Origin of the sequence: Acutalibacter intestini, assembly GCF_034334985.1 — a bacterium.
GTDB lineage: Bacteria > Bacillota > Clostridia > Oscillospirales > Acutalibacteraceae > Acutalibacter > Acutalibacter intestini.
The window spans coordinates 1-43,376 of sequence record NZ_JAWXXL010000030.1; the positions used below are offsets into that span (position 1 = coordinate 1).

A 43,376-nucleotide genomic window follows, 5' to 3' on the forward strand; every position below is an offset into this window, starting at 1 on the left:
CCTGACTGCGTATCTGCTTGAGCCCTTCTTTTCCCACTTTCCGCAAATCGATATATTCCATATCCCTATTATATCACTCTTCCTCTCTTTTTCCTAGCTTTTTGAGCGGGAGTAATATCATCAAAATGTAAATTTGTGCTATATCCTTTTCTCTTTCTGTTTCATCACAGCCCTTGTTCCCTGCCCGGGTTGGCTCTCTATTTCTAGACACATGCCATGCCGGCGCAGAATTGCCTCTGTTAGCGCCAGACCCAGCCCGGCCCCGCCGCTTTTCCGGCTGCGGGACTTGTCCACCATATAAAAGGGCTCGGTCAGCCGCCCCAGCTCCTCTTGGGGAATCCCCCGGCCCTGGTCCTCCACCACAATGGTCCCATCCTGGGCATACATCCGCACCTGGTTCCCCGGAGCACTGGCCTTTACAGCATTGTCTACCAGGTTAATCACTGCATCGGTCATTAGATCCCGGTCGCCCTCCATTTCTCCAGGACAGGCTTCCATAACCAGTTCTACCCCCTTGCTTTCAGCCTGTGGCAGGCAAGCCCGGCGGGCCTCGCCTAGAAGCTCCTGGAACTCTACCGGCTCTAGGTATAGCTCTGTGTCCAAATCCAGCTCCAGTAGGCGCAGCATCTTTTTAGAAAGCCGGTCCAGCCGCTTGCTCTCTCGGTAAATATAGTCCAGGGCCATGTCCCGGTCCTCCTCATTCAGCTTTACCCGCCGCAGCGTCTGGGCATAGCCGGAAATGGCCGTCAGCGGGGTTTTCAGCTCGTGGGTCAGGCTGCCCATAAAAAGCGTCTTTTTCTCTTCGCTCTCCTCCACCTGGGCAATGTGTTCTTCCACCGCCTGGGCCATTTTATTAAAGTCCTGCCCTAACTGGCCGATTTCATCGTTGCGCCCCTCTACTACCCGCATCCCGTACGCCCCAGCCGCAATAGACCTGGCCCCCTGGGAGAGCTGCCCCAGAGGCCGCAGAGAACGGCGCAGCATCATCCACAAGAGCAAAATGGCCCCTGCCACCGTAACTAGGGAGATCAGTGCCATACGGCCTGCCATAGCGTACAGGTCCAGGTAGGCGTCCGTAATGTCGCAGATGTGCAGCAGAGTCAGGCCACTTTCGTGGTTTTGAGAGAATACCAGCAGCCGCCGGCCCCCGTAAAAGTAGCGAGAGCCCGCTATCCCCAGGGGCGTCTGCACCTCCTCCCCCAGGGGGATCTGGGCCGGGTCTAGGATGGTCTGGTTGTAGACCGTCCTGCCGCCCTCCAGCAGAATGCTGAAATCATCATTTTGAGATTTTAGGTAATACCTGGCAATGTTGGCGTCGAAGCCCCTGACATTCTCACTGTAGGCCTCAAAGCTTCGAAAGACCTCCTGGGCCTTTTGGGCCGCGCCCAGGGCGACCTGGTCCATACCGCTTTGAAAGTACATTCGAAAAATTAGGCCCCCGCTAAACAGCGTGGCTAGTAGAATTACCCCGCCGGAAATTAGCGAAAGCCTTGTCCGCAGCTTCATATTGTTCCTGTAGCTCGTTAATCATGCCCTGATAATTTTCCCGGGTCTGCCGGACCGATTCCTCAATCTCCTCCTGGGTGCTACCGTTTTCCGCCATGGCCTGCCGGTTATAGGCCACTTCTTCTTCCATTTCCCGGCGCAGGTTCGTGATTTCCCTCTCGATATCCGCCTGGGTGGACACCCGCAGGGCCCGGCCGTCGTACAAAGGCAGGTCGCCCAGCAGCTCTTTGCGCACCTTGTCGATAAAGCTCTGGTCCAGCTTCTTCTGCTGAACCCGGTAGATGCTCAGCTTTTCCACCTGGGGCACCTCTATCTGGGCGTCTACCTGCGCCTTAATTCCCAGGTTCTCGCTGTCCAGGTTGACCTGATAGCTCTCGTTGTTTTTGGACACGTCTTGAACGATCTTCCCCGCCTGGACCTTGTCCGGGTCCGAGGCGGCGGCCTGGCTGATAAGCTTATCCATGTCCTTGTGGGCGACAATACTACCTTCCGGGTTCTCCTGGCACGCCGCCAAAGAGATAGCTAGCCCAGCGCACAGTACTAGAGCTATGGCGCGTTTTCCACTATTCTGAATCTTCATACTAGGCCTCCTGTTTATTCCTTTTATTGTAGCATACAACAGAGCCCTGCATCAAGTATTCATGAAGATGTAAATATTATGTAAAACCCGCTTGCCAATCATGGTTTGTTTTAGGCAGCACCATGCCACAAAATATCTAAATATTGTAAAATCACCCATGAATTTCAGGGCATCTATCCAAACAATTTAAATTTGTGACTTTTAGTCATTTTTATATTGACACTTCCTTTTTTCGCTGATATAATAAGGGCATAAAATGACTTGTAGTCATTAATTAATCTCATAAAGGCAGATGTCCTGGAGCTCCTGCCTTTGCAAGAAAGGAACGTGATCACACAATGGAACGATTAGCGCGCGGAATTGTCTGCCACCACAAGCTGGTCCTGTTTTTGGCTGTGCTGCTACTCATCCCTTCCCTTTTCGGCATGGTCGCCACCCGTATCAATTACGACATTCTCACCTATCTGCCCCCGGAGCTGGACTCGATGATCGGCGAAGTTGCTCTAGAAGATGACTTCAACCTGGCCTCCACTGCCCTGGTTACTGTAGAGGGCCTTCCCACTGGTCAATTGCTGGAAATGAAAGCGCAGATGGAGCAGGTTCCTGGCGTAGAGCAGGTGTTTTGGCTTAGTGATGTGCTGGATCCCAACGTTCCCCCGGAGATGCTGCCTGACGTCATTCGAAAAGCCATGTATGGCGAAGGGAACTCTACCATGATGATGGTCCGGTTCTCCGAGCCCGCCGCCAGCCAGAGCACTATGGGGGCTATTGCTCAACTGAAGCCTCTTTTACGAGAACAGTGCTTTATGGGCGGTATCAGTGTTATTTTGCAGGATACAAAGGCTCTGGTAGATAAGGAAATGCCTTTATATATTCTCTGTGCCGTAGGGGCCAGCCTGCTGGTACTGTTTCTAGCCATGGAGAGTACTCTGGTACCCCTACTGTTTATGTTGGGGCTGATCTTCCCCATTCTTTATAACTTTGGTTCCAACGTATTCTTGGGGCAGATCAGTTACATCACCCAGGCTCTAGCTACAGTTTTGCAGCTGGGAGTAACCATGGATTTCTCCATTTTCTTGCTTCACCGATATGAGGAAGAAAAATCCCGTACCAGCGATAAAATGGAGGCCATGGCCCGGGCCATTACCAATACCTTCACCTCTATTACCGCATCCAGCCTGACTACCATTGCCGGTTTTTTGGCCTTATGTACCATGCGCCTGACCCTGGGCCGGGACATTGGTATTGTAATGGCCAAGGGTGTGGCCCTGGGCGTAGTCTGTACGATTACTGTACTACCCTCTCTGATGCTCACCTTTGAAAAGGCTATGGACCGCCACCGTCACCGAGTTCTGATTCCCCAGCTAAAGGGCGCAAGCCATTTTATTTCTAAACATCCCGGGCCGGTGCTGGCTGTTTTCTTAGTACTAATGGTTCCCTTCATCCTGGCCCAAAGTAAGGTAGAGGTGTATTACACCCTCTTTGACAGCCTTCCCCAGAACCTGACCGGTATTGTGGGCACCAACAAGCTAAAAGAAGATTTTGGCATGACCACCTCCCATTTTATTCTAGTAGACGATGCGCTAACCGGAGGTGAAGTGAGCCAGCTGTGTGAAGAGCTGGCTCATGTGGAGGGCGTCACCCAGGTGATCTCTGTGGACCAACTGCTGGGTCCAGGTGTGTCCTCAGACTTTTTACCAGAGGACATCAGCCAGCTGGCCCAGTCTGGCGGGCGTAAGCTGATACTGGCAAACAGCGCCTATAAAAGCGGTACCACGGAACTTGGAACGCAGGTGGCTGAAATGACCCGTCTGGTCAAGCAAGCGGATCCCGAGGGGGTCATTACTGGAGAAGGGGCTATGACCGATGACCTAATTGCCATTGCAGACACTGATTTTGCCAATGTAAGCGTGGCCTCTATTCTGGCGGTGTTCGTGATTATCGCCTTGAGCTTTAAGAGCCTCTCGGTACCTGTTTTGCTGGTAGTCGCCATAGAAAGCGCCATCTTTATCAATATGGGGATCCCTTACTTTACCGGCAGTACCCTGCCCTTTATCGCCAGCATCGTTATTGGGACCATTCAGCTGGGCGCTACGGTGGATTACGCAATTCTGATGACCTCCCGCTTCCGGGAGGAACGGGCAGCGGGCCACAGCCCCAAAGAGGCCGCCCAGCTCTGTTGCCAGTATTGCAGCCAGAGTATTCTTTCCAGCGGTCTCACCTTTTTTGCCGCCACAGTCGGCGTGGCCACCATTAGCAAAATGGAGTTGCTGAAAAGTATCTGCCTACTGATCTCCCGGGGCGCGCTGATTAGCATGGTTGTGATTATTCTTGTGCTGCCTTGTCTCTTAATGCTGCTAGAACCCGTCATTCGCCACACCACACTGCATTGGGTGAAGAATAATCAGAAAGCAAAAAGAAACACCTATGAGGATTTAAGTGATATTCCATCCACAACCGTAGATGGCTCGGCGGATGGAACCGAACAGCCCCTAAGACAAATTTAATAAGCGTTCTATATCCACCCTACATTACTTAAAGGAGTGTAATCCATAATGAAAAAACAAGTTCAGCAGATCACCAGTCTGGCCCTTTGCGGCGCTTTGTCCCTCTCTTTGGGAATACCCGCTTTTGCCCAGGAGGCTTTGGAAAAAAGCGAAACCATTTATACGGTCCTTAGTCCTGACGGTTCTATGGAAAGCCAGAGCGTCAGCGTACACCTCCATCGAGAAAACGGTTTAAAAGGTGCGGCGGATGAAAGCGAACTGACCAATATTCAGTGCACCCAGGGCCAGGGGGGGTTTACCCAAAACGGCGAGTCAATTACTTGGAATGTGGAAGAAAGCGAGGCCTATTATAAAGGGGATTCAGACCGAACTGTTCCGGTCAGCGCGGATATTACCTATAGCTTGAATGGTCAAACCGCACCCTTGGAACAGTTGTTGGGGAAAAGCGGCCGACTGAAGATCACCATAGACCTAGCCAACCATGAGACCACTACCACCCAGGTAAACGGCGAGTCTCGTACAGTCTGCACCCCCTTTGTCACCGTGGTGGCGGCCATTCTGGACAGCAGCTGCAAAAATCTTACCGCCGAACACGGGAAGATTGAAAGTCTTAGCAGTAACCAGGTTGCGGGCTTTGTCTGTCTGCCCGGGGTAAGGAATAGTCTGGAGGGGCTGATCCCCCAAAAAGCGGCGGGGCTAGAAGATTATTTACTGGATCAGGTGGTTGTCGAAGCCGATGTAGAAAATCTCTCGGCTCCCACCGTGCTGATTGCCTGCGCCACCGATCCGGCGGAGCTGGACCAGGAAACCCTGGACCTAGAGGAATTAGAAGACCTGCCCGAAAACCTGGACCGGCTGGACAATGCTATGGCAGAGCTTATTGATGGAGCTGTTCGCCTAACAGACGGTACCCTACAGCTTGGTAATGGTGTTGGACAGCTGAAAGTGGGCGCCGGACAGCTGGATGATGGAGCCGTTCAACTGAACCAGGGCGTGCAGGCCCTGCGGGAGGGAGCCAGTGCCCTACACGCAGGCACCGCTTCCGCTAAAGACGGGGCCGGTGCCCTGAAAACAGGTGCGGACCAGCTTTCCGCCGGGCTGGACATCTTGAAGGATGGAGCCGGCGCTCTGGCTGGAGGATATCAGCAACTAAAGGCCGGCAGTGAGAGTCTGAGTGTGGGACTAAACACATTAAACGAAAACAGCGTATCTCTTACCCAAGGAAGCAAGCAGGCATTAGAGGGCGCTACCGCTCTAGTAGAGGCCCAAGGCCAATTAACCACAGGGTCTGCCACATTTGCCGGGTCTTTGGACACCGTGACAGCCCAGGGGAATGCCGCTGTGCAGCAGCTCCTCACCCCTGAAGCCTACGGTCAGTTGTTAACCTCTCTTCCGGCAGAACAGCAGACACAGCTCTTGGCTGCCTACAGTGGCACCTACCAGGCAGCCGTGGAGCTGACCGCGGGACTGAACCAGCTGAACCAAGGCTATGCCCCCATCAACAGTGGAATTCAACAGACCGGGCAGGCCAGTGTGTCCTTACAGCAGGGTCTGGAATCTTTAAATCAGGGAATTACACAGTATACGCAAGGAGTGGCCTCTGCCCATCATGGTGCTAGTCAGCTGGACACCGGTCTAGGCCAAATGGGCCAACAACTGCCAGGGTTAACCAGCGGTGTAGAAAACCTGGCGGCAGGCGCCAACCGCCTGAGTGCAGGCGCGGAGCAGCTTCAGAGCGGCAACACTGCCCTGGCCAACGGCGCAGCCCAGCTCTCCTCAGGCTTAGAAGAACTCTCTGGGGGCAGCGTACAGCTAACCGATGGCATCAAGGCCCTGGTAGCAGGAACCCTAGAGCTGGAAAGCGGCGTTAGCCAGGTGAGCGACGGAGCTGGACAGTTGGAAAATGGTCTGCGGCAATTTGACGAAGAGGGCCTCTCTACGCTTACTGAAGGATTGGATCCAGATCAGCTTAAAGATCTTAAGGACGTCACAAACATGATGAGGGAACAGCTGAAAGAATATGGCAGCTTCTCCGGTGCGGCCGAAGGTACGGAAGTAACTACCAAGTTTATTATGAAAACCACCCGGCCAGAGGATTCTCAAAACAAACCGGAAGCTGAAGAGACCTCTGCCAGCACAGAAGAGAAGGAAAGTTTCTGGGATCGTCTGATCAGCCTGTTCGGTTTCTAAAAGATAGTAAAAAGCCCCAGCAGAATTTCATCCTGCTGGGGCTTTTTCTTAGAACCTATATTCATAAGCAGCGTTCAACGCCTATGAATATAGGTTCTTATATTTTATAGCTGCACGATGCTCTCCTGATTTACCAGACGGATACCTTTTGCCGCCAGGGCCGCGCCCGCCGCCTTGGGGTCCTGCACCCGAAAAATCATATAGGCGTGGTCCACATCGCCGCCGCCCAAAAATGCGTACATATACTCTACGTTCACCTGGGCCTGGGTCAGCACCTCCAGCACCTTGTGCAGCCCGCCGGGCTCATCGGGAATCATTACCGCCAGCACAGGGGTTAGCTGGTGGATAAAGCCTCCGTCTTTCAAGACAGTAGTGGCCTTGTATACATCGTCCACAATCAGCCGGACAATGCCAAAATCATTGGTTTCGGCCAGACTTAGGGCCCGCATGTCGATATGGTTTTCCGCCAACAGACCAGTCATAGCGGTCAGGGTACCGGGCTTATTCTCCAGAAATACGGAAATTTGGTTGACTGTCATAGGGGTGCCCTCCTTATAAAGGGAAAACTAAGTTGATTGTTTTATCTTTCGAAAATTCGTCCGCAAACCAATAGCTATGCTCCGCGCCAAAAATGACCAAAATCTTCTTGCCGGATTTTTCAGCCATGACCTTCCGAATGTTTTCCGTAATGCGGCAGTTGCGCTCTATCCAAATCTGCCGGTGGGTCTCGGGACTCATGGCGCCCTGCATCTCGTGCTTGTACCGGGCGATGTCGTTAAATTCCACTGAGTTGAAAGGGATTTCCGCCCTAAGGCCTGCTTCCATGAACTGATTCATCATGGCCTCCCACTGCTTTGCCCCTTCCGAGCCCTCGGGCAGCTTGGCCTCCAGAATATCCCCCTCCTTCTGGGAAAGCTGGTAGTCCTCCTCCGTCCAATAATCACAGGGGACAAAGGGAACGCCCCGGCTCTTGCAGTAATCAAAGATGTATCGCTCGTACTCGCTGGGATATTTTTTCTCGCCTCCCACCAAATCCTCCGGCCGCACTTCCCCGCAGACCACGTCCGGCTGGAAACGGTCAAAGGCCGCGATGGCTTTTTGGTCGTCCCATTTGCAGGCCTCCAGCAGCTCTTTCCCGCCGTGCACAGAGCTGAAAATGCCGATTTTAGTCATATGTACGCTCCTATTCCTTTCATATCTTCCGCTTGTCAATGACGCGTACGGCCTTACCCTCGCTGCGGACAATTGATTTGGGCGCCACCAGGGTTACCCGGGCAGTGAGGCCCAGCATAGAGCGCAGACCTTCCACCAGCTCCTTCTGGCGGGCGGCGACGTCGCCCAGGTTGTCTGTGAACATCTCGGGGGTCATCTCCACCTGCACATCCAGGGTATCTGTATTCTTTACCCGGTCCACCACAATCTGGTAGTTGGCCGGATAGCCGTGATTCAACAGCACGGTCTCGATCTGAGACGGGAACACATTCACGCCCCGGATAATCAGCATATCGTCCGTACGGCCCTGGGGCTTGGTCATCTTCACATGAGTACGCCCACAGGGGCAGGGCTCTCGGGTAAGCGTGCAAATATCTCGGGTACGGTAACGCAGCAGCGGGAACGCCTTTTTGGTGATGGAGGTAAATACCAGCTCGCCCTGGCTACCCTCTGGCAGCACCTCGCCGGTCTCGGGGTCAATGATCTCGGCGATAAAGTGGTCCTCGTTGATATGCATACCAGTCTGAGCACTGCACTCAAAGGAGACCCCTGGACCCGAAAGCTCAGTGAGGCCGTAAATATCATAGGCCTTAATACCCAGGGTCTGCTCAATATCCCGGCGCATCTCCTGGCTCCAGGCCTCAGCGCCAAAGATGCCGGCCTTTAGCGGAATGTCGTCAGGTCCTAGGCCCATTTCCTTCATCGTCTCGCCAATATAGGCCGCGTAGGAGGGGGTACAGCAGAGAATGGTGGCCGATAGATCCTGAATAAACATAATTTGCCGCTCTGTGTTGCCAGAGGAGGTGGGAATGGTCAGACAGCCCACCTTGTGGCTGCCTCCGTTCAGGCCTGGGCCACCGGTGAATAAGCCGTAGCCATAAGAGACCTGGCACACATCTTCATTGGTACCACCCGCCGCCATGATAGCCCGGGCGCAGCAGTCCTCCCATAGGTCAATATCCGCCTGGGTGTAAAAGGCTACCACCCGCTTACCCGTGGTGCCGCTGGTGGACTGAATGCGTACGCAGTCCTTCAAGGGTACGCCCAATAGGCCGTAGGGATAGGCCTCCCGCAGGTCCGCTTTAGTAATAAACGGCAGCTTATAGAGGTCGTCCGAGGACTTCACGTCAGCAGGAGTCAGGCCCTTCTCCTCCATCTTTTTGCGGTAATAGGGCACATTGTCCCACACATGGCGCACCTGTTCTACCAGGCGCTGGTCCTGTATGGCCTTGATTTGTTCCCGGGAGGCGCACTCCATCTCGGGCTGGTAATACCTTTCCATTGGGCTCAGTCCTTTCGGTTATATAGAATTTCTGGCGTATGCCAGCAAAACACAATCGCAAATAAGTATTCTTCCACCCGCGTTCCATGGGGCAAAACGCTTTTGCGCGGCGTTTAAAAATGGTTGTAGAACACCGTCTCCTCCAGGGGCTTTTTATCTCTATGGCGGGGATTTGGGGCGGCGTCCGGGGCCGGGTAGCCCATGGCCAGCAGGCTGACGGGCTCCCAATCCTCCGGCAGTTGGAACTCCTCCCGCACCGCCTCGGGGATAAAATGCATCACCCAAGTGGAGCCCACCCCCAGGCTGGCCGCTGCCAGCATCATATGCGTCGTCACAATGGCAGCGTCAATGTCCCCGCTGGGCTTACCATCATATCCGCGCTTCCAGCATTCGCCGGTGTCGCAGCAGGTGAGAATGGCCAAGGGGGCGTTAAAGTGGCAGTGGGTGCACCGGCGGTATTTTTCCAAAGCCTCCGGCGACTGAATCACCAGCACCCGCTGGGGCTGCAAATTACAGGCCGTGGGGGCTGTTTGTCCAGCCCGCAGAATAATGTCCAGCTTTTCCGGTTCCACCGGCCGGTCCTCGAAGCCGCGCACGGAAAAACGGTTCTGGACTAATTTTAGAAAGTCCATATCCATCTGTCTTTTCCTACCTTTCCTCCAAAAACTTCAGCGCCCGGGCCACGCCCAAAGAGTGGGGGCCAAAGCCGAAAAGTCCCATGAAACTGTACCCGCCGGAGTGGAAAACGGCGGTAGGGCTTAGGGCGCTCATGAACTTCAAAATGGCAAAAAGCACTGTTAGAGCTAGCGTAAGGACCCAAAGGCGGTCAACGCACACAATACAATATAATCTTCATAGGCGGTTTGCCCCCTGCCCTAGGGCAAAAGCCTTGCGGTTGAGATCCAGAAACTTCACCGGCACACAGGCCCCAATGGCCTCCTGCCAAGCGCTTTCTGGGAAGTCAAAATAGTGGCTAAGCCGCCCCAGCAGCACCAGGTTTACGGCCTTGGCGCTGCCTGCCTCCTCGGCCAAAGAGAGGCAATCAATAGCGTCCACCTGGGCTCCAGCGGATGTCATTTTATCCACCAGGTTCTCTGGGTACACAGCAGTGCCGGTAATCACCGGCATGGGGTCAATTTGCTGGGTATTGGTAACCACTCGGCCGGCCGGCTTTAGGTATTCCAGCCAGCGGGCGGCCTCCAACAGCTCAAAGGAGACAATGGCGTCCGCTTGGCCCTTGTCAATGACCGGCGAGGCCACTCGATCCCCGTACCGCACAAAGGTGACTACACTGCCCCCCCGCTGGCTCATGCCGTGGACTTCGGAAACCTTTACGTCATAGCCCTGTTCCAGCAGCAGATGGCCCAAAAGCTTACTGGCCAGCAAAGACCCCTGGCCCCCTACGCCGACAATCATGATATTTTTCGTTTCCATCATTGGCCCTCCTTCAACGCGTCGAACTTACACAGCTGTCCGCAGACCCCGCAGCCCACGCACTGGGTGGCGTCCACAACGGCAACGGCCCTGCCATCCGCTTTCCCTTTCCGAATGGAGATGGCCGGACAGCCGATCTTCATGCAGGCCTTACAGCCCTTGCACGTTTCCGGGTTTACAAAGAGGGCGGGCTGGCGCTTTACATGTTTCAACAGGGCGCAGGGCCGCCGGGAGATGATTACTGAGAGCTCCGGCGCGGCCAGCTCCTCTTCCACTGCCGTCTTACAGGCGGCCAGGTTGTAAGGATCCACTACTCGCACCCGGTTAATGCCCATGGCCCGGCACAGGGCCTCCAGGTCGATCTTTCCCGCCGGGTCTCCCCTCAGGTTAAAGCCGGTGGTGGGGTTCTGCTGGTGGCCAGTCATGCCAGTGATGGAGTTGTCCAGAATAATCACCGTGGAGCCCGACTGGTTATAGGCCGCGTTAGCCAGGCCCGTCATGCCCGAGTGCACAAAGGTGGAGTCGCCAATCACGGCCACCGCGCGGCCCTGGCTCTCTTTGCCCAGCGCCTTGTTAAAGCCGTGCAGGCCACTGATGGATGCCCCCATGCACAGGGTCATGTCCATAGCTGAGAGAGGCGGCATGGCCCCCAAGGTGTAGCAGCCAATGTCTCCCAGCACTGTACACTTTGCCTGGGCCAAGGTATAAAACAATCCCCTATGGGGGCACCCGGCGCACATTACCGGCGGGCGGCTGGGCAGCGGCTCTTCCAGGGCTTGGCCGGCGGGAACCGGCAGGCCAAGCTTTTCGGCGATAAGGTTCTGGCTCAGCTCTCCGGTCAGGGGGAACACGTCCTTGCCGGAAAGGGCCAGACCCAAGCCCCGGCAGTAGTCCTCAATAAAGGAATCGCCCTCTTCCACTACCACCAGCAGGTTCACCTTTGCGGCGAAGTTCTTGATTAAGGTCTCAGGCAGGGGCCAGACCATGCCCAGCTTCAACACAGGGAACTTCTCTCCGCAGGCCTCTTTCACGTACTGATAGCAGGTGCTGGACGCAATAATGCCCACGCGCCGGTCTTTGCCCTCCTCCTCTCGATTGATGGGGGCGGACTCGGCCCACTGAGCCAAATCCTTTAGCCGTGCTTCCACTACTGGGTGCCGGCGCACCGCATTAGCGGGGGCCATTACGTACTTTTGGGGATTCTTCTCATAGGGGCGAGAGGTGGGCCGCAGGCGCTCTCCCAGCTCCGTCACGGATTGAGAGTGGGCCACCCGGGTGCACATTTTCAGCAGCACGGGGGTGTCGAACTTCTCTGAGAGCTCATAGGCCAGCTTGGTAAAGGCCAGGGCTTCGGCGGAGTCAGAGGGCTCCAGCATCGGCAGTTTGGCGGCCTTGGCGTAGTGGCGGGAGTCCTGCTCGTTCTGGGAGGAGTGCATGGCCGGGTCGTCGGCCACAGCAATGACCAGCCCCCCATTGACCCCAGTATAGCTCATGGTAAAGAGAGGGTCGGCCGCCACGTTCAAACCCACATGCTTCATGGCGCAAAAGGAGCGGCGCCCAGCCAGGCTGGCCCCAAAGGCAGTCTCCATAGCCACCTTTTCGTTGGGAGCCCACTCACAGTAGATTTCGGGAAACTTAGCAGCCTCCTCTGTAATTTCTGTGCTGGGAGTTCCGGGGTAGCTGGAGGCCACTGTACAACCTGCCTCAAACAGTCCCCGGGCCACCGCGGCATTTCCCAAGATCAATTTTTTCATAGAATATGTACCTCCAAATGGTAATGAGCGGTGGGTCAGTCCGTCTTTTGGAACCGCACGGTCTGCTCTTTCATAGATATTTTTTCCACCTGCCAGCCGTATCCGGCCAGCTCTTTTTTATATTTTAAGAAGGAATGGTCCAGCGGGACCCCGGCAATGCGGCCGATCTCCGCAAAGCTTAGCGAAAGCCAAGGCCCCGGGGCCCTTTGCAGATATTCCCAAAGGGGGTTATATTTGCTCATAGGCCGCTTTTCTTAAAATTCGTAGTCGATGCAGGCCCGGCTCTCCCGGATGCCGCCCACGAATTTTCCAAACTCCACGTGCTCGGGGCTCACCTGGTAGGCATTCAAGCCGTCCAGGGAGTGAAAGTCAAAGATAAGGGCCACGTCGTAGTTGGCGTTGGGCGCACCCTGGGTACAGCGCACTACCCGACCGCTTTGGACGGCGGGAAGCTTGCAGAGCTCCTCTCCCCGGCTCAGAAATTCGGCAATATTTGCCTCTTTGTTCTCTTCCTTTAACGAAAACATGCAGATATGGCGTATCATGATTTTCCTCCAAAAAGCGAATATATTTCTATGTTCTCCACCCGGTTTTATCCCCTGTTCTGAGCTTCCACCAGCCGCACGCCGCAGTACTGCTCCCGCAGCTTGGGCTTTTCGATTTTTCCAGTGGCGTTGCGGGGCACTGGGGCAAAGAGGATCTTCCGGGGCCGCTTATACCTGGGCAGGCCTTCGCAGAAGCGAAGGATCTCCTCTTCGGTACAGCTCTCCCCCTCTTTGATCTGGATGATGGCTGCCGCGATCTCCCCCAGCCGCTGGTCCGGCAGGCCAATGACCGCCACGTCGTGGACCTTGGGGCACCCGGCCAAAAAGGCCTCTATCTGTACTGGGTACAGGTTTTCTCCACCGGAGATGACCACGTCCTTCTTCCGGTCCACCAGGAAGATAAAGCCATCCTGGTCCTGTTGGGCCATGTCACCGGTGTGCAGCCAGCCATTTTCCAGCACCTGTTTGGTGGCCTCTGGGTCGTGGTAATAGCCAACCATCACCCCGCCGCCCTTTACGCACAGCTCACCCACCTGGCCCTGCTCCACGGACTGGCCCTGTTCATCCACAATCTTCACCTTCCAGCCATAGCCGGGCACCCCGATGGCTCCCACCTTGTGGGGGTTCTCCACCCCCAGATGCACACAGCCTGGGCCGGTGGACTCGGACAATCCGTAGTTGGTATCATATTTATGGTGAGGGAAATAACTCCACCAGTGCTTCACCAAACTGGGCGGCACTGGCTGGGCCCCTATGTGCATCAGCCGCCACTGAGAGAGCTGGTAGTCAGCAAGCTTTAGCTCCTCTCGGTCCAGGGCCGCCAGCAGGTCCTGGGCCCAGGGCACCAACAGCCAGACAATGGTGCAGCCCTCTGAAGAGACCGCCTCCAAAATAGCCCGGGGGCTGTTGCCCTTCAGCAGCACAGCCTTTCCCCCGGTAAACAGAGAGCCAAACCAGTGCATTTTGGCGCCGGTGTGGTACAGAGGCGGAATACACAGGAACACATCCTCGTGGGTAGTCTCGTGGTGCAGGGCCTCCATGCGGGCAGACTGCATCAGCGCCGAGTGCCGCAGCAAAATGGCCTTGGGAAAGCCCGTGGTGCCGGAAGAATAGTAAATAGCCGCTTCGTCCTCGTCATCAATAAGCACCTTAGGCGGGGCGCTGGAGCAGTTTGCGGCGGCCCTGTGATAGTCCTCCCCAAAGGAGGGGCAGGCGTCGCCCACAAAGAACAGCAGACGGTCCTGAGACATAGTGGCAGCGATAGACTCTACCCGGCCGATAAACTCGGGACCAAAGAAAAGAATGTCCGCGTCGGCCAAGCGCACACAGTAGTCAATCTCCTCGGCCGTATAGCGAAAATTTAGGGGCACGGCCACCGCTCCGGTTTTCAGAATGCCAAAATAAATAGGCAGCCATTCCAGGCAGTTCATTAATAGAAGGGCCACCTTCTGGCCCTTTCGGATCCCCCGGCTGAGCAGCAGATTTGCCACCCGGTTGGCCTTTTCGTCAAATACGGACCAGGTGATCTCTCTCCGGTAAGGGGCCGGGCCGCCAGGCTGTATCAGTTCATATTCCCGCCAGGTCACCCGCCGGGGCTCCTGTATCTCAGGGTTGATCTCCACCAGGGCGGTTTGCGGGCCATAAAGTTTACTATTTCGTTCAAGTAGATCCGTAATAGGCATGGCGGTCACTCCTCTTGACCTGTGGGGTGCTAATGCGTTAAATGAGCAAAACGCAAAAAGCCCTTTCCCGCCAGATCATCGTTTTATGCAAATCATCTAGAATCTTGTGGGAAACACCGGGAATTTCTCCTCTGTCCCGGCAGTTCTACAAAATACACGCATTGCTTGTACATTATATCTTGTTTTTTTGTTAAAGTCAATAACAGGGTTGGGGCGGAACACGTTGACAAACCAAGGGTCCGGCGGCGGAACTACAAAATTTTTGTTAGGTCCGGTTGCCTACACGATCTCCATCCCCGCCATCTGGGCGATGCCGACCGCCTGGTACCCAGTGATCTTCGCCCCTCTTAGCTCTGCCAGAGTTTCTGACACCACAATCCCGTCTATCTCACAGTCTGAGAGGTCCATCCCTTTTAAGGAGGTTCTAAAAAACTCCGCGCCTATCAAACTGACCTCCACAAGCTTTACTTTTTTTAAAACTGCTTGATGAAAGCTGGCGGAACGGCACCGGGTATCTTGCAGGAGCAAGCCGTCTAACAGGGCCTCGGAAAAATTTGCGTAGCAAAGAGACGAATGCAAAAATTGACATTGCTTTAATCCTGCCATAGCAAAATTGGCCCCATCCCCTTTGCAGTCACTTACAAGGCATTCCTTCCAGTAACTTTCGCTAAAGCTGAGGTTGGAAAAATCACAGTTAACAAACTCACATTGATAAAAATTGGCCCTGGTAAAGTCGCAGCCAGTAAAGCGGCAACGCTCAAAACGCATCTTTTCCAGCTCAATATTTTCAAAACTCAGCTGGCACAGCGCTTCTCCTTCCAGTTTTGCCGCTCTAATAGAATCACCTGTAAGCTTTGCGGCCTTTACTAGGCTTTTTAAGTCCTGATAATTCATAATTCCTCCTGTAAGGAAACGGCGCATGAAGCCTCTTCTTCATACGCCGTTTCCTTACTATCTGTTTTGGATAAAATCTTATACGTTTTCCACCGCTTCGCGAAGGGCCTCGGTACGGTTAATCTTTTCCCAAGAAACATCCAGGTCTTCCCGACCCATATGGCCGTAGGCAGCCAGCTGGCGGTAGATGGGGCGGCGCAAGTCCAGCTCTTTAATAATAGAGGTGGGGCGCAGGTCAAAGACTTTTTTCACCGCCTCGGCCAGACATTCGTCACTAACTGTGCCTGTGCCAAAGGAATCTACCATAACGGAGACAGGCCGGGCCACGCCAATGGCATAGGCCAGTTCCACTTCTGCCTTGCGGGCCAAACCAGCCGCCACGATGTTTTTGGCCACCCAGCGGGCCGCGTAGGCAGCGGAACGATCCACCTTGGTGGGGTCCTTGCCAGAAAATGCCCCGCCGCCGTGCCGGCCATATCCACCGTATGTATCCACAATAATCTTACGCCCGGTCAGGCCGCTGTCGCCTACAGGGCCGCCCACCACAAAGCGCCCGGTGGGGTTAATATAAATACGAGTGGCGGAATCCACCAGTTCAGAGGGGACCACTGGCTTGATCACATGCTTAATCATATCCTTCTTCAGCTTATCCAGCTTCACCGACTCATCGTGCTGGGTGGAGATTACAATGGCATCAATGCGCTTTACCTGGTCCCCATCATACTCCACAGTCACCTGGGTCTTGCCATCGGGCCTTAGGTACTTCAGCGTGCCGTCCTTGCGCACCTTTGCCAGCTGCTTGGCCAGCTTGTGGGAAAAGGAAATGGCCATGGGCATATACTCGGGCGTCTCGTCACAGGCGAAACCAAACATCATCCCCTGATCTCCCGCGCCAATGAGACTGTTTTCGTCAGTCTCGCCATTTTTCGCCTCTTGAGACTCATTAACACCCATAGCAATGTCCGGGGACTGGGCATCAATGGAGGTTAACACGCCACAGGTCGTTCCGTCAAAACCGCACTCCGGGTTGTCGTAGCCGATTTCCTTGACCACCTGGCGGGCCACATTGGCAATGTCCACATAGCAGGTGGTGGAGATCTCCCCCATCACATGGATTACGCCGGTAGTCGCTGTGGTCTCACAGGCCACGTGGGCCTGGGGGTCTTGCTGAATAATGGCGTCTAGCACTGCGTCGGAGATCTGGTCGCATACTTTGTCTGGATGCCCCTCGGTAACGGATTCGGAAGTAAATAGTTTCATAAATGGATACCCCTTTCTTGGATTTGATGTCAGGATAAATCCATACCGAAAAATAAGGACCACTCGAAAAACGAGGGTCCTTACTGCGCCTCATCTTTCGGGAGAGTTGCCGTCAGCAGCTCTTATACTCCGCAGGAATTAGCACCTTGCAGCTCTCGCCACAGGTTGCCGGGCATCATAGGGCCTGTCCCTCCGCCACTCTTGATAAGGATTTATTCTGTTTTTTTGTATTATAGCATCCCGCGAGCCTGATGTCAATGGATATAGAGAAAAATTATATACCGCCAAAATATTTTTCAACAACAGCCCGCAGATCTTCAAAGATTGCCGGGCTACCTGCCAGTACCGGCATTCCCTGCTCATAGCTTAATGGCCGACCGCCCAAGGTACCCGACAGCGCCCCGGCCTCTTTCAAAATCACCGAAGCCGCGCAGTAGTCCCAGGGGGACAGGCGGGCCTCGAAAAATCCATCGGCCCGGCCCGCCGCCACAGTACACAGATCAATGGCCCCAGAGCCCGAACGCCTCACATCCCCACACTGAAGAAAGATCTCCCGCAAGGCGGCAAAGGTTGTCTTTGCCAGTTCCCGGTAATAGGGCGCAGTTCCAAACACAATAAGAGCGTTCTCCATGGGGACTTCCGCCGCGTGAATAGGTTCGCCGTTACAAAAAGCACCGCCTCCCTGTATAGCAGAGAATAGCTCGTTCCCCCACACATCGTACACCAGCCCCATCACGCCTATGCCGTCCTCTACCAGCCCCACAGATACCGCACAGGGCCGGTAGCCCCGCATAAAGTTGGTAGTACCGTCTATGGGGTCCACAATCCAGTTGTACCCTGGGAGCAGGACATTCTCCTCCTGCTCCTCGGAAAAGAAATGAGCCTGCGGCAGCAACGCGCCTAGCCTCTCCAGTAAAAATTTCTGAGAAGCCAGGTCGCCCTCGGTCACAAAATTAGCATGTCCCTCTTTGGAGTAGACCTTTGGGTGACACAGGCTGCGGATCATAGCCCCGTCTTCCCGGATAATTTGAGCCGCCTCTATAGCCAGCCTCTGAAGATCCATATTATCTGCCCCCTTTTTCTTCTAATCGTCTGTGCTCTGCCTTCCACTCCAGAATCTGCCGCAGCCGTTCCCCATACCGAGCCTCGTTGCCCTGGGTGGTGGGGAGATAGTACCGCTTATCCTTTAGGGAATCCGGCAGGCACCGCATCGTGGTCAGCTTGGCCTCATAGTCGTGGGCATAGCGGTAGCCCTTGCCATAGTCTAGCTCCTTCATCAGCCTGGTAGGAGCATTGCGGATGACCAGGGGCACCGGCTCGGCCAGCATCCCTTGGGCATCGCCCGCAGCGGCCATGTAGGCGCTTTCCAAAGCGTTGGACTTGGGCGCAAGAGACATATATACCACCGCATGGGTCAGATTTACCGAGCACTCCGGCATACCAATAAAGTGGCTGGCCTGGTATGCCGCCACGGCTACCTCTAGAGCGTGGCTGTCCGCCAGGCCCACGTCCTCACTGGCAAAACGAATCAGCCGCCGGGCTACGTACAGAGGGTCCTCCCCTGCCTCCAGCATCCGGGCCAGCCAGTACACCGCCGCGTCGGGATCGCTGTTGCGCATAGATTTGTGCAAAGCGGAAATCAGGTTATAGTGTTCCTCTCCTTTTTTATCATATAATAAGGATTTTTTATTAATACACTGTTCAATAATCTCATTTGTCACCGTCACCCGGCCCTCCTGCCGGGGGGCGTTTAGTACAATCATCTCCAGGGTGCCCAAGGCTGTGCGGGCATCTCCGTTGGCAAAGTTGGCTACAATCTCCAGCATTTCTTCCGGCATATCGATCTCTTGCCCGCCAAATCCCCGGGGGTCGGTGAGGGAGCGGCCCAAAAGGCTAGTGAGGTCTTTGGCCGAAAGGGCCTGCAAAACAAACACCTTGCACCGGGAGAGCAGCGCGGAGTTCACTTCAAACGAAGGATTTTCTGTGGTGGCGCCTATTAGGATAATACTCCCTCGTTCTACAAAGGGCAAAAACGCGTCCTGCTGGGCCTTATTAAAACGATGGATCTCGTCCACAAACAAAATAGTGCGCTCTCCCAAAAGCCGGATACGCTCGGCCTCGTTCATAACCTCTTTGATCTCCTTGATGCCACTGGTCACCGCGCTAAAATTAATAAAGTTGGACTGGGTCCGGCCCGCGATAATTTGGGCCAGGGTGGTTTTTCCAACCCCTGGCGGGCCCCAGAAGATCATGGAGGGCACCCGGTCGTTATCAATTAACTGCCGCAGCACCTTGCCACTGCCCAATAGATGCGTCTGCCCCACAAATTCCTCCAGGGACTGAGGACGCATCCTAGTGGCCAGCGGCGTGTCTGCCGGGTCTGTCTCAAAAAATGTCCGCTGCCTCATGTCTCTCCCCTTTCCTGCCTATGCTGTTCTTTTTCTGTCAAGGCCTCCTTGCGGTAGTGGCTGGGCAAGCGCCCGGTTCTCTCTCGGAAAACTTTAGAAAAATAAGATGCATCTGAAAAGCCTGCCTGACGGGCAGCGTCAGAAACCGAAAGCCCTCTTTTCAAAAAAGAAATGCTCCGGCCAGTGCGATAGTCTAACAAATAATTAAATAAAGACATCCCCATTTGCCGCTTAAAAAACCGACAGCACTCACTTCTGCACAGTCCCGCCTGACGGGCCACTTCTTCCAAGGTAAGCTTTTCCCCATAGTGTTCGTGAATATAGGACAAAATTATCCGCAGCCGCCGAAGCCGTTCCGGGTCCTCCTGGGGAGCACTGCGCACCTGCTCGGCACATCGATCATAGAGGAGCGCCCAAATCTCAGTCAACAGACGCTGGACATGTAGCTCATAAAGCGCGGGCCGCTGGGTGGTCAGCCGGTATACTTCCTCCAAAAGAGGCAGTGCCCGTCCTTGCCAGAGCTCCGCTCCATCCAGCGGCAATGCGGATAAAGACTTGCTTTCTACCACAGGGTAGATATACTTTGCCCCGGCCGCACTGCCTTCAAAGCCAGCCAACAGCCGGGGATGGAAGGTTAGAGAAATATAGTCGCAGTCGCCCTTTACCATCCGGCCTGCGTGCAGTGCGCCGGAATTACAAAACAGACCCTGTCCAGAGGTCAAAATGAATTTGCTTTCGTTTACTTGATACTCAATCTGCCCTTCTTTTACCAAGGTAAACTCCACTTCATCATGCCAGTGCCAGGGAAAAGACCCGGTAGGATAAGAAGAAAGCAGTTTTCTGTCCGCATAAACCGGAAACGCATATGTTCCGTGTAATTTTAGCTCCCGATTTTGTCCATCTAGGCTTAGCTCCATAAACATCCCTCTTTTTTGTATTATACTGGAAACTGGACAGAAAAGCAAGTATTAGCCTGTGAATAAAGCGCTTTAGCACTCTTGTGTGCAGATAACTCATGCTTATAAACAGCACTTTTTTAGTTTCCCATTGCTTCTCTCACAATAATTTGCTATAATATATGCAAATACACTTTTGCATATATTCAACACGGGGGCAGCTTATGAAAAATTTTGACTATTCTTTTCTTCACCATCTGTCTCTTCCCCAAGGTCTTGCCAGTTTGGTTGCCAATATTGATCTAATCAGTGAAAATCTTTCTAAGCCAGCTTACCTTCTGCGCTATAAACGAATTCAGCGGGAGACGGTAGATCGTTCCGTTCAGGCAATCCAGCAGTTGGCCGGGAGCTCCTGTCTCGGCTACCGGACTGCTCTTGAAGAGATCTCCATAGCGATCCAGCCCTTTACCTGGACGCCAGAACTGTATTTTCGTATACTTGCCTCTGTTTTCCCTGAAGAACGCGCTGTTACGATGGCAGAATTCCCTATATCTACAGCTCTTTCTGCCTATAAAAAAGAGAGAGAGGCCTCTGCCTCTCCCCTTCTGCTTATTTCTTGCCTTACCTTAGATGTTATCTGCACATTCCCCCATGCTTCCTGGACCTCTGGACTTCTCTTGGCTCGCACGTTACTGGAGGCTGAGGGTTATTCTATATGCAAATATATTTCAATCGAATCAAATATATGCAAATATTTCTATTTTTATCACCAGGCCTATGTTTCTGCCGCTGACTATTGGGAAGAAAACGGCAACGAATATCTGCCTTTTATTGAGATGTTTCTCTCCCTGCTTTATCTGAGCCTTCAAGAGCTAAAAGCGCCTGCTGCTGGCCGCCAGCTAACCAAGCGGGCACGAATTGAGAAGTTTGTCCAGACAAGCCTAGATCCCATTTCAAAGGCTGAAATCTGCGCCGCGTTGCCGGACATCAGCCCCACTACGGTAGAGGCCGCCTTAGGCGCTATGGTAAAGAATGGCTCCATCTTACGGCTAGGAGCTACCCGTGGAGCAAAATATGTTAAGGCGTCTCAAACTTCAGAGTTCCAAGCTCTCTAGCGGCCTGCGCGTTATACCTACACAGCAACTCATAGGAACAGAGTCCTTCTTTGGCCCAGCGGCAGCGGTGGCATACCTTCTGGAAATCCGTCCTATTCAACTGGCCCATTAGGCTGACCATCTTTGGCCAAGTGATTTCCTGTCCTACCTCTAGATTAAGTACCTCCAACGCGGCCTTATCCCGGCATAAAACGTCCTCTGTTCCTAAAGCGCAGCCTCCGCCCGCTTTCCTATTGGGACAGGCCTCACAAATACAGTCCTGCTTTATGCACAGTGTCAATTTTTCCCCGTTCTTTAATCCCCTAATCACCGCGTCCATATTTTCAGTAAATGCCTGGCTATATCCGTGGCCAGTATACAAGGATATGCAAAACAGGTGGTGCCCCCGCAAATTTTTCACGCTTCTCCCCCAAATCCAGCCTTTTTTAGAGAAACAATAATTGCCAGGGCCATCAAATAGGCCATTATCACCGAAATAGCATCCTTGACCAAAAATGGCACGGAGACCGCCAAAAGAGCCTGCCAAAACGGCGTAGCGCTCAGCATGGCATACTGTGCCGCGCCAAACAGATGGCACACCGCCAGGCCTAGCAACCCAAGGGGTACCACATAGAGCTTTTTACCCAGCCAGATTCCCAGTCCGCACAGAAACGCCATTGGCAAAAATCCCCAAAGAAAGCCACCGGTCACCCCCAGAAAACTTCCAAAGCCACTGGAAAACCCTGCGAATACCGGAATGCCTACCGCGCCCATTGCCAAATAAACCCCCACAGCCGCTGTACCCAGGGCTGGTCCCAGCATAAAGCCGCAAAGCGCCACACCAAAGGTTTGCAGCGTAATGGGCACACCGATTGGCAACGGAATCGAGATGAGAGAAAGCACCGCAAGAAGGGCTGCCATAACACCTGTTATCACAGACTTTTGCATAGAATTTTTCAGTTCCAATTTCATAAACTCATTCCACCTTTTCTTTATTTTGCATATGATGTAGATTTGGCAAAAAACTGCTTTTGACCACAGATACTTCTCCAGCCCCGAACGCCCTATTGCTGCCATCCGGCAAACGGAGAATCAGTCTGGCCTGGTGGTCCACGCCCTGTACAGTGCCCTCCCACTGGCAGCTTCCTTGCTGTAGAATAATTTCCATGCCAGTCAGCAGAGAGCGTTTTTGATATTCCGCCATAAAAAGACGTTCTGGTAAGGCGTTATAGTAGGTAAAGAAGCGGTTGATAATCTCCGCTGCCAGCCGGGTCCGTGCGCCCGCCGGCAGCATTTCTTGAAATATTGCACCTGCTACCTCTTGAATTTCCTCCGGAAATCCCCCGGCTGGTTCTTGAAGATTAACTCCAATTCCCAGCACGGCATAGTTTAGCTTTCCGTTTTCAAAGTCGATAGAGGCCTCTGTAAGGATACCGCAAACCTTTTTACCGCGAAAATAGACGTCGTTCACCCATTTAATTTGCGAACGCTTCCCAGTTACCGCGTCGATTGATTCTGCCACAGCTACTGCGGCGGCTGTGGTAATACACAGGGACTCCTCTGGTGAAAATGCTGGCCGCAGCAGCACACTCATATAAAGCCCATTGCCTCGCGGCGAATAAAACGACCGTCCCAGTCGCCCTTTTCCCTGCGACTGGCGTTCAGCAATCATCACCATTCCCTCGCGTCCGCCTTTTTCCGCCAAGGCCTTTAGCACCGTATTGGTTGAGGTCACCTCCTCCCGCACGTCAATGGCAATGGTCTCTGGCAAGGGCAGCAGCTGCCGGCGTATATTCTCTGGGCTGAGCACATTACTTTCTGAAATAAATCGGTATCCCTTATTAGTGGCGGCTTCGATCTCATACTCAGCCTGCCGGAGTTTTTGCACCGCTTTCCATACAGAATTACGGCTAATTCCTAATTTTCCAGCTAGCTCTTCCCCAGAAACCGGGCCCTGGGCTTCTCGCAAATACTGTAATACTCTATCTGCTACACTCACCTTTGCACTTCCTCTCTTAGAAAAACTATTGAACGCTCAACATATTTCCCTAATACCGAATCACCTGTTGAGGTTTAGCAAACCAAAAATTGATTTTTAATCAGGTCTGTGTTTCGCCAAGTGAACCTTTTGCAAATAGTCTTTTGATCCCTCTGGAGATGCTTTGATATACTGGTAAAACGTATGGGTATGTACGCCATTTTGCCCTATTTGCATAATAGCATGTGGCGCCGCTAATTGTCAACTATATTTTCTGATGCAAGGTGACAATCTTGTGTCAAAAAGCCTCTGGGAACTTGTGTCCCAGAGGCTTTCACTCTTTATTTTCCCGGCTTAAAGCTGTCTTTCAGCTTGACAGAACGGTTGAACACCAAATGTTCCGGGGTACTGTCTTTGTTGTCCACACAGAAATAGCCCTGTCTCATAAACTGATAGCTCTCCCCCGACTTGGCTGTTTTCAAGGCCGCTTCCAGCTTACAGCCTGTAAGGATCTGTAGGGAATCGGAGCTCAAATAATCTAAGAAGTTCCCCTCGTCGGGGTTTTCCACTGTAAACAAATTGTCATACACCCGCACCTCGGCGTCCAGGGCCGTCTTTGCGTCCACCCAGTGCAGGGTAGCTCCCTTTATCTTGCGGCCATCAGCAGGGTCGCCGCCCCGGCTATTGGGGTCGTATTCTCCATAAACACAGGTGATGCGCCCTGTCTCGTCAGCTTCGTAGCCGGTACACTTTACAATATATGCTCCCTTCAACCGGCACTCCGGTCCCTCGGGGTACAGGCGCTTATACTTGGGCACCGGCTGGGGTAAGAAGTCCTCAGCCTCTATCCATAGTTCCCGAGAAAAGCTGACTTCCCGTTCCCCATCCTCAGGACGGTTGGGATTGTTCTCTACCATGAAAGTCTCGGTCCTATCCTCCTGGTAATTGGTAATCACCAGCTTTACTGGGTTCAGCACCGCCATGACCCGCTGAGCTGTCTCGTTCAGGTCCTCCCGCAGGCAATACTCCAAAAAGGCATACTCCACTGTGGAAGCGGCCTTAGATACGCCGTTCCTCATCGAGAAGTTTCGAATGGCCGCAGGTGTATAGCCCCGCCGGCGTAAACCGCAGAGGGTGGGCATACGGGGATCATCCCAGCCATCTACATATCCGTCCTCCACCAGAGTACGCAGCTTTCGTTTGCTCATCACCGTGTTGGTAACGCCCAACCGGGCAAACTCAATCTGCCGGGGCTTAGAGGGTAAAGTTACGTTCTGAATCACCCAGTCGTAAAAGGGCCGGTGGTCCTCAAACTCCAGGCTGCACAGGGAGTGGGTAATGTGCTCCATAGCGTCCTCAAAGGGATGAGCATAGTCATACATGGGGTAAATGCACCACTGGTCCCCGGTTCTGTGATGACGGGTGTGGTTGATCCGGTAGATTACCGGGTCCCGCATGTTAAAGTTGCCGGAAGCCAGGTCGATCTTTGCCCGTAAAGTCATGCAACCATCCTCAAACTCCCCAGCCCTCATCCGGCGAAACAGATCAAGACTTTCTTCCCGAGGCCGGTCTCGATACGGGCTTTTGGCTGGAGTGGTTAGATCACCGCGCATCTCCCGCATCTGCTCCTGAGTCAACTCGCACACATAGGCCAAGCCCTTTTCAATGAGCTCCTCGGCCCCTTTATACATTTCCTCAAAGAAGTCGGAGCCGTAGTAAAACCGGTCCTCCCAGTCGTAGCCCAGCCAATGGATATCCTCCTTAATAGCGTTAACATACTCCACATCCTCTTTGGTGGGGTTGGTGTCATCCATGCGCAGGTTACAGATGCCGCCAAAGCGTTCCGCTGTGCCAAAGTCTACATAAATGGCCTTAGCGTGGCCAATATGCAGGTAGCCGTTCGGTTCAGGGGGAAAACGGGTATGCACCTGCATCCCAGCGGTGCGCCCCCCTGGGGCCATGTCCTCCTTAATAAAATCGTCAATAAAATTGGTGCTAACTACCTCCGCGCTGTCTCTCTTATTCTCGCTCATATTTTCAGTTCCCTCTTTCTCTAGGATATAAAAGCATCCGATCCACTTATAGAATAGTATACACAATGATGGGTCTTTCCACGGTACGCAATATCCTCTTCCCGCCGGGTGCGGGAAAGACCGGCCTTTTCCATGACCCGAAAGCTGGCTGCATTTTCCTCAAAAGCTCCGGCGCAGACCTCTTGAATTCCTTGACCGAGCAAGGCCTCCACCGCCGCCCGGAACGCCTCGGTGGCATAGCCTTGTCCAAAGCAGCGGGGATGCAGAGCATACCCCAGCTCTACCCGGCCTCCCTCTATCTCCACGTCATTGATAAAGCCAATCAGGTCCCCGCCCCGGTAAATGCCCGCCGTATAGTGCTCTGGGCTTTGGGAAAGGTCCCGCAGCCGCCGGAACAGCTGGTCCGCCAGCTCTTCGCTGTCGATATCCGGCACCATGTAGGTCTTTTTGACCACATCGTCTTTCAATATCTCCACCACAGCGTCCCGGTCTCCGTCCGCCATAGGCTTCAGCTCCAGCCGTTGAGTTTTTGTTATAATCATGGCTCACCCCGCCAGCTTGTCCAGGCCGGCCCGCAGCCTGCCCAGGGCCTCTTCCCGGCCCAACACAGCTAATATCTCCATGGCGCCGCCTGGGGTCACCAGGGTCCCCGCTGCCGCAATGCGCACCGGCCACAGCAGAGTGCCATTCTTCACACCCAGGGTCTGAGCCAATTCCATTAAAGCTTTGTGTATGGCGTCTAGCTCCCAGCAAGGAAGCTGCTCCAATACGCCCAGCGCTGCCTTTAACATCTCTGGAGAGTTTTCTAAGTTGGTCTTGCTCTTTTTGTTCACAAAGAAATCCGCCGGGTAATCCGGCAACTTTTTGAAGAAGCCCAGCAGCTCTGGAATCTGGTTAAATTTAGTCAGCCGGGCCCGCAAAATGGCGTCCAGTACCGGCCAAGGCTTCTCTGCATCGCCAAAGACCTCTTGATAATAGGGCATAGCCTGGGAGCGGAAAGATTCTTCTCCCATAGCCTTGATATACTCTCCATTAAACCAGTTGAGCTTATCATAATCGAATACCGCCGGGGATTTGCTAATACCCTCCACAGAGAAGCGCTCTACCAACTCCTCCAGGGTAAACACCTCTTGGTTATCCTTTGGGCACCAGCCCAGCAGGGCGATATAGTTCGTGATAACCTGGGGCAGGTAGCCATCCGCAGCCAGCCCTTCAAAACTGGTAGAGCCATGACGCTTGGAAAGCTTGGAAACACTGCCATCCTCGTTTTTACCCATAATCAAAGGCAAGTGGATGTAGGTGGGGATCTCCCAGCCAAAGGCTTCATAGAGCAGATTATATTTGGGAGTAGAGGTCAGGTACTCACAGCCCCGAACCACGTGGGTAATCCCCATCAGGTGGTCGTCAATCACGTTAGCAAAATTGTAGGTGGGGTAGCCGTCCGCCTTTAGCAGCACCTGGTCCTCAATTTCTTTATTCTCAATGGTGATGTCCCCAAACACCGTATCGGAAAAGGCGGTGGCCCCCTCCAAAGGAACTTTTTGCCGGATTACATAAGGCGTGCCGGCCTCTAGCAACCGCCGCACCTCCTCTTTAGGCAGCTCTCGGCAATGGCGGTCGTATCCGCCAAACCCATCGGTATGCAGGCCCTCCAGCCGTTCCTTAGTACAAAAACAGTAGTAGGCCTTTCCCTCTTTCACCAGCTGCTCCGCGTAGGGCTTATAAACGCCCATGCGTTGGCTTTGGATATAAGGGGCGTATGCGCCGCCCACGTCCGGGCCTTCGTCATGTTGCAGCCCCACCTGCTGAAGCGTTTTGTATATTACCTCTACCGCGCCCTCTACCAGACGCTCCTGGTCTGTGTCCTCAATGCGCAAGACAAATTGTCCCCCCTGGCTCTTAGCCACCAAATAGGCATAAAGCGCTGTGCGCAGATTCCCCACATGCATAAACCCCGTGGGACTTGGCGCAAACCGTGTTCTTACTGCTCCCATAACAGAACTCCCTCTTCCTATATAAATCTTGGTAAAGACCTGCCAGCGCGGCCTTTCCAGGCAAAAATACTGGCACCATCACACTCGCATTTTCAGTACGGCCACTTACCTATAGCAATGGGTTCATTATACCACATATCCCATATTTTGCAAGAGTCAACACATGGTAATTCGTTTTCCCAGTGCAAAAAATGAATTTTTTGTGAATTTCCTCTTGTGTTCTCATGAAAATCATGGTAAAATTTGAAACAGTCAAAAAAATTTTGCAAGTTGATGCGTTAATTTGCTAAAAGGAGTGGACAATGGACAAACAACTTACCATCTGGATTGTTATAGGTATTTATGCCATTTTCATGTTAGCTGTGGGCATTCTCTATTCCCGCAAAGGGAATGACATGTCTGCGTTTACAGTAGGCGGACGCAGCGCGGGCGCCTGGATTTCCGCGCTCTCTTACGGCACTGCCTACTTCTCGGCGGTTATGTTTATTGGCTATTCCGGCGGCTCTGGATGGAGCTACGGCCTTTGGAGTGTGTTGGTAGGCTTGGGCAACGCCGTTTTTGGCTCGTTGCTGGCCTGGCTGGTGCTGGCGAACCGCACCCGAGAATATACCCGCCGCCATGATATTAAATCCATGCCTCAGCTCTTTGAAAAGCGTTTTCAAAGCCCGGGGATGCGGCTGTTTTCCTGCGTAGTGATCTTTCTATTTCTTATCCCCTACTCCGCGTCTGTTTATAAGGGGCTTACCAGCGTCTGCTCGGTAATTCTCGGCATCAACGAGCAGGTTTGTATGGTAATTATTGCCATTGCCTCGGCCATGCTGCTGGTGCTGGGTGGTTACATTGCCACCTTAAAGGCGGACTTTATTCAGGGGTTTGTTATGATGATCGGTGTTTCCGCCCTGATTGTTCTGGTGGTGCTTTCCCCTCAAGTAGGCGGTCTTGCCACCGGTCTTTCCAACATGATGGAGTATATGAAGTCCCACGAGATGGCCCCCCTGCCCGCTGGGTCTGCCGTGGCCCTTGTCTCTACCCTGCTGATGACCAGCTTTGGCACCTGGGGCTTGCCCCAGATGGTACATAAGTATTATGGCATCCGCGATAAACAAGAGGTCCGCCGGGGTACTGTTATTTCCACTGTGTTCGCCCTGCTGGTGGCCGGGGGCGGGTATTTTATCGGTTCACTGTCCCATCTGTTTTTCGGCGAGACCATGCCGGAAGGCGGCAAAGACTTTATTGTCCCCCTAATGCTGGACTCCGCGGGTCTGCCCAATCTATTGATTGGCGTTATTCTGGTTCTGCTCATCTCCGCCTCGGTCTCTACTCTTTCCAGCATTACCCTAACAGCTTGCTCTACGGTCTCTATGGACCTGGTCCAGTCTAACCTGGCCAAAAAAATGGATGACAAAAACCTAGCCGCTTTCACGCGAATTTTATGTCTGGCCTTTGTGGTCCTCAGCTATTTTATTGCCAACTACCCTACACCAATCCTGGAAATGATGTCCTACTCCTGGGGGATCATTTCTGGTTCTTTCTTAGCTCCTTATCTGCTCTCTCTGTACTGGAAGGGCATTAACCGTGCAGGCGCCTGGGCAGGTATGCTGGGCGGCTTCTTCACTGCGTTTCTACCGGCGGTCCTTTCTGGATTTACTACTCCCAACGGCCCCTTGTATGCATGCTTGGCCATGGTGGTTTCCTTTGTTCTGTGCTTTGTGGTAAGCAAAGTTGCCACTATATGTAAGTTTCCTGGCAGCGAACCTAATGATAGTTTTTACACCGCTTCGAAAAGCTAAGCGGTAGATTGTAAATTGAATAAATAAAGAGTTAGACTGCGAAACCAAAAGGCTTTTGCCTGTTTCGCAGTCTATTTTTTGCAAAATACTGAAAGCTTCCCTTAACTTGACGGTTTTCGTCAAAAAAATGAGGCACACCTCCTGGTAGTATACCTCATGTGTTGATAAGATTTAATATTATCATTACAAAAAAGGGATGCTTCGCATGAGAAAATTAAAATCACAGTCAAAAGCTTATCTGCATTATTATGTCAAACAAACCCGTAAGCAGCTAGGACTTACTCAGGAAGAGATGGCCGCGCGCTTATCCATGTCCACTCGCTCCTATAGCGACATTGAGCGGGGTAAATCCGGGTTTTCCGCCACGACCCTACTCCTTTTTCTTTCCTTGCTACAGGATGACAAAGAGATTTTAGACATTGTCCATGGTTTTGCAAAACAAGTCTTAGACCTGGAACGAGAGGAAGTGGCTTGACATGACGAAAGAGGAAATTATAAACGCCTATCTGTCCTGGCTGGACCGGCAGCCAGGACGCAGTATCCATCCATTTATTCCTTTTACCAACGAGGACGTGTTTGAGGACAGCACTCGAGTGATCAACCGGCTTTACTACGTTTTTCCTAAGTGGACCACCAACAAGGTGGAATGCTTTATCGTTTAAGAGGAAAACGAATTTAAGAAAGATGCCAATGGCGACTTATTCCTAACCCATACTAGTTTCCACTTTCAAAAAGAATGATGCCCAGAAGGTGGAAACTGCCTGATAAATATTAATCCCCGTCCCCGGCGCTGACCTTTGAACCATGATTTTCTGTTTTAAAACAGAGTCTAGAGCAGCTCTTTTATCATGATAAAGTCATCCATCACATACCCCCGGCCAATATCAGTAGTGACCGCGTCTACCGTTTCAAAACCGTAGTGAGAATACACCTGCGCAGCATGGCGGTTTCCCTTGTTCACGGTTAATCGAATCCGAGAAAGCCCTTCTTGCCGGCTGCGGTCCTCCGCCAACTTAAAGGCCTGCCTAACCCCACCCTGGCCCTGGTACTGGGGCAGAATGTATACCTTACTAAGAAACATCTCTTCCCGTCCTTGATATCGGGCTGCAAATCCCACAAACCCCCCGGGCTGATGGTCGAAGCAGATCAGGTAATACTCATAATGCTCCTTGGCCATCTGCTCTTTTACCGCCTGGGGAGACTGGAACTTTTCCACCATATAATCTACTTGTCCCTCTGGCAGCAGTTTGTCATAGGTCCAGTGCCACACCTGTTCCGCAATAGCGCACAGTGTGCCAATCTCCTCTTCTGTTGCCGCTCGTTTCAAAAGAATCTCCATAAAGCCGCTCCTTCACATCAGTGGGTCAGAAATTTCCCGGTAATTCCCTAAAAAGGAGAACCTGGGCAATTCCTGATTTAGGGCACAAATAAGGTCCAGGGTTTCGGGGTGATGGATATTCCCGGTGAAGTCCAGGTAAAAGTCGTACTCAAATTTACTGCCTGGAATAGGGCGGGACTCAATCTTTGTCAGGTTCAATCCACCTGCGGCAAATCGCTGCAAAACCCCATGCAGCGAGCCCGTGCTATGAGGCAGAGAGAAGCAAAGACTAATTTTATTAGCCTCTTCTGGCAGGCAGACTTCTTTTGAGACTGCTACAAACCGGGTGGTATTATTTTCCACATTTTGAATCCCCCGCTGTAAAATGACCAAGCCATAGCGCTGGGCCGCCTCTGCCGAGCAAATAGCCGCTGTTCCCGCCGGACGCTTCTGGGCCACATATTCCGCTGCCGCCGCTGTATTGGAAAACTCCACTGCCTTCAAACCATGGGTGTTGATATAATCGGAACACTGAGAAAGAGCTTGGGGGTGGGAGAGAACCTGGGTCACTGGGGCATTGCTATCTGCTACAGCAACGCAATGCTGGGCACGTACATCTACCGCGCCAACAATATAGAAGCGGTATCGCAACATAAGGTCATATACGGCGGTTACCGAGCCTGCCGCTGAATTCTCTACCGGCAGCACCCCTATAGCCCCAGCGTCCACTTCTTTAAACACCTGGCTAAACTCTGGAACAAATTCAATGACTGAGCCATCAAACAGCTTTCGTGCCGCTTGGTGGGAGTAAGCCCCCCGCACGCCCTGGCACACCACACGCTGGGGCCTGGGCTCAGTCCGCTGGGCAGTACGTTCCAGCTCCCGCAGGGCCGTACCCCCTTCTAAAAGTCCATGTTCTCTGGCACGGCTAATCGCCATCAAGCTTTGGAAAAAAGCCACCGCGCTGCCGCCGAACTCTCCGGCCTGGGAACGGACCCTTTCTAAAATTTCCTGTTCCCTTTGGACGTTTCGCACTGGCGCGCCTACTTGCCCTTTCAGCTTTGCCACCCGCTCTACACACCCCATCCGTTCTATAAACAGCGGTAACAGCTGGCTGTCGATATGGTCAATCCGTTCCCGTTCCTCTGCCAAACGGGCCTGGTATTCCTGTTCTGTCATGTGGTACCGTCCTCTCCGTTTATACTCAAACCAATTTAACACTAACACATCAAATCTGTGATTCCAAACATCATACTGTCTTGCTTGAAAGGTCTATCAAAGCAGCGGGATCTCTGGCAAAGCGGTCCCAGGTTCTGTTTTAGGCCGATGGCCTATCCAAGAGTCCGCTTTGGGCCAATAATTCCAGCACCGCCACACAAGCGGCAGCCTCTACCGCCACTGCGGCCCGGGGCACGATGCAGGGGTCATGCCGGCCGGTAACAGTCAGCTTACTTGGGGTCATAGAGGTCAAATTTATCGTGTCCTGTTCTCTGCCAATGGAGGGCGTTGGCTTGAACGCCGCCCGGAAAATTATGGGCATCCCATTGGTAATGCCCCCTAAAATGCCCCCCGCGTGGTTGGTGCGGGTCTTGACTTTATCACAAGATAGAAACATGGAGTCATTATTCTGGCTGCCCAGCAGCTCCGCCACGGAAAAGCCCGCGCCAAACTCCACTCCCTTTACAGCCGGGATGCCGAACACAAGGGATGCAATGAGATTTTCCGTCCCGCCGAACATAGGATTTCCCACCCCCACCGGCAAGCCGGTCACAGCACACTCTACCACACCACCTATGCTGTCTGCCTGTAGCCGGGCCCGCTGAATCTCCTCCCGCATTGTCTCTTTAGCCCTTGGGTCAATCACCGGAAAATACTCTTTACTCAGTCGCTCCAGCAGCTGAGGAGCGGGCTCCACTGGGTCAAAGGGCTGGTCCACCCCCCCGCCCACCCGGGAGACGTGAGATGCCACCAGAATCCCCCGCCGGGCCAGCATTTGCCGGGCTACTGCCCCGGCAAAGACCAGGGGCGCGGTCAACCTTCCGGAAAAGTGCCCGCCCCCGCGAACATCGTTGTGCCCGCCGTATTTTATAAAGGCTGTGTAGTCCGCATGACCAGGACGGGGCAGCACCCTTAGCTGGCTGTAATCTTTAGAGCGCTGGTTGGTATTTTCAATGATGGCGCACAGCGGCGCGCCCGTGGTTACCCCGTCTATTAGGCCGCAGAGCACTTTCGGCTGGTCGGTCTCCCGACGGGTGGTAGCGGTAGGGTCTTGTCCCGGCGCACGACGGGACATCTGCACCAGAACTTGCTCCCAGTCCAGTGCTTCTCCGGCAGGAAGACCGTCCAAGTTGACCCCAATGGCTGTGGTATGGCTACCGCCAAAAATGGACATCTTAATTCTTTCACCCCAGGTGGATGACATTCGCCTCGCCTCCTATTTGACGTAAATCTTCATAAAAATTCGGGTAGGTCTTCTGGATGCTCCAGGCGTCAGTCACCCGGACCGGCCCTGTGCTCCGTAGGCCTGCTCCTGCCAGGGCCATTACCACCCGGTGGTCGTTGCAGCCCTTAGCCACCCCGCCGGAACAGTTCTCGACCCCTTGGATCACCAGTTGGTCCTCTGTAGAGAACGCATGCCCACCCAGGGCGTTAATAGCCTCCTCCATAGCGGCCAACCGGTCGCTCTCCTTTAGGCGCAGCCGGCCGGCATTGATCATCCGGGTCTCCCCTTGGCTTAGGGCCGCACAGACCGACGCAGCCGGTACCATGTCGGTAATCTGAGATACATCTATCTCCTGTCCCCGCAGCCCACCAAAAGGCTGAGCAAAATGCTTATTTTGAGCTACCAAGCAGCCGGCCTCCCAATGTAGGTCTAGCCCAAAACCACAGAATACCTCCACACAAGCCCTATCTCCCTGTAAGGAGTGGGGGGATAGGCCAGCGATCTCCAGCCTTGCCCCAGTGGGTGAGAGTGCCGCCAGATTTAGGAAAAACGCCGCCTGTGACCAATCGCCCTCCACGGTGTACTCCATGGGCAAGTATCTCTGCCTCCCCGGGACTCGCCATCCCTGGGCAGTGGGCGTTACCGTAATACCGAAATCCTTCAGAACAGAAAGGGTCATATCCACATATCCACTGGACTCTAGGGGCGAAGTAAGGGACACTTCACTGTCCTCAGAAAGCAGCGGCAGGGCAAAAAGCAGCCCCGTTACAAACTGCGAGCTGATATTTCCTGGCAACGCGAAAGTTCCTGGGGTCAGTTGGCCCTCTATTTCCAGAGGAAGCCCGCCCTGGGTGCGAAATGTCACGCCATGAGCTGGCAGCAGGTCCGCATATACGCCAATCGGTCTCTCCGGCAAACGTCCCCGGCCAGTGAACCGCCATCTTCCCCCCAGCGCGGCGGCAATGGGTATGATAAACCGCAGCAAAGAACCGGATTCCCTGCAATCGACCTCGCCCCTCAAAACAGGCGCCCCAGGCTCTACCACTACCTCTTGAGAGTCCCGGTCAAAGTTGGCGTAAGCACCCAGTGCCCGCATTGCCCCCATGGTGGCAGAGATGTCTTCGCTGGCCGCCATATTGCCCAGTCTGCTTTTTCCCCCGGCCAACGCCGCACAAAGAAGCGCCCGGTGGGCGGCACTTTTACTGGGAGGTATATTCACTCGTCCACCCAAAAGACTTCTCCCATATTGCACCTGGTACATATTGTCCTCCTCTATTCAAAATTTACGATTTTTATGATTCATTATAGCAGTTATCCCGCTTGCTTGCAAGAAAAATCGGGGTAAGTCTGAGCTTGGGCGCTCTCTTTATTATACTCCATCTTGCTTTTTAGCTTATATTGCAGTAAAATGAGAAAAAAGGAGGCCGTACTTATGACAAATGAAGAAGCAAAAATTTCTGCCGGAGTCCTGTTTTGTCCCGGCGACCCAGAGCTACGGGCCATTAAGCGGAAAGCCCATAACCTAAATACCCAGTACAACGCTACCTTTGAGGATGAAACCGAAAAGCGGGCGGAAATTCTAAAGGAGCTGGTGGGAGAAATGGGAGAGGGCTCTTTTATTCAGGGGCCTATTGCCTTTCACTATGGCATACATACCCATATTGGAAAACGATTTTTTGGCAATTTCAACCTAACCATCCAGGACGACGCTTCGGTGACCATTGGAAACGACTGCAATTTTGGCCCCAACGTCACAATTGTCACCCCCATTCATCCTCTGCTTCCAGAGGAAAGAAAAGTACTCTACAACCGCGCCGGCGAACCCAAGCGCCTATGCTATGCCAAGCCTGTGGTGGTGGGCAGCGACTGCTGGTTTGGCGCCAACGTGGTGGTATGTCCCGGGGTAACGATTGGAGACGGCTGTGTAATCGGCGCTGGAAGCGTGGTTACCCGTGATATACCGGCCCACAGCTTTGCCGCCGGGAATCCCTGCCGGGTTATTCGCCCCATTACCCAGGAAGACAGTATGGAAAATAAGCCAGAAATCGCCGCCGGTTATACCGCCAAAAAGCCCGAATAATGAAAAGGCCGCAGAATGCTTTTATGAAACATCTGCGGCCTTTTTCATTAGAGATTATCATCTTTTTCAGCCAGCCGGACAATTAAGAGCAGATCTACCAGCCTAAGTTCGCCATCATTGTCCACATCCGCCGCCTCCCAGTGCGCCTGTGTTCGGAAAGTAGTCGCGCCTAAAAAGCACCTCTGCGCCAAAAGAACGTCCTCCCGGTCCACCTGGCCAGAGCCATCGCAGTCTCCAAATATGGCAATTTGTAGCCGCTGGCCTGTAATACTGTTTTCTACCATCATACCGGTTTTCATCTTACCGCCGGTTACCAGAACCTCCCCGTCGGTATAGACCAAAACCGGCTCTGGGCCACAGAGCTCCCGGACCTGGGTCAGTGTAGAACCACTGGGCAACATCAGGAAATTACCGTCAATGCGGGGTTCTCTGGCATTTGCAAGAATATCTGGGCTAGGTTGTCCATCATCAGGGGTAGGGCTCGGTTCCAGAGAAGGCCCCGCACTGGGAGAAGGTTCTTCCGTAGGCTCATTGGTAGGCGTAGGGTCTGTGCTGGGCTCAGGCTCTACTGTAGCTGGTGGGCTGGGTACCTCCTCTACGGGAGAAAATACACCCTCCACTATCTGAAACATCCCGTTTTCCATGGTCAAGATATAGGGGCCAGCCACTGCAATCACCCGGCCGTTTACCGCACAGGCCTCCTCCTGTTTTCCTTCCCAAGAGTACTTCCAAACCGTACTGTTCCCATCAGAGAGGTAAAAGCCTTCTTCTCCGCCCCAGCAGAAGTCCGGGTCCATCGCTGCACCGCTGAGCACCGGAACTATCTCTCCTTCTTCCAGCAGACAGATCGAACCGCTTTCATCCACGAAAGCCTCATCACCCAAAAGCTTTACCGGACTCAGGCAGGAATATCGTTCCATTTCCTCTTCTTGTCCACTTTTCCAACGGCAAAGAATCTGGTTCGAATAGGCATAAATCCATCCCCCAGGACTCACCGCCAGGTAGTCTATACAGTCCAAAGAGCTTTCCGCGCCGGTCTCATCCCCTGGGTAATAGGTAGTAAAGGATCCTTCCTGTACCGCTACGTACAACTCACCGCTGGAAGAAAACGCACATTGCTCTTCACTTCCCAGAGGCGCAAGAAAAAACTGGGTATATTCCGCGGCAGCGTCCATATCCAGACCTGCGTCCAAAGGAGTCAAAGTTTGTAGACCGTCACCAGCATTTAGCACCCATAGCTTTCCGCCAGAAACCGCGAGCTCTCTGGGAGAGTCTGTTAGCTGTAAAGGGTCGAATAGCCGGTCCGTCCCGTATACAGTGGCCCCATCTCCCTCTTGAAAAGCCAGAAAAAACTTGTCCTCAGAGCAGTCAAATAAAAGGAGCCTTTTCCCTTCCGGGTCTATGACGGCAAGAGGCTCCAAGTTCACCGGTCTGACCGTCCCCTGAAACAAAGCAAAGACCATCACTAGAAGCCATAATATCGCTAACTTTATCTTGGCCTCAAGCCTTGGCACCCTCTCTGTGGTGGTTCTGTCTTTCATGCCCAGCCCTCCTTACTTTCCCATTCACAGTCATTTTCCCGGGCATCCCCTAATCAGCCAAAATGGCCAAAGATTGGCGGTTGACCTACAAGGCGCTTCTGCCTGGATTAACGGAATGGAATGCTACCGAAGTTGATATGAAGATTGCTTTTCAAACAGAGTAGAAACCCGTCAACAATTACCAAATGCAATACTGTCATAAGTATATTTTTAGTTTATATGCTATTCCATTTCTTGTCAAGCAGTCAACACGATTTTTCTTCTCATTTTTTGTATAATGTGATACATTTTCACAAATTCAATAAAATGACTAAAAGTCAAATTTATCTCTTGCGCGAAGGACAAACCTGCGTTATAATAGAGGAAAAACTGGAAGAGGGCGATACCATGGGAAAAGTGCAGGAAAACAAACAGCAAAAGCGCCAGGCCCTGTTGGACGCCGCATACGACCTGTTTTTAGAGCAGGGACTGAACAAGACCAGCATTGACAGTATTGTTCATCGCGCAAAGGTGGCAAAGGGTACCTTCTATTTGTATTTTTCCGATAAGGACGCCATTTTGCAGGCTCTCATGTGGCGCATCAGCGAACACATCTTTGACGAAGCCTTAGCAGAGGTTGCCAAACTGGGACAAGTTCCTTTTAGCCAAAAGGAGCTTGCTCTTGTAGACTACATCATTGAGTACCTGCGCCGCAACTCTTTCTTGCTGCGGCTTATCCGCCACAGCCTGCGCTGGCCCAGCATCGACCAGTTAGACAGCGGAGAGCCGCCCGCTCTATTTGCCAAAGTGTTTCATGTAATTCGAGCCTGTCCAGAAATGGCAGGCCGAAATGAGCGAGAGCTCTACCAGCGGCTGACCGCCATTGTCAGCATGTGTATCAGCGTCTGCTATGGATGCGTTATTGAGCATAGTCCCGACACTCTGGACAACATGAAGCCTGTGCTGTATGACATTATCAAAAAGAGCCTTTAAGGAGATTTTTATGAATTATCCTCTTCTGTTAGCCCAGGCTGCTGCCCTAGTGGAGAACGAACGCCACCCAGTGCCGAACCTGGCCAATCTTTCCGCTTTGCTTTGGGAACACATGGACGGTATCAACTGGGCGGGGTTTTACCTTACTGTGAAGGAGGAGCTGCTTTTGGGCCCTTTTCAGGGAAAACCAGCCTGCATCCGTATTCCCTGGGGGCAGGGTGTTTGTGGCACGGCTGCCGCGCAAGGGAAGGTCCTAGTAGTGCCAGATGTGCACTCCTTCTCCGGACACATCGCCTGTGATAGCTCCAGCCGTTCGGAAATTGTCGCGCCACTGCTATATGAGAACCGGGTGGTGGGAGTGCTGGACATAGACAGTCCCATGTTAGCCCGTTTCACACCTGAGGACGCGGCTGGACTGGAGCAACTAGCCCAGTTGGCTGCGGCTGCCTGCGACTGGAACCTATTCGCGTAATGCGGGGAATTCTAGAGAGGGTCTCCCCCACCGCCAAGCTGGCTCTAATTTTGTGCGCCGCTCAGCTGCCTCTTCTTCGCCGAATGACAAGCGGACCACAGTACATCACGGTCCATAGAACTCCCGCGATTAGCGGAATTCCCAGCAAATATCCTGGACTGCCCAGCCAGCTCTCGAACCAAGCCAGAGGGTTGTTTTCTCCAGCCCGGGCCAGAAACATAAAATTGGTCCCAAACGCCTGGTTGAAAAAGTAGATTCCTACCGCCACTAAAAAAGCGACCGGAAGCACTTTTGCCAGCCGCTGAAAGCAGGGCGAAAATCCTCCGCAGAGCAGTAAAACTGGATATAATAACAGCAAAATATGGGCGGTAAAGCTATGAATGCACAGCGCGTTGGCCAAGGGCAGATAGGCCCAGCCTGGAAATATCAGAGCTAGCAGCGCCCCAGGCAGACACACAGCATACAGTACCTCTCGCAGGCACTGGCTAGGGCGAATGGCGTCTGTTGCAATGAGAAAAATATTAACGCTGCATAAGTGCAGCGGAAGAAACGACAGACGAAAGTTTCCGCTGCGCAGGGCAATATAATATTTAAGCAGTTCATCAACCACCAGAAGAACCGCCACTGCCCGCCGCGCGGTCCGGCGGAAGCTTTCTCCCCAACCGCGGTAAAGCCTGCCTAAAAACAAGCACAGGCCAAAGGCCAGGGCGATCCATAAAAGATGTCCGACGCACCAGGGACGGAAGCCCGCCCCTGGCGGTATAGTATATTCTGTATCCCAAAAAAATGATGTGTTTATCATAGCGAATAGGTCTCCAGCCTTTGCTCCCTTACACCGGGGGGAAGCACCCCTCACTTTTTTACATGAATGCGGCAAACACAGTTGAAGAAAAAAAGAAGCGTTTCCTTTTTACACAAATCTTTAAGATGAGAGCGCCGCACAAAGAACTTCCTCTCTGTACGACGCCCTCTCTTTTATTATTGGCAAATTAGACCCGCTCTATGCTTTTTTGAAAGCCTCTATTTTAGGCACAGCAGCACTGTTTCGTTAGGATAACTTCTCCTGTACAGCTGGGCTCGTCGCGGATGATTTCTCCCACACAGGGCACATAGATGCGGCCGGACTGCGGATTTTTAACGCTTACAATCGGCGCCGTCAGAGTAGCCTCAACTTGGGAGCGCTCAAAGCTCAAGTCTGTGTCAACCATCTGGCAATTTACAAGCTTTAGGCCCTTGCAGTAGCACAAAGGCTGGGTGCCGATGATCTTACAATTTTCAAAGGTAACGTTCTCGCAGTACCAGGCCAAATACTCGCCCTTTATAGTACTATTTCGTACCGTCACATTTTTTGCGTGCCAAAAAGCGTCTTTGGTATCAAACTTACAGTTTTCAAAGCTGGAATTCTCAATGTACTGGAAAGAGTACTTGCCCTTTAGGGTGACTCCGTCAAAACGCAGTCCGTCAGAGCGCATCATAAAATATTCGCTCTCTGCCCTACAGTCCTTCATCTCCACATCATGAACCGACCAGCCGAACTCTGGGGAAATAATATCGCAGTCCCGCATTTTGATGTCTCCACATTCCCGCAGGGCTTTGATTCCGTGAAGTTTGGTGCGGGTCATCTCCACATGGTGGGAATACCACAGCGCCGCCCGACACAGCGGGGTCATTTCAGAGTCTGTGATGGTTAGGCTCTCATCATGCCAAAAGGGATAGCGCAGGTTAAAAAAGCAATGCTCCACCACAATGCCGCAGCCTTCTTTAAAGGCGCTTTCTCCATCGGCGGGTCCGTCAAAAGCACAGTTTTTTACCAGCATATCTCGTGCGCCATATAAAGCGCGTTCTTGGTCAAAGGTTTTATTCTCTACAGTGGTCATGACAACGCTCCTTTTTTCAGCTGGATATAAGTCAGCATTTTTTAATGTCTACCATTATACTCCACTTTCACAAAAAATGCAAATGCTTCTCTCTTATACTTTGTCATGCTCTGTAGGCATCGTTCTATTTTTTCTCTTGATCCTCTTCCCTTTCCGCCTGAGGGACCTGAGCCCTCCGCTGTTCTTTTTGCATATCTTGTATCAGTTTCTTTTGCTGTTCCCGGCGCTCCCGTGCCTGCCGGCGAGGCCGAGCTGTACACAAAAGGATAATACCCACAATGGCCAAGAGGAGAACTAGGGTGGGCAGATGCACCACCAAGAACAGCCCCAGCTCCTGGAAAAACCTTCCCAGATCCCGGGCGTTCTCTTTCATGCCAGACCACGCCCTGCTCATCCAGCTTTCTGGCTCGGGCTGGGTTAGGTCCGCCACCTCCCGCAAGTTTAGATAAACCGTGCTGTAGTCGATCTGATTGTCGTAGACCCGTAAGGTGGATTCATAGCTTTGCAGCTGGGCCCGCACCGTGGCCAGCCTGTCCTCTATGTTGAGGATGTCCTCCAGACTTTTGGCCTCCTCTAGCAGCTCCAAAAGCCGGCCTTCCTCTACCCGCAGAGCCTGACGGTAGCTCTCTGCATCCACATAGTTCAGGGTTACGTCCTCTTCCTGGCGGGAACGGGTAACAATATTACAATTTTCTCCCACAGTTTCCAAAAAATGATTCAGCTGCTGGGCGGGCACCCGCAAGGTCATCTGACAGCTGCGGTTATGACTACCATAGGAATCCATCTCCGAAGATTCCACATAGCCTTCTACCTGTTGCAGCTCTTCCTCCAGCCAGATAAGAAAGCTATCATATTCTTTGGTCTCTGCGCCTAAGTGCACAGTAGTAATCAGCTTTCGATGATCTCGGGGACGCACCCCTTCTGTAGATTCAGGCGTGGACTCAAATCCCCGTTCCACCTCCTCCACAGCGGCCGAGCTGGTACTGCCGGTTTCCTGGGCCGCATATGCGTTGCTCTTGTCCCCACCGTTTCCTGCACAGGCGGAGAGGCTGAACACCAGCAGAATTACCAGACTCATCCCCAGGACAGCTCTTAATTGCATCAGACGCTTTCTCATAAGCACACTCTCCTTTTCTTGATATTCTCACCAAAAGTATAGCAAGACAGGAGAATCTTTTCAACACAAATTGCAGGATTGTAACCTAAACTTACTAAATTGTAATGAGTCCCTTCAAAACTTTACCTTGTGCTTATGGTTGGCTCCTAAAACGCCGCCGATAACTCCGCCCAGCAGCACGGCCGCGGCCTTTCCCGCGCCGCCCAGGCCTGGCTGTACCTGATACAAGCATACTGAAACTAGCGCGGCGCACACCAGCAGCAAGGCGCCTCCTGACAAGCCCAGCAGTAGGCCCTTCTCTCGAACGGAAAGAGAAGACAGGAACCCGCCCAAAAAGGCCGCAACACATCCTATTAGGGTGGTAATCAACGCTAAACTTCCCCTGGGCAGAGATGCGGAGCGGCACACAAAAAAGGCCGCAACAGCCAGCAGCAGCGCACTAATCCCCAGGGTAATAAACGCGGAGAGAAGAAATGCCTTGAACCATTTCATAACAAAAAGACCTCACAGCTTTTTTAGTATGGTACATACGCTAAGTATGATACATCCTTATGAGCTGCGGGGCCCTCTTATTCATAAAACCATCAAATCATTTTACAAGCTTTTAGGCATCGTCTTCATGCACAGTCTCTACGCTGCCAATGGCCCAGCGCTTCACCCGCAGCTTTGATTTATCGCTGCCTGTTTCGATGATTACAGACTCAGACTCATCCTTTACCGCGACGATGCGTCCGCAGATTCCGCCAATGGTAGTAATCTCGTCTCCCACCTGGGCGTTTTTGCGCATTTCAGCCTCTTTTTTCTTCTTTTTGTTCTGCGGGCGGAAAAAGATAAAATAAAGCGCTACAAAAAACAGGCCATACACCAAAAGCATAATGATCAGGCTCATTCCACCGCCCTGTGCCGCCGCCGCGTCCAATAGATTCAGGTTAGACATTTTGTTTTGTACACATCCCTTCCAATGATTACAACTGATTATAGCAGGAAAGCCTGAAACATGCAAGTAAATTTGTAAAAATCCACTTTTGTTTTTCCCACGGCTAAATCCGACGGGCCAAGGGCCCTATGTTCGCATTGAAAAATTCTTCAAAGCGGTCCTGGTCCAGAGCATCACGTATCTGCCGTAACAAATTATTATAAAAAAACAAATTATGCATCACTGTTAACCGCAAGGCCAGCATTTCTCCCGCCTTGAATAAATGGTGGATATACGCCCGGGTAAAGCGTCTGCACACCGGGCACTGGCAGTTTTCGTCTAGGGGAGCTTGGTCCAAAACATACTTGGCGTTCATCATGTTCCGGCACCCCTGCTGGGTAAAGGCATGACCGTGGCGGGCGTTACGGCTAGGCATGACACAGTCAAACAAGTCCACTCCCCGGCGGACCGCCTCCAGAATATTGGCCGGGGTGCCCACGCCCATCAGATAGCGGATCTTGTCTTTCGGCATATAAGGCTCAATGGCCTCAATCATAGCGTACATTTCTTCTGTGGGCTCCCCTACCGCCAGGCCGCCGATACCATAGCCATCCAACTCCATATCCGCGATGCGCTTCATATGCTCTACCCGCAGGTCTGCAAAGGTGCAGCCCTGGTTAATGCCAAACAGCAGCTGCTGGGGGTTGAGGGTACCCTCCAGGGCGTTTAGCCGGGCCATCTCTGCCTTGCAGCGTTCCAGCCAGCGGGCTGTGCGGGCACAAGAATTTTTGGCGTATTGATATTCCGCCGGATTCTCCACACACTCGTCAAAGGCCATAGCAATGGTAGATCCCAGGTTAGACTGGATACGCATACTTTCCTCTGGCCCCATAAAAATTTTGTGGCCGTCAATATGGGAGGCAAAGGTGACCCCCTCTTCCCGGATATTCCGAAGCTTGGCCAAAGAGAACACCTGAAAACCGCCGCTATCGGTAAGTACCGGACCGTCCCAGCCGGTAAACTGCCGCACGCCCCCCAGCTGCTTCACCACCTGGTCTCCTGGACGCAGGTGCAGGTGATAGGTGTTGCACAGCTGCACCTGGCAGTCCAGCTCTTTCAGGTCATAGGCGGACACCGCCCCTTTAATGGCCCCTGCGGTGGCCACGTTCATAAAAGCTGGGGTTTGTATCGTCCCATGAACTGTTGAAAACTCTCCCCGCCGGGCTTTGCCAGCATTTTTGATTAGTTTGTACATAAAAGAACTCCTTATCACAATTTATCTTTTCTGTCATCCAGCTATGGTATCTATCTAATATCAGGGCTGGTCTTTCTCTACATTCTAAAATAAGCTCATCTGCTTTCCTTGCTCTCGGCTCTTCCCCATACGGGCTTCTCCTCTATCAACCAGTTCCTGGGGCAGTTCATGGAGAAACGCGGAAGGCTCTTGGGTATAGGTCAGGATTAGTGCCTCCTTTGCCCTGGTAAGAATCTGTTTAGCATCTATTTAAGAGCAGACGAATAAAGGCAAGAGAAAACATTTGAAAAGAGTTCTGTAATTTACGTTCGCAGTTTTTCCAGAGTCTCCGACATTTGTCGAGCCA

Annotated in this window: 42 protein-coding genes, 1 pseudogene and 1 riboswitch; of the genes and pseudogenes, 9 read left to right on the plus strand and 34 right to left on the minus strand. The window is 52.8% G+C overall.

Annotated features, from left to right (window positions below):
- Positions 1 to 138: 138 nt before the first annotated feature.
- Both U8U68_RS16550 and U8U68_RS16555 read right to left on the minus strand, forming a co-directional pair.
- Positions 139 to 1,422 carry a sensor histidine kinase gene (locus U8U68_RS16550; protein ID WP_322202761.1) on the minus strand — a complete coding sequence of 428 codons (1,284 nt, stop codon included), beginning with the start codon at positions 1,420 to 1,422 and terminating at the stop codon, positions 139 to 141.
- 19 nt (positions 1,423 to 1,441) lie between these two features.
- Positions 1,442 to 2,086: a DUF6034 family protein gene (locus tag U8U68_RS16555; protein WP_322202763.1), complete on the minus strand. Its 645-nt coding sequence runs from the start codon at positions 2,084 to 2,086 to the stop codon at positions 1,442 to 1,444.
- Positions 2,087 to 2,424: 338 nt separating this feature from the next.
- Between U8U68_RS16555 and U8U68_RS16560 the strand changes: the two genes are divergently transcribed.
- Both U8U68_RS16560 and U8U68_RS16565 read left to right on the plus strand, forming a co-directional pair.
- Positions 2,425 to 4,593: an efflux RND transporter permease subunit gene (locus tag U8U68_RS16560; protein ID WP_322202765.1), complete on the plus strand. Its 2,169-nt coding sequence runs from the start codon at positions 2,425 to 2,427 to the stop codon at positions 4,591 to 4,593.
- Between the two features lie 48 nt (positions 4,594 to 4,641).
- The gene (locus U8U68_RS16565) at positions 4,642 to 6,783 is read left to right on the plus strand and encodes a hypothetical protein (RefSeq protein WP_322202767.1); all 2,142 of its coding nucleotides are present in this window, start codon (positions 4,642 to 4,644) and stop codon (positions 6,781 to 6,783) included.
- Positions 6,784 to 6,887: 104 nt separating this feature from the next.
- Here U8U68_RS16565 and U8U68_RS16570 read toward each other — a convergent pair whose 3' ends face one another.
- From U8U68_RS16570 to U8U68_RS16635, 14 genes are all read right to left on the minus strand, one after another.
- The gene (locus U8U68_RS16570) at positions 6,888 to 7,322 is read right to left on the minus strand and encodes an ACT domain-containing protein (RefSeq protein ID WP_322202769.1); all 435 of its coding nucleotides are present in this window, start codon (positions 7,320 to 7,322) and stop codon (positions 6,888 to 6,890) included.
- A 13-nt stretch (positions 7,323 to 7,335) separates the two neighbouring features.
- Entirely contained in the window at positions 7,336 to 7,956 is a 621-nt protein-coding gene (locus tag U8U68_RS16575; RefSeq protein WP_322202771.1) for a DUF5694 domain-containing protein, read from the minus strand.
- A gap of 19 nt (positions 7,957 to 7,975) precedes the next feature.
- Positions 7,976 to 9,277, minus strand: coding sequence for a phenylacetate--CoA ligase family protein (locus U8U68_RS16580; protein WP_322202774.1), 1,302 nt, complete (start codon positions 9,275 to 9,277; stop codon positions 7,976 to 7,978).
- 113 nt (positions 9,278 to 9,390) lie between these two features.
- Entirely contained in the window at positions 9,391 to 9,909 is a 519-nt protein-coding gene (locus U8U68_RS16585) for a nitroreductase family protein (protein ID WP_322202841.1), read from the minus strand.
- Between the two features lie 220 nt (positions 9,910 to 10,129).
- The gene (locus U8U68_RS16590; protein WP_322202843.1) at positions 10,130 to 10,711 is read right to left on the minus strand and encodes an indolepyruvate oxidoreductase subunit beta; all 582 of its coding nucleotides are present in this window, start codon (positions 10,709 to 10,711) and stop codon (positions 10,130 to 10,132) included.
- Positions 10,711 to 12,465: an indolepyruvate ferredoxin oxidoreductase subunit alpha gene (gene iorA / locus U8U68_RS16595; protein WP_322202776.1), complete on the minus strand. Its 1,755-nt coding sequence runs from the start codon at positions 12,463 to 12,465 to the stop codon at positions 10,711 to 10,713. Before iorA ends, U8U68_RS16590 begins: the two co-directional genes overlap by 1 nt.
- A gap of 35 nt (positions 12,466 to 12,500) precedes the next feature.
- Entirely contained in the window at positions 12,501 to 12,707 is a 207-nt protein-coding gene (locus U8U68_RS16600) for a hypothetical protein (RefSeq protein WP_322202778.1), read from the minus strand.
- 12 nt (positions 12,708 to 12,719) lie between these two features.
- On the minus strand, positions 12,720 to 13,010 hold the full coding sequence (locus tag U8U68_RS16605) for a Dabb family protein (RefSeq protein WP_322202780.1): 291 nt from the start codon (positions 13,008 to 13,010) through the stop codon (positions 12,720 to 12,722).
- Positions 13,011 to 13,057: 47 nt separating this feature from the next.
- Positions 13,058 to 14,692 (minus strand): class I adenylate-forming enzyme family protein, encoded by a 1,635-nt coding sequence (locus U8U68_RS16610; RefSeq protein ID WP_322202782.1) that lies wholly within the window; start codon positions 14,690 to 14,692, stop codon positions 13,058 to 13,060.
- Between the two features lie 279 nt (positions 14,693 to 14,971).
- Complete coding sequence (locus tag U8U68_RS16615; protein WP_322202784.1) at positions 14,972 to 15,586, minus strand: pentapeptide repeat-containing protein; 615 nt, start codon at positions 15,584 to 15,586, stop codon at positions 14,972 to 14,974.
- 78 nt (positions 15,587 to 15,664) lie between these two features.
- The gene (gene metK, locus U8U68_RS16620) at positions 15,665 to 16,846 is read right to left on the minus strand and encodes a methionine adenosyltransferase (RefSeq protein WP_322202786.1); all 1,182 of its coding nucleotides are present in this window, start codon (positions 16,844 to 16,846) and stop codon (positions 15,665 to 15,667) included.
- A gap of 87 nt (positions 16,847 to 16,933) precedes the next feature.
- Positions 16,934 to 17,057, minus strand: a riboswitch (SAM riboswitch).
- A 63-nt stretch (positions 17,058 to 17,120) separates the two neighbouring features.
- A complete protein-coding gene (locus U8U68_RS16625; protein ID WP_322202788.1) occupies positions 17,121 to 17,909 on the minus strand; it encodes an inositol monophosphatase family protein in 789 nt (262 codons plus the stop codon).
- Position 17,910: 1 nt separating this feature from the next.
- A complete protein-coding gene (locus U8U68_RS16630; RefSeq protein WP_322202790.1) occupies positions 17,911 to 19,254 on the minus strand; it encodes a replication-associated recombination protein A in 1,344 nt (447 codons plus the stop codon).
- Entirely contained in the window at positions 19,251 to 20,171 is a 921-nt protein-coding gene (locus tag U8U68_RS16635) for an AraC family transcriptional regulator (RefSeq protein ID WP_322202792.1), read from the minus strand. Before U8U68_RS16635 ends, U8U68_RS16630 begins: the two co-directional genes overlap by 4 nt.
- Before the next feature lie 203 nt (positions 20,172 to 20,374).
- On the opposite strand from U8U68_RS16635, the gene U8U68_RS16640 reads away from it, so the two are divergent.
- Positions 20,375 to 21,265 (plus strand): hypothetical protein, encoded by an 891-nt coding sequence (locus U8U68_RS16640; RefSeq protein ID WP_322202794.1) that lies wholly within the window; start codon positions 20,375 to 20,377, stop codon positions 21,263 to 21,265.
- Here the strand turns inward: U8U68_RS16640 and U8U68_RS22475 are convergent.
- The 6 genes from U8U68_RS22475 to gltX all read right to left on the minus strand — a co-directional run bounded on the left by U8U68_RS22475 (position 21,228) and on the right by gltX (position 27,249).
- Entirely contained in the window at positions 21,228 to 21,665 is a 438-nt protein-coding gene (locus tag U8U68_RS22475; RefSeq protein WP_367575844.1) for a DUF1284 domain-containing protein, read from the minus strand. The genes U8U68_RS16640 and U8U68_RS22475 overlap by 38 nt on opposite strands.
- Positions 21,662 to 22,216 carry a biotin transporter BioY gene (locus U8U68_RS16645; protein WP_322202796.1) on the minus strand — a complete coding sequence of 185 codons (555 nt, stop codon included), beginning with the start codon at positions 22,214 to 22,216 and terminating at the stop codon, positions 21,662 to 21,664. Before U8U68_RS16645 ends, U8U68_RS22475 begins: the two co-directional genes overlap by 4 nt.
- Before the next feature lie 4 nt (positions 22,217 to 22,220).
- Positions 22,221 to 23,243, minus strand: a complete 1,023-nt coding sequence (locus U8U68_RS16650; RefSeq protein ID WP_322202798.1) for a biotin--[acetyl-CoA-carboxylase] ligase — start codon at positions 23,241 to 23,243, stop codon at positions 22,221 to 22,223.
- A gap of 320 nt (positions 23,244 to 23,563) precedes the next feature.
- Positions 23,564 to 25,255, minus strand: a complete 1,692-nt coding sequence (locus U8U68_RS16655; RefSeq protein ID WP_322202800.1) for a glutamine--tRNA ligase/YqeY domain fusion protein — start codon at positions 25,253 to 25,255, stop codon at positions 23,564 to 23,566.
- Positions 25,256 to 25,275: 20 nt separating this feature from the next.
- Positions 25,276 to 25,797 carry a GNAT family N-acetyltransferase gene (locus U8U68_RS16660; RefSeq protein ID WP_322202802.1) on the minus strand — a complete coding sequence of 174 codons (522 nt, stop codon included), beginning with the start codon at positions 25,795 to 25,797 and terminating at the stop codon, positions 25,276 to 25,278.
- 3 nt (positions 25,798 to 25,800) lie between these two features.
- Complete coding sequence (gene gltX / locus U8U68_RS16665; RefSeq protein ID WP_322202804.1) at positions 25,801 to 27,249, minus strand: glutamate--tRNA ligase; 1,449 nt, start codon at positions 27,247 to 27,249, stop codon at positions 25,801 to 25,803.
- A 302-nt stretch (positions 27,250 to 27,551) separates the two neighbouring features.
- Between gltX and U8U68_RS16670 the strand changes: the two genes are divergently transcribed.
- The 3 genes from U8U68_RS16670 (at position 27,552) to U8U68_RS16680 (ending at position 29,701) form a co-directional block, all read left to right on the plus strand.
- Entirely contained in the window at positions 27,552 to 29,039 is a 1,488-nt protein-coding gene (locus tag U8U68_RS16670; RefSeq protein WP_322202806.1) for a sodium:solute symporter family protein, read from the plus strand.
- A gap of 205 nt (positions 29,040 to 29,244) precedes the next feature.
- Positions 29,245 to 29,514, plus strand: coding sequence for a helix-turn-helix transcriptional regulator (locus tag U8U68_RS16675; RefSeq protein ID WP_322202808.1), 270 nt, complete (start codon positions 29,245 to 29,247; stop codon positions 29,512 to 29,514).
- A 1-nt stretch (position 29,515) separates the two neighbouring features.
- On the plus strand, positions 29,516 to 29,701 hold the full coding sequence (locus tag U8U68_RS16680; RefSeq protein WP_322202810.1) for a hypothetical protein: 186 nt from the start codon (positions 29,516 to 29,518) through the stop codon (positions 29,699 to 29,701).
- A gap of 167 nt (positions 29,702 to 29,868) precedes the next feature.
- On the opposite strand, the gene U8U68_RS16685 is transcribed toward U8U68_RS16680, so the two are convergent.
- The 4 genes from U8U68_RS16685 to aroA form a co-directional block, all read right to left on the minus strand.
- On the minus strand, positions 29,869 to 30,378 hold the full coding sequence (locus tag U8U68_RS16685) for a GNAT family N-acetyltransferase (protein WP_322202812.1): 510 nt from the start codon (positions 30,376 to 30,378) through the stop codon (positions 29,869 to 29,871).
- A 12-nt stretch (positions 30,379 to 30,390) separates the two neighbouring features.
- The gene (locus tag U8U68_RS16690; protein ID WP_322202814.1) at positions 30,391 to 31,536 is read right to left on the minus strand and encodes a bifunctional chorismate mutase/prephenate dehydratase; all 1,146 of its coding nucleotides are present in this window, start codon (positions 31,534 to 31,536) and stop codon (positions 30,391 to 30,393) included.
- A 139-nt stretch (positions 31,537 to 31,675) separates the two neighbouring features.
- Entirely contained in the window at positions 31,676 to 32,779 is a 1,104-nt protein-coding gene (gene aroC, locus U8U68_RS16695) for a chorismate synthase (protein WP_322202816.1), read from the minus strand.
- Entirely contained in the window at positions 32,760 to 34,061 is a 1,302-nt protein-coding gene (gene aroA / locus U8U68_RS16700) for a 3-phosphoshikimate 1-carboxyvinyltransferase (RefSeq protein WP_322202818.1), read from the minus strand. Before aroA ends, aroC begins: the two co-directional genes overlap by 20 nt.
- 171 nt (positions 34,062 to 34,232) lie before the next feature.
- Here aroA and U8U68_RS16705 point away from each other — a divergent pair, with 171 nt between their 5' ends.
- Positions 34,233 to 34,880: a sugar O-acetyltransferase gene (locus U8U68_RS16705; protein WP_322202820.1), complete on the plus strand. Its 648-nt coding sequence runs from the start codon at positions 34,233 to 34,235 to the stop codon at positions 34,878 to 34,880.
- A gap of 47 nt (positions 34,881 to 34,927) precedes the next feature.
- On the opposite strand, the gene U8U68_RS16710 is transcribed toward U8U68_RS16705, so the two are convergent.
- Positions 34,928 to 36,421 carry a dockerin type I repeat-containing protein gene (locus U8U68_RS16710; protein ID WP_322202822.1) on the minus strand — a complete coding sequence of 498 codons (1,494 nt, stop codon included), beginning with the start codon at positions 36,419 to 36,421 and terminating at the stop codon, positions 34,928 to 34,930.
- A gap of 387 nt (positions 36,422 to 36,808) precedes the next feature.
- On the opposite strand from U8U68_RS16710, the gene U8U68_RS16715 reads away from it, so the two are divergent.
- Together U8U68_RS16715 and U8U68_RS16720 are read left to right on the plus strand one after the other, a co-directional pair.
- Positions 36,809 to 37,393: a TetR/AcrR family transcriptional regulator gene (locus U8U68_RS16715; RefSeq protein ID WP_322202824.1), complete on the plus strand. Its 585-nt coding sequence runs from the start codon at positions 36,809 to 36,811 to the stop codon at positions 37,391 to 37,393.
- A 10-nt stretch (positions 37,394 to 37,403) separates the two neighbouring features.
- Complete coding sequence (locus U8U68_RS16720) at positions 37,404 to 37,865, plus strand: GAF domain-containing protein (RefSeq protein WP_322202826.1); 462 nt, start codon at positions 37,404 to 37,406, stop codon at positions 37,863 to 37,865.
- A 61-nt stretch (positions 37,866 to 37,926) separates the two neighbouring features.
- On the opposite strand, the gene U8U68_RS16725 is transcribed toward U8U68_RS16720, so the two are convergent.
- From U8U68_RS16725 to U8U68_RS16755, 7 genes and pseudogenes are all read right to left on the minus strand, one after another.
- The gene (locus tag U8U68_RS16725) at positions 37,927 to 38,667 is read right to left on the minus strand and encodes a YwaF family protein (RefSeq protein ID WP_322202828.1); all 741 of its coding nucleotides are present in this window, start codon (positions 38,665 to 38,667) and stop codon (positions 37,927 to 37,929) included.
- Positions 38,668 to 38,890: 223 nt separating this feature from the next.
- Entirely contained in the window at positions 38,891 to 39,742 is an 852-nt protein-coding gene (locus U8U68_RS16730) for a DUF3737 family protein (protein WP_322202830.1), read from the minus strand.
- Between the two features lie 124 nt (positions 39,743 to 39,866).
- The gene (locus U8U68_RS16735) at positions 39,867 to 40,859 is read right to left on the minus strand and encodes a DUF4349 domain-containing protein (protein WP_322202832.1); all 993 of its coding nucleotides are present in this window, start codon (positions 40,857 to 40,859) and stop codon (positions 39,867 to 39,869) included.
- 114 nt (positions 40,860 to 40,973) lie between these two features.
- Positions 40,974 to 41,351, minus strand: a complete 378-nt coding sequence (locus U8U68_RS16740) for a TIGR04086 family membrane protein (RefSeq protein ID WP_322202834.1) — start codon at positions 41,349 to 41,351, stop codon at positions 40,974 to 40,976.
- 112 nt (positions 41,352 to 41,463) lie between these two features.
- Positions 41,464 to 41,796, minus strand: a complete 333-nt coding sequence (gene yajC, locus U8U68_RS16745) for a preprotein translocase subunit YajC (RefSeq protein ID WP_322202836.1) — start codon at positions 41,794 to 41,796, stop codon at positions 41,464 to 41,466.
- 103 nt (positions 41,797 to 41,899) lie between these two features.
- Positions 41,900 to 43,030, minus strand: coding sequence for a tRNA guanosine(34) transglycosylase Tgt (tgt, locus tag U8U68_RS16750; protein WP_322202838.1), 1,131 nt, complete (start codon positions 43,028 to 43,030; stop codon positions 41,900 to 41,902).
- Positions 43,031 to 43,268: 238 nt separating this feature from the next.
- Positions 43,269 to 43,376, minus strand: a pseudogene (locus U8U68_RS16755) (IS5/IS1182 family transposase); the annotation flags it as partial.

What these genes read in the sequence shown, in the direction of transcription:
- U8U68_RS16550 (WP_322202761.1), bottom strand. Translation starts at nt 1,422, where the DNA reads ATGTACTTTCAAAGCGGTATGGACCAGGTCGCCCTGGGCGCGGCCCAA.
- U8U68_RS16555 (WP_322202763.1), bottom strand. Translation starts at nt 2,086, where the DNA reads ATGAAGATTCAGAATAGTGGAAAACGCGCCATAGCTCTAGTACTGTGC.
- U8U68_RS16560 (WP_322202765.1), top strand. Translation starts at nt 2,425, where the DNA reads ATGGAACGATTAGCGCGCGGAATTGTCTGCCACCACAAGCTGGTCCTG.
- U8U68_RS16565 (WP_322202767.1), top strand. Translation starts at nt 4,642, where the DNA reads ATGAAAAAACAAGTTCAGCAGATCACCAGTCTGGCCCTTTGCGGCGCT.
- U8U68_RS16570 (WP_322202769.1), bottom strand. Translation starts at nt 7,322, where the DNA reads ATGACAGTCAACCAAATTTCCGTATTTCTGGAGAATAAGCCCGGTACC.
- U8U68_RS16575 (WP_322202771.1), bottom strand. Translation starts at nt 7,956, where the DNA reads ATGACTAAAATCGGCATTTTCAGCTCTGTGCACGGCGGGAAAGAGCTG.
- U8U68_RS16580 (WP_322202774.1), bottom strand. Translation starts at nt 9,277, where the DNA reads ATGGAAAGGTATTACCAGCCCGAGATGGAGTGCGCCTCCCGGGAACAA.
- U8U68_RS16585 (WP_322202841.1), bottom strand. Translation starts at nt 9,909, where the DNA reads ATGGACTTTCTAAAATTAGTCCAGAACCGTTTTTCCGTGCGCGGCTTC.
- U8U68_RS16590 (WP_322202843.1), bottom strand. Translation starts at nt 10,711, where the DNA reads ATGGAAACGAAAAATATCATGATTGTCGGCGTAGGGGGCCAGGGGTCT.
- iorA (WP_322202776.1), bottom strand. Translation starts at nt 12,465, where the DNA reads ATGAAAAAATTGATCTTGGGAAATGCCGCGGTGGCCCGGGGACTGTTT.
- U8U68_RS16600 (WP_322202778.1), bottom strand. Translation starts at nt 12,707, where the DNA reads ATGAGCAAATATAACCCCCTTTGGGAATATCTGCAAAGGGCCCCGGGG.
- U8U68_RS16605 (WP_322202780.1), bottom strand. Translation starts at nt 13,010, where the DNA reads ATGATACGCCATATCTGCATGTTTTCGTTAAAGGAAGAGAACAAAGAG.
- U8U68_RS16610 (WP_322202782.1), bottom strand. Translation starts at nt 14,692, where the DNA reads ATGCCTATTACGGATCTACTTGAACGAAATAGTAAACTTTATGGCCCG.
- U8U68_RS16615 (WP_322202784.1), bottom strand. Translation starts at nt 15,586, where the DNA reads ATGAATTATCAGGACTTAAAAAGCCTAGTAAAGGCCGCAAAGCTTACA.
- metK (WP_322202786.1), bottom strand. Translation starts at nt 16,846, where the DNA reads ATGAAACTATTTACTTCCGAATCCGTTACCGAGGGGCATCCAGACAAA.
- U8U68_RS16625 (WP_322202788.1), bottom strand. Translation starts at nt 17,909, where the DNA reads ATGGATCTTCAGAGGCTGGCTATAGAGGCGGCTCAAATTATCCGGGAA.
- U8U68_RS16630 (WP_322202790.1), bottom strand. Translation starts at nt 19,254, where the DNA reads ATGAGGCAGCGGACATTTTTTGAGACAGACCCGGCAGACACGCCGCTG.
- U8U68_RS16635 (WP_322202792.1), bottom strand. Translation starts at nt 20,171, where the DNA reads ATGGAGCTAAGCCTAGATGGACAAAATCGGGAGCTAAAATTACACGGA.
- U8U68_RS16640 (WP_322202794.1), top strand. Translation starts at nt 20,375, where the DNA reads ATGAAAAATTTTGACTATTCTTTTCTTCACCATCTGTCTCTTCCCCAA.
- U8U68_RS16645 (WP_322202796.1), bottom strand. Translation starts at nt 22,216, where the DNA reads ATGAAATTGGAACTGAAAAATTCTATGCAAAAGTCTGTGATAACAGGT.
- U8U68_RS16655 (WP_322202800.1), bottom strand. Translation starts at nt 25,255, where the DNA reads ATGAGCGAGAATAAGAGAGACAGCGCGGAGGTAGTTAGCACCAATTTT.
- U8U68_RS16660 (WP_322202802.1), bottom strand. Translation starts at nt 25,797, where the DNA reads ATGATTATAACAAAAACTCAACGGCTGGAGCTGAAGCCTATGGCGGAC.
- gltX (WP_322202804.1), bottom strand. Translation starts at nt 27,249, where the DNA reads ATGGGAGCAGTAAGAACACGGTTTGCGCCAAGTCCCACGGGGTTTATG.
- U8U68_RS16670 (WP_322202806.1), top strand. Translation starts at nt 27,552, where the DNA reads ATGGACAAACAACTTACCATCTGGATTGTTATAGGTATTTATGCCATT.
- U8U68_RS16675 (WP_322202808.1), top strand. Translation starts at nt 29,245, where the DNA reads ATGAGAAAATTAAAATCACAGTCAAAAGCTTATCTGCATTATTATGTC.
- U8U68_RS16680 (WP_322202810.1), top strand. Translation starts at nt 29,516, where the DNA reads ATGACGAAAGAGGAAATTATAAACGCCTATCTGTCCTGGCTGGACCGG.
- U8U68_RS16685 (WP_322202812.1), bottom strand. Translation starts at nt 30,378, where the DNA reads ATGGAGATTCTTTTGAAACGAGCGGCAACAGAAGAGGAGATTGGCACA.
- U8U68_RS16690 (WP_322202814.1), bottom strand. Translation starts at nt 31,536, where the DNA reads ATGACAGAACAGGAATACCAGGCCCGTTTGGCAGAGGAACGGGAACGG.
- aroC (WP_322202816.1), bottom strand. Translation starts at nt 32,779, where the DNA reads ATGTCATCCACCTGGGGTGAAAGAATTAAGATGTCCATTTTTGGCGGT.
- aroA (WP_322202818.1), bottom strand. Translation starts at nt 34,061, where the DNA reads ATGTACCAGGTGCAATATGGGAGAAGTCTTTTGGGTGGACGAGTGAAT.
- U8U68_RS16705 (WP_322202820.1), top strand. Translation starts at nt 34,233, where the DNA reads ATGACAAATGAAGAAGCAAAAATTTCTGCCGGAGTCCTGTTTTGTCCC.
- U8U68_RS16710 (WP_322202822.1), bottom strand. Translation starts at nt 36,421, where the DNA reads ATGAAAGACAGAACCACCACAGAGAGGGTGCCAAGGCTTGAGGCCAAG.
- U8U68_RS16715 (WP_322202824.1), top strand. Translation starts at nt 36,809, where the DNA reads ATGGGAAAAGTGCAGGAAAACAAACAGCAAAAGCGCCAGGCCCTGTTG.
- U8U68_RS16720 (WP_322202826.1), top strand. Translation starts at nt 37,404, where the DNA reads ATGAATTATCCTCTTCTGTTAGCCCAGGCTGCTGCCCTAGTGGAGAAC.
- U8U68_RS16725 (WP_322202828.1), bottom strand. Translation starts at nt 38,667, where the DNA reads ATGATAAACACATCATTTTTTTGGGATACAGAATATACTATACCGCCA.
- U8U68_RS16730 (WP_322202830.1), bottom strand. Translation starts at nt 39,742, where the DNA reads ATGACCACTGTAGAGAATAAAACCTTTGACCAAGAACGCGCTTTATAT.
- U8U68_RS16735 (WP_322202832.1), bottom strand. Translation starts at nt 40,859, where the DNA reads ATGAGAAAGCGTCTGATGCAATTAAGAGCTGTCCTGGGGATGAGTCTG.
- U8U68_RS16740 (WP_322202834.1), bottom strand. Translation starts at nt 41,351, where the DNA reads ATGAAATGGTTCAAGGCATTTCTTCTCTCCGCGTTTATTACCCTGGGG.
- yajC (WP_322202836.1), bottom strand. Translation starts at nt 41,796, where the DNA reads ATGTCTAACCTGAATCTATTGGACGCGGCGGCGGCACAGGGCGGTGGA.
- tgt (WP_322202838.1), bottom strand. Translation starts at nt 43,030, where the DNA reads ATGTACAAACTAATCAAAAATGCTGGCAAAGCCCGGCGGGGAGAGTTT.